The organism is Microcystis sp. M165S2 (genome assembly GCF_020245885.1).
Taxonomy (GTDB): Bacteria; Cyanobacteriota; Cyanobacteriia; order Cyanobacteriales; family Microcystaceae; genus Microcystis.
This window is the reverse complement of the sequence record NZ_JADBTZ010000011.1, coordinates 1-42,674: the sequence shown is the minus strand read 5'-3', so window position 1 is coordinate 42,674 and position 42,674 is coordinate 1. Positions and strand designations below refer to the sequence as shown.

The following is a 42,674-nucleotide window of genomic DNA, read 5'->3' as shown; positions in this document are numbered from 1 at the left end:
CTATGGGAAAGATGCTCTTTGGTCTCCTAGTTATTTTGTTTCTTCTGTAGGAGGTGCAACCCTGGAAGTTCTTAAGTGCTATATTAAAGATCAAGAAAAGCCGTCGTAAAACGACGGGGTTTTAACCCAAATTTTCGATAAAGGACTAGGCATTAAGTTGAGGACATTCTTAAATTTTGGCACTGATTCACAGCTTACTGTTGCCTGTCCCTGTTACAAAGGCGCAGGACTTGCACCCATAATGTAAACATGGTGAACATTTTTCAGCCAATGTCCAAGAGAGCCTTTTTTGTTTTTCAATTCAAGGAGAAAGATTATGGTAGCCACTCCAGTCAAAACCAAAACCACGGGACAATACTACGCCACCCGCATCGATTTAGCATTAGATATCCGCAAAGCTATTGTGGAAATCTTAAGCCAAACCCTTGCCGCTAGTTTAGACCTAAAAACTCAGGTTAAACAAGCCCACTGGAATGTAAAAGGTTTAAATTTCTACCAATTGCACAGCCTATTCGACGAGATGGCCACGGAATTAGAAGGCTATGGTGACATGGTAGCAGAACGGATTACCGCTTTAGGTGGAACCGCTTTGGGAACAGCGCGCATCGCTGCCGCTAACTCGATTCTGCCAGAATATCCGGCTGATATCGTCGATGGTAGTGAACATATCGTTGCTTTAGCCGAACGTTATGCTTTATACGCTTCCCATCTTCGTTCTGCTATTGATACCACCGGCAATCAAGGGGATGCGGACACAGCAGATCTCTATACGGAAATCTCCCGGGACATCGATAAACGTCTCTGGTTCCTAGAAGCGCATCTGATTAAATCGGAAGATGTTATCAGATAAATTTGGGGTGTATTAACTTAGCTTAATACACCTTAAATTCTCGTAATCGGTAAACGTAGCCAATCGCTTAACTGTTGTGCCAACCAATCTAATTCGGCTTCGCTAACATCTTCACTAGCAGTGATAATATATTCTCGATGGTTAGCAATGAGAACCAGACAAGGAGGAATAATATTAACATTTTCTCCCTGCATAGTGACGGTGACATTGCGACGAATAAGACTAGAGATTTCGGAACTAGCAGCATCGGCAGTTAGTTTAAATTTCAGCCCCCAGAGTTTTTGGTAGAGAGAAACTTTTTTGGGGGTAATTTTTAACTCTAGTTCTCCCTGCCAAAAAGATTTCCATAACTGCCAAGATAAACTAGAGGAGATTAAATTGAGCAGAAAAATTAGGATAATCGGGATTAAAAAAGCGACCAGTTTGAGATCATAAATAGCGACTATGGTTAAGAGAATGATGGTAAAAAATAGGGATGGTAAAAACTGTCTTAACTGGGTTTTGAGATTATTGAAAAACTTTTGTTTGGTTTTACTAGCGATTTTTATTTGCAGGAGATTATCTTTTTTATAAACAGTAACTTCGCTGCCGTAGGGTTTGGTCAGATTGCCAATAGATACTAGGATCAATTGACAACTATATAAGCTGGCTAAAGCTTCTGTCACCGAACGAAAATGAGAGTCTGGGGGGGAGTTTGATAATCTTTTTAACCAATAGATGAAAAAAGCACTTAGATTAGTTTTTTGTTCAAAGTTTTCGGGTATGTAACGATGCTTAACCCCCGTGGCTAAACTAATCAAAGTTTTGCCTATATCCTGTAAGTCCCTGGTGGGAGAATCGGAATCAAAGGCAAAATCAACTAGATAAAAACGATGGGACTGGGTATCAAAGAGGATATTACTAAGTTTTATATTGCCGTGGTTAAGGGGTACGTCCTGCTGATGGAGATAGGAGAGAATCTCCAAAAGATATTTGGCAATTTGTTTTAGATCTTGTTCGGCTAACAAATAACTGGAGCTAACATAGTTTTCTAAAGGTTGCGCTGATAAATAAGGCCGGACAATAGCGATGATTTGTTCTTGGGATGAATCTATCTCAAAGCTATCGAGATATTTCGGGAGAGATGGGTGGGAGAGTTGTCGCAATAGGGCAATTTTACCAGTTATTTCTCCGATAAACTGACTCCCTTGCCCCCTAGGAACAGAAATAAGTTTAATGATAACTAACTCGTTGGTGTGTCTGTCCCTAGCTAAGATAGTTTTTTTTCCCAGTAACTGTTGGACTTGATAACGACTATGGAGAACTCGATCGAGCATGGGGGAGGATGGAGTAAGTAGTATCTCTAGGATAGCTCACTCTGGAAACTATAGCCCCCATCTTTAGCATCCTTTTAATATTTTAACAATTGATTAAAAATTGCCGCTTTACCTAGAAAGAATTGCTAGTCCAGTCCTATTTGAGTTATTTTAATTATCTATTCGCCAAGGCTGCCGGCAAGGGGAGAGCAAAAGGGAACGGTGAGCATTTCTAAGACTGCCATGACTTTTTCTTGTTAGTTAATTGCCTAGGAATCCTAACGGATTGCTGAACATATTACTGTCTTACCCATGTTTTCAGTTTTAGCGAACACTCACGCCTAATTGTAGCATTTTTATCAATTTTTGTCAAGATATATTTGACATTTTTTATCTTATTTATTTGACAGAATTTATTAGAAAAAGGGTTTCTTTTAGAAACCCTTTTTCTGCCTTTCAACTAATCCTATTTGACCTAATAGGTAAGGAAACAAGGAGTGGAACAAGATAGTAGAAAACAGTTTCTTGTTTCCAACTAATCCTATTTGACCTAATAGGTAAGGTTCCCACAAGACATAATTATATAGACCCTCTCTATGAGTTTCCAACTAATCCTATTTAACCTAATAGGTAAGGAAGCACTCTGTGCCGATGCGGACGCTGCTGATCAGTTTCCAACTAATCCTATTTGACCTAATAGGTAAGGTTCCGGGATTTATACGCAGTACCTACTGGAGTAGTGTTTCCAACTAATCCTATTTGACCTAATAGGTAAGGTCGGGGTATCCCGATTATTCAAGAGTTTGCAAAGCAGTTTGGCGTGTTTCCAACTAATCCTATTTGACCTAATAGGTAAGGAAGTTTGAGATCATGAACGCAATGGGTGAGTATGGGTTTCCAACTAATCCTATTTGACCTAATAGGTAAGGGTCGCCTCTCCCCTAAGAGGTTTTGTTCAACCTACCATCAGTACGTTTCCAACTAATCCTATTTGACCTAATAGGTAAGGAGATAGAATCTCTCTCCTACGGTGCTAATCATCTCCTGTTTCCAACTAATCCTATTTGACCTAATAGGTAAGGAGTTACATTTTAAGTCAAGTGGGTGAGACGTTTGAGTTTCCAACTAATCCTATTTGACCTAATAGGTAAGGAGTACCCCTTGGAAAGTCTCATCGAGAGGGGAACACAGACCCCCAAATCGACGCATCTCCAAAAAAGTGGTCTTGGGGGGGGTAAAAGTCCCGATACCAAAGGGTAGAACCCTGACTGGGAGAGCAATCGACACATCTAACCAGAGAATCGGGGTTTTAGGTCGGGGAGGGGGTGCATCGATTTTCAGTCAAGAGTTAGGGGACAAGCTAGATGATGTAGAGATTTGGGGGTGGTTGAGGAGGAGAACCTCCCATCACCAATAATCTAGAGACTGCTTCTTCGGAAATCCCATAGAAGCGTACATCATCCTCTTGAGGATTGACCCTTTCTACTACTTTAGCGTACAGTTTCCGCATCTCGATGTGTAATTAATTTTGCTTAACTAATTATCTGTAATTAATTGTCTAGCTACTTATTAGGGAGGGTAGCGGGGGTTCGAGTTTTTTTAAGGATTTTTTAACCCCAAAAATCCCCCGATTCTGGCGAGCAATCAGTATCATGGATAACAACAACAAGCTTTAGGTCTAATCCGATAAAAATCATGACCTACCTATCTCCTAAATTATTCACTTTTGAAGACTTTTTAAACCAGTATGGAGATGACCCACGCTATCAATTAATTGACGCGGAGTTGCGAGACATGGAACCCACTGGACCTCAGGAATCCGTAGCGGGAAAAATCGCAGGAAGACTGTGGGGAGAAATTTTTCGATTACATCTACCCTGGACAATTCCTAAAAACTGTTTGCTCCGTCCAGAATCCGGTCAAGCTACTGCTTTACGTCCCGATGTCATCATTTTGGATGAAGTGGACTTTAGCACCGAACCTCTCTGGGAAAAACAAGCAATTTTAACTAGCTCCCCAGCAATTAAATTAGTGGTAGAAGTGGTTAGTAGTAATTGGCAAGATGATTATGCACGCAAAGTTGAAGAATACTCATCTTTAGGTATTGCTGAATATTGGATTGTCGATTTTCGTGGATTGGGTGGCATCTCTTTTATCGGTAAACCCAAACAGCCTACTTTGACTATTTATCAGCTAGAAGGTGATGAATATCAACAAAAATTATATCGTCTTTATGAGCGCATTAGTTCGGCAGTTTTTCCCGAATTGTCTCTGTGTCTTCTCGATATTATACCCTAAATCTCTAGTAAAATTATGCTGAAATCTCTTAAAAATGTCCTGGGTAATCTGCGTCAATATCCCTATAATATTATCTTTAATCCCCTCACCAATGCAGCATTAGCCATCGCCGCTATTTTAGCACTAATTGCCGATCAATTTGGCCAGGGATATTATCTAATTTTTCTGATTACTTTGGCTCTAGTTATCATCGGTATCTGGCTAGAATCTCAGAAATACGACCTCTATAAACATCAGGCGATTCCTCTACCGATAGTGATTAAAATTGCTAATCCTGCCGATAGTAATAAGGCTCTGCAATCGCTTTTTAATATCATCGAAACAGAAAATAAATACAAAGATCATAAAAATAATCTTGACCAGTATCTCAATATTAGCGAAACAGACTTAATTTTTAACTACTCCTGTGATATTTATGATCAAGAAATGCTGAAAGCTTTTCTGCAAATACTCCGCTATAATCTAGAGAAACTTAAGAAAAAAACTCCCCAAAATACTATTATTTATCTTGCCTATATCGGTCCGATTAGCGTCGCTATTATGGTCGGCACTATTCTCGCTACCGAAGGAGTAAAAATCTTTCAATATAATAAATCTTCTGATAGTTATTATCCTGTGGTGGAAATTAGCGATCGCAAACTAAAAGAAGGTATTAAGGAATACGAAAAATTTGAGGGTAGTGTCACCGAAAAAGGTCAAGATAGAGTAACTATAGCCATCGATGTTTCTTCCCATAAAATAAATCTTAATGATGAGAGTATTGAAAACTACGGCGATTTAATTTATCTGAAAAGTAAAGGCAGTGGTACAATCGAAAGAAATGAAGATTGGCTACAATATTCTAGAGAAATCTTTACCACTATCAACATCACTCAACAAAACAACTATCAAGAGATTAAGCTAGTTTATTCTATACCTATAACTTTGGGAATACTTGTCGGAATGTCCGTTCAACAATACTGGCCAATTCTCCTAACTCAATACGAAAATTCTACCTACAGAAATCTTATTAATCTTCAGGAATTTAAACTTTATCGAGGACAATAAAGATCAAATGACCTATACTGTAATTACCTTTGCTCCTGTGCAAGGATTCATCGAAAAATCCCGTAAACTAAGAGATTTATACGGTGGTTCTTTTTTATTATCCTATCTTGCCGATGCTATCTGTCAGGCAGCGGATCAATATCCTGAATGTAGCCTTATTTCTCCCGCTTTAATTGAGGTTAAAAGAGGAACTCCCAACCAAATCTTAATCGCGGGTAATTTTCCCAAAAAAGAGGCCGAACAAGTCTTCAATGACTCATGGCAAAAAGTAGTTAATAAGTGTCGGGTTTGGATTGAACAAAATCTGCCACAATACAATTATACTTGGCGACGAGAATGGAACCTATGGATTAATCATACTTGGGAATTCTTCTGGGTGCAAGAAGACTCGATCGATTGTGCGTTTAAAAGTCTGCAACAGAAAAAATATCAACGGGATTGGACGGGAATTAATTGGCAAGGAGAAAGTTCTAGCTTATCTGGTTCTGATGCCATTGTTTGGTATGGAATGACGGATCAAACCCATCCTTTATATTCTAGTATCTCCCAACAAAATCAGCAAATCACCGAATTTTATCAGCAATTAAGTCAAAAACTTTCTGAGGCTATTCTCGATGAAAACGAACGTCTTAGCATTCCCGAATTAGTCAAACGCATGATTACATTATATGATATTGGCAAGCCTTTAAACCTAGAACTTCCTAAAAAATTTGTGGAACTAAATCGCTACGAGGAAAAATTCTATACAGGATGGTTTCAAGGGGACGGTGACGGGATGGGAACCTATCTAAAAAATCTGTCCATCTCCTCAAGAAAAGAATTTAGTCAAAGAATGCGACAATGGGGAGAAGAACTAGAAAATCATCTTAACTTTGGTCGCATTATTTATGCGGGAGGAGATGACTTTTTAGGAGTTTTGTTTCGACAAAAATCAGAACCAAAATTAACCCTACAAGATTGTCTCTATTGGTTTGATAAATTTCATCGAGAAATCTGGACAAAACATGGTTATTCTCAGGATATAACTGTTAGCGTCGGTTTCGTTTGGGCAGCTTCAGGAGTTCCTCAGCGAGACATATTGCAACATTGCCGCGAAGCCGAAAAATCCGCTAAAAATCAAGGTAAAAATCGTCTAGCTGTGCGAATCCTTTTTAACAGTGGTAACTATTTAGAGTGGGTTTGTCCGTGGCAAAACTTAAAAGATATCCTCGATAGTTATTGCGATCGCAGTGGAGGTAAAAACTGGACACATTTCTATAATGATATAGCAACTTTAGAAAATCGCCGCGCTTTTACCGATGATAATCATCATATTACCAATGCAGTTTTTAACCTTTATTTTAATCAAAATATACCCATCGATATCACCTCTCACCAAGATAAAAATAACTGGGTAATTAACCTCTCCAAAGTTGCCAATCATCTCACCTAAAAATAGAAAAATGCTGCCATATCTGATCATAATTAAACCTTTGGGATTTCTCTACGGTAGCGCCGGTCCCTTTCTCTCTCCAGAAAATCTAGTCGGACGTTCAGGAAATCGTTTTCCCCCCACTGCTGCCACAGTTTCGGGACTATTTGCTCACAGTAATCCCACCAATATTCGCGATTTACAAATTGCCGGCCCTTTTTGGGCAAACAGTGAACAACCAGATAACTTTTTTGTCCCCACTCCCTTTATTTATCTAGCGAAAAAACCCCTAGCAAATTATTTTCAAGACCAAGAAAGTAACGACAATGGGAAAATTCAACACACCTTAACATGGCAAGAAAAATGGCAAGAGAAAGACGGTAAACAAATTGAGGGAAAATTCGATCGAGATAGTTGGATTCCTATCAACCAATGGTATAATCCTCAAAAAGCCTATTGTTCCCCGTGGCAATATCATCCCCATCTCCATCCGCGTTTGTTAGAGGAGCAAAGAAAGGTAGAAACCGGGGAATTATTCCTCGAAAATGCCGTCCAGTTACATCCAGATGCTTGTCTAGTTTATTTGGCTAATCAACCCCTAGAAAATGGCTGGTATCGCTTTGGTGGTGAATCCCATCTAGTGGAAATTAAATCACTTGAATTAAGCAGCCATCTACAGACTTTATTTAATCAAGATGTCGGTCAATATTTTGCCCTCATTACTGCCGCAATCTGGGGAACAAATCGCCTATCAACTCGCAATCCCAGCGATTGGGAATTAGAAACCCTCAACACCGAAAGACCAATAACCTATCGTTATCGATTCGGAGGAAAAGATAAATTTAAGCGCTTATCTAGGGGACGCTATGCAGTTCCCGCAGGAACAGTTTATCGCTTAAAAAACCCCTTACCATCTTGGCACAATTGGCAGGAATCTTGGTTCCCCACCGAAGGAGTTTCCCTCAAACGTTGGGGCTGCGGATTAGCTTTACCCTTAGAAAATATTGCCAAATAAAGCCTATAATTATTGAGTAGGGTAAATTAGACGAGAATAACTGATACTAAATCCGTTGAGTATAGGCTACATATCAGGACAGGCACTCATGCAAAAGGTTGAATAAATAATCAGTTTTTAATAACCAGATTTAGTATGATAGCTATGGCAAAAATAAAAACCAGATTTCCTCGAAAAGCTTTATTAGGTTATCGAAAAAGTGGTAATAATCAAAGCTCACAAATTAGCGAAAATAAAATGCTGCGTATGTTTTTAGATTTTTTGGTAGAAGATACCTTTAAAAACCCTTCTTCTCTTACTCCTTATACAGAGGAAATGGCTAAAGAAATGGATGAATTATTAAAGGGTGTTGAAATTGATTGGGACTAAAGCATCTCAGAAAAAACCCTGTAGAGTTTTGCGCTGCCCTAATATCCTAAATACCACGATCAAATATTAACAAAATCTTAGAAAATCCTGACATTAATGTTAACCTAGTTTAGAATAATCCCTAAGCATCTAAAATACTCACTTTTACCCAAAAATGTATCATAAAAGTTATGGCATACTTGAAACCCTAGCACCGCTTCATGTGGGAGCAACCGCAGGAGAAGAAACAGGTAATCTTAACCTCATTTTTCGCGATCAATTTACACAAACAGCAATTATCCCCGGTAGTTCTATTCGCGGCCGTTTTCGTGCCGATATGAACAATATAGATGAAAAACGTACATGGTACGGACACGAAGCAATCCCAGGACAAGAAGACGGAGGAACCACCGAAGCAAAAGTTAAATTTGAATATGCTTCCCTCGTTTGGTTGCCGGTATTTTGTCCAGGACAGCCGATAATTTGGGTCACTTCTCCCCTATTATTAAAACGCTACAAACAAATCACGGGAATCTCTGCAAAAGTACCCAATCCTTATACTGCTTCCCCTAGCTTACAAGCGCGAGTAGTGCAGGGAGTTAACCGCAATAGCAAAGTTTTATTTTTTAACTTAGGATTTCTCGAAATTGAACACTTAGAGGAGCTTTCTTCGTGGATTCCCTCGCAAGCGGATTTAAAAGCTTCTCAATTAGTCGTCGTTGATGATAACGATATATCCATGCTGCACGATATGGCACTCTACCGACAAAGCCGGGTTAAACTACTAGAAGATCAGAAAAAAGTCGATACAGAAAAGGGAGCTTTTTTCAATGTGGAAGCTTTACCCGTGGGTAGTGTTTTAGTTTTTCCCATTGCTGCCAAAGAAACAGGATGGCAACCTTTTGGAGAATCGGTAAACCAAAAAGAATTATATTTCGGAGGATTAGAATCCATCGGTTTTGGTCGTTGCCAAGTTACTATTTTAAACTACGCTAATCAATAATTACATTTTATCTAATATTATGGCTTGGAAAGAATACAATCTCGATCGCATTGCTCAGAAATTAGTTCTGGCTGCCAAACTACGAGACCGAGATTCTCTCAATCAATCTTTTAAAATGCGTGAATCCGTTTCCTATGGACTAGAAAGATTTTGGGGTGAACATCTGCGCTTACAATCTAAGGAACCCAATAAAGCACAATACTGGAAAGAAACTTGGGATAAATTAGTCGAAACCATGGCAGAAGCTGGGATTCCTATCCCTAACGATACCGTAGAGGTAAATGATACCAAATCCGTTCAAGCAATGGCAGAAAAACTCTGGGAATTAAAGCTAGAAGACCAGAGAATTACCCTCGCTGTTTTAACGCAACTATGCGATTGTTTAGTTTGGTGGACCCAAAGATATAAAGGAACAAAGGAGCGATAAATTATATGGTTAATATTCCCGATATTGGTAACAAAATTCCCCTGATGTTTCGCGCACAAACCAAAGGGCGATCGCAACTACAATATATTGATTCTGAAAAAGATGAAAATGATAGCCAAAGATGGGTAAAAGAATGGATAGAAAGGGTCGATGAAAATTCTCCCCAATTTGGTGAGGAAGTAAAGACCAAAGAATATCAAATCTCGTGGCGATTCGTCACTAATGGGGGACAAGATGAAGGAATAATTCGGCCTGTAATGGGTGCTTATGGCATACCATTTTATCCCGGTTCCAGCATGAAAGGAGCCTTTTGTCAAGCTTGCACCCCCGAACAAAAACAACGTTATCACCTCGAAAAAGATAGCGATAACCCTAGTCTTTTGCGCTTCCATGGCGGTTATCCCGTTAATGATTGGACGGAAAATCTTTTAGATATTGTTCACCCACAACAGGGATGGCAAGTAAAAACCCAAAACACTCGACAAAAACCCGGTGGAGAAAGTGGTTTTGCTTTAATTTCCCTCTATCAACCTACCCTAAAATTTGGCATTTCTAGCTTAATAGAACAACCGGATTGGGAGGAGATTTGGACTATCTGGGAAAGAGCTTTAGAATCTGGTCTAGGATGCCGTGTTAGTAGCGGTTACGGCTTGCCAAAACACATTAAACCTTCAAAAGAACCTTTATATAAATGTTTTCTGAAAGGGCAAGGAATGGCTCCTAAAAGCCTCGATGGTGAAAAGGAATTTCGACCCAATATTTTTCGAGGAGCAATTCGCAGTCATGCCTTGCGTATTTTTGGCGGTTTAACTGATGCTAAAAATGCCGAAAAATTAGTTAATCAGCTATTTGGAGGAATTGACAGAGAAGCAACCCAAGGTTTACTAGCGATCGATTTTCGTGTCAACTCTCTAGAGTTAGGAACCTTTACCAATGGTTACAACGAACCCACCTACACAGTAACAGGAGAATTGCGCTGGATTATCACCCAATCTCTCCCCGAAAACCAGCAAGAATGCTTAAAAAAATTAATTCGTTTCCTCACTCGTTTTGCCATGTTATTAGGAGGATTTGGTAAATCGTGGCGACGAGCAGATCATAGTATTTTCTATGAGGATTATTATCCTAATAAACCCTTAATTGGCTGTCATTGGCAATGGGGGGATAAAAGTTCTTTAATCAACGATAATAAAGTCAGAGATTTAACTCACGTTCATCCTTTTATCAAAGATGTTCGCACTATTGCTAAAGAATGGATGACCTTACAAAATATCCCCATCACTCCCGATAATAGTGCTAACTGGCGAGAAAGTTGGCATCCTAAAAAAGTCGAGGTTTGGGGAAGAATTGCTGAAGATAAAGATGATTCCCTAGCCATCAAATGGCTTCACAAAGCCTATCAAAAACTGGATAATTTAAGTATCTATAAAACCTCGGTGACAGGAAGTATCAATCAAATTGGTCGTCTTTGGCATCGAATGTATCCCCAAAATAATCATCAATACCTAGAATTGTTAACAATTTTTCCTGATGACTCTGATGATTGTGCTTATTTTCTAGGTTTTCTAGACGAGAATAATGGTAAAGAGAGCAAATTTCAAAAACTTTGGCCGAAATAATCCCGTTCAAAGTTAAGTACCGCGCGCAAAATTAATTACACATTTCGATAAAGCTTTTGCCTTTTACCTCGACCAGATGCGGAAACTATACGCTAAAGTAGTAGAAAGGGTCAATCCTCAAGAGGATGATGTACGCTTCTATGGGATTTCCGAAGAAGCAGTCTCTAGGGTGTTGATAATTGGAGGTTCTCCTCCTCAACCACCCCCAACTGTCTATATCATCTAGCTTGTCCAAGAACTCTTGGCTGAAAATCGATGCAGCCTCTCCCCGACTCCCAAAACCCCGATTCTCTGGTTGAGGTGCGTCGATTGCTCTCCCAGTCAGGGTTCTCCCCTTTGGTATCGGGACTTTTACCCCCCCCACTACCACCTTTTTACCCTATGCATTGCAGGTGCGTCGATTTGGGTGTCTGTCTTCCCCTCTCGATAAGGCTTTCCAAGGGGTACTCCTTACCTATTAGGTCAAATAGGATTAGTTGGAAACGTTCTTGTTACTGAGGAATAAGCCGTTTTTAACAAGACCTTACCTATTAGGTCAAATAGGATTAGTTGGAAACTTTGCGTCCCACGGTGAAGCGAATCACCTTTTTGTCCTTACCTATTAGGTCAAATAGGATTAGTTGGAAACACCCATAGAGTCCGTCGTCCCAGCAAACCATCACCATTTCCTTACCTATTAGGTCAAATAGGATTAGTTGGAAACTTTTATCAACGTCTACGACTAAAGCCGCTTTAGGGTTGGGATTTCCTTACCTATTAGGTCAAATAGGATTAGTTGGAAACGGCCCGAATCGGATGCACTTTACATCCGGGGTGTTAAACCCCCTTACCTATTAGGTCAAATAGGATTAGTTGGAAACTTTACCTCCGGATAGTACGAGGAGGCAATCAATGCAAAACCTTACCTATTAGGTCAAATAGGATTAGTTGGAAACTTCTTAAGCCAAGTGTGAATCACGCCATCCCCGCGCTTCCCTTACCTATTAGGTCAAATAGGATTAGTTGAAAAACAGAAAAAGGGTTTCTTTTAGAAACCCTTTTTCTAATAAATTGTGTCAAATATATCTTGACAAAAATCGATAAAAATGTTAGAACCTAACGGCAATCTTCGCTTTATTAGACCTCTTGCATAAATCCGAAAACAAACGATAGAAACAATAATGAGAGGGACTTTCAGTTAATTATTTATTAGTAGTTGATAATCTTCAAAAATGTTGCTGTACAAGGATCGACTTAAGACTTTTGCAAGAGGTCTATTGCATGAGTAGAAAACGGGTTTCTCGGAGAAACCCGTTTTCTGCGATCGCCAGTCAAGGAAAAACCCGATAATTTCCCCTATTCCCTGGGATCAAAATCTGGCAGCGTCCCCAGCTTGCGAATGGTCACTTTAACATCCATAGACAAAAAGTCATCAGCATCACCAAACCAAAAACCGGAAAGAGGAATGATTTGACCGGGATGACATCCTCACCGTCCGTTTTACGGCGGTGAGGATGTCAACCTGATTATCCTTGATAATAAGCTGGTTATAATTAAATTGAAGATGGATAGCCCCTTGATAAGGGGAGTATCTGACAATTTTTAACACCCACCCACTCAGTCACTGATAACTGATAACTGATAACTGAAATGACCTTTGACCCGTTCCTCGATCGAGCTTGGAATACCGAAGACCTAGAACAAGCGCTTCGAGGTGTCGGCACTATTCAAGAAGAACTCAACTATAATCAGGCGCGCAATTCTCTGAGCAAACTTGTTGAGCGTCTGGATCTTACCTCGATCGAGAAAATTGGTCTAGAAGCGGAGATCGAGCGCCTAGTGGGACTGCTGGAAAAACTCGATCGATCGCTGATTCAAATTGCCGCTTTTGGTCTGGTGGGCCGGGGAAAATCCTCGATTTTAAATGCTCTGGTCGGTCAAGAAATCTTTACAACCGGTCCTCTACACGGAGTTACCCGCACCATTAAAGGGGTAAATTGGCAGTTAAGCAGCGATGATACTTTCCCCAATCTAGCGCGTCTGACCCTGAACGGCCATGGTAATGCTCAGGTGCAATTGCTTGATACTCCCGGTATTGATGAGGTAGATGGGCAAACGAGGGAAATTCTCGCCTGTCAGGTGGCGCAACAGATGGATTTAATCCTTTTTATCATCTCCGGTGATATGACCAAAGTGGAATTTTCCGCCCTGGCCAAGTTGCGGGAAGCGGGAAAACCGATGATTTTGGTCTTTAATAAAATCGATCAGTATCCCGAAGTCGATCGCCTCGCTATCTATGAGAAAATCGCCTCAGAACGGGTGAAAGAATTACTCTCCCCCGATGAGATTGTTATGGTGGCGGCCTCTCCCCTCCTGGCGGAGATGGTTAAAGGGCAGGATGGACGGCTAAAAACGCAACGATTTCGAGGAAAACCCCAGATAGAAGCCCTGAAACTCAAAATTTTGGAAATTCTAGAGCGAGAGGGTAAATCGCTGGTAGCACTCAATTCTATGCTGTATGCAGACGAGGTAAACGAGCAAATTGTCGCCCGCAAAATGGCTATCCGTGATCGCGGTGCTAATCAATTGATTCAAAAAGCGGTGATGATCAAAGCATCGGCGATCGCTCTTAATCCGGTGACGGTGTTGGATCTGTTTACGGGAGCAGTTATCGATCTGGCTATGATTCTCGCTCTTTCTCGCTTATACGGCATCGATTTAACTCGTCAGGGGGCGATCGCTCTTTTACAAAAAATTGCCCTCAATATGGGAGGCATTAGTGCCAGCGAATTTTTAGCGGTTTTGGGCTTAAGTTCCCTCAAAGGACTGCTTGGCCTCTCGATTCCTGCCACTGGCGGCATTTCTCTCCTTCCCTATACTTCGATCGCCCTAACTCAAGCGGGAGTCGCCGGTGTATCCTGTTACGCGATCGGCCAAGTGACGAAAACCTATCTCGCTAATGGGGCCACTTGGGGACCCGATGGCCCGAAGGCAGTGGTAGCCAGTATTCTCGATTCCCTCGATGAAACCTCGATTCTCAACCGGATTAAGCGGGAATTAGGCTCAAAATTGGGGGGTGGGGGTTAGGAGAAGTGGAAATTATGAATTATGAATTATGAATTAGGGAGTGGGGAAGTGGGGAAGTGGGGAAATTTCAACTAAAACCCTAAAACCCCAACACCCCAACACCCTATCTCCTATCTCCTGACGACCGACTCCTAACGGTTGATCACTGATCACTGACTAGATCAATCCAAGAAATGCTTACTATGGACGATCGCCGCTATAATAACTACTGACCCTTGAATTTGATAGATCAGACGATAGGAGTAGGCAGACTTTTCTCGGATGGTATCATCGCTAAATTCGGCGCATTTTTTCGCTTCTAGGGGACAATTTTCTAAAGAATAGCTGATATCAAGAATTCGGCGCACGACGGCCGCCGCGTAGGAAGGGGAATCCCGACTAATATAAGATGCGATCGCATCCACGTCTTCAATTGCTTTGGGCGACCAGACAAGGCGATAATTCACTCGATCAGCCATTTGTTTAAAAGACCCTCAACTTCTTCTTGGGGGATTGTATTCTCCAGAGAGGCAGCGTTCAAACTTTGACGCACCTTCTCCAGAACGTATAAATGATACTGAATATCTTCAATTGAACAATCATCCGGTAATTGATTCAAGAGGGATTCCACTTTTTGTCTAATGCTATTCATACAAGTTTGACCGAAGTTTTTAAGGAAAAGTATAAATTTAAGTTATCTATCAACTATCATCTATCATTTATCATCGGATAGAAAATTATAGTTACGCATCCTATCCTAAGCCATAGTCCCCAGAAAAGCGAGAAAAAGTTAAGAATAGATAAAGCAATTATCTAGCTTTTGTAACATTGGGGCGGGGATGCTGCCAAGAATACTTAATAATTCTCCTATCTGCTCAATCTCCGCGACTTTTAGGGATTATTGACCAATAACCATCTAGCAGCCACAAGACCCCCCCCAATCGCAGAAATTTTTTGTTACATTAGTTTACAGTTCCCTCAACGCCCCAGTGGGTTATTAATTTTAATGTCTTCTTCGGTTCCTTCGTCGGATTTTATACCCTCAATCGGTCAAGAAACAGAAATCTTTAACTGGGCAAAATCCCATTATCGTAACCATACCTTTGCCAAAGATGAAAGAGTAGCCACGCGCCCCGGACTGTTATACTTTGTGGAATCTGGGGCGATTCGTATTGTTGGTAAGGCACAAGTTAACGTTATCGACCAAAAATCCCCCCGTAAACTATCTATTGCCGATAGCGAGGAAGTATTTCTCGGTTTTGTGGGTGCAGGTCAACCCTTTGAGATTTTTTCTCAATTTCCCTTTCAATTACAAGCCCAAGCTCATCTAGACCAAACCGAGTTAGTCTGGTTATACTGGGAAGATCTAGAACAATGGCCGCAATTGCGATCGGCTGTTATGGAAACTTTTCGCCATCAATACCAGCGTAAGTTATTTTGGTTGAGTATTCTTGGTCAAAAACGCTCCCTCGATCGATTAATGGGGTTCTTGGTTTTATTATTGGAAGAATACGGTCAACCCTGTGTAGAAGGCTATTATCTTCCCTATCCCCTAACTCACGCTCAAATTGCCAGCGCCATCGGCACTACCAGAGTAACAGTAACAAGATTAATCGGTAAATTGCGACAACAAAATTCGATCTTTTTTAAGCAAGATAATCTTATCGGATTGCCCAGTTTATTTTTAAGTCAGAATTAATTTTTCTGCTGCTGGCCTTGCTGACTCAAGGTATCAATAAGTAATAGGATGAAATTAACTTCTTGGTTAGGAAAGACAGAAGGCAAGAGCTAGAAAGCTAGTTGGGCTCCAGGTTTTAAAAACCCCACACAAGAAGATTCCTATCACAAATCAGCAACGCCAGAAATCTATTATGACCGCACAAACCCCGCCATCGCTCTCCGTTCTCGAAGATGTTGTCATGTCAGCTAAAATGGAAACGTAAAGTTAAACGAAATCAAACCGATGAAACTTCGACAACCCCGATACAGCAAAGAAGAATTTGCTAGACGTGGCAACGACCTCTATGAATCTCAGATTCGTTCTCAAGTCGAGGAAGGCAATCATGGTAAAATTGTCGCTATCGACATTGAAACTGGAGCCTTTGAAGTGGCTGATGACATCGTAACCGCATCAGAGCATCTCCTTGCCAAATATCCCGATGCTCAGACTTGGTTTATGCGAATTGGGCATCGGGCAGTCTATCATTTTGGTGCACGGAGTTTGAGAGAAACTCTATGATGTATGGCTCGGTAAATCAGAGTTGTGAGGCAATCCTTCCAGTTGTCGTGAAATGGGATGGGATTGTTGCGAGGCTATGATTTGCGAATTCAGGCGATTGAAGGCGGTTCCGTTACTATTGAACTATTGCCAATTCCCAACTAGAACCATAACCCAACCTTGTATAACGTTTCCAAATGAATTGTAAAAAGGAAGTTAACGGCGATAATCTCTATTTCGGTTAGTTCTCCAATCAACTCAAAGCCATTACCCAGATCGTCATTCTAACAAAGATTAATAAAAATTTGGCATGTCCAAAAAAGCGATCGCACTCTACAAACATAGCGAAATCGCCCCTAATTTAAGACTTCAATTGTTGCTCGATTTGCCAGTTTTCTATTAAACACTAACTAGCAAAGTCAAATACTGGCGTTTCAATTACCCGTTTTGGTCGCTTATTTTCCCAGATAATTTCCTGCAAGCGTTCGACAGTTTCTGGTGCAAAAAAACGCTCTCCCGTTTCTACACAGACTCTAGCGGGGACATTTTCTATAATAAAAAAATTGCCATTGATTTCAAGGGTATAGGTAACTTCTTGTTCAATTAAGATTTCTTGTCTAGAATTAGTTGACATCTGGTGTTCTCCTTGATTTAAAATCAATCCATAAATTTGGATCGGGTTCATATAGGGTAATAATTTTGAGCAAAGGGCGAGAGGGATAGCTACAATGAATGTGTAAGGCTCTATTAATTAGAGTAAATCCCAACAGTAAACAGCTTGCACCATACTTATCAGCCGGATAATCTTCAATAATTTCGCTTTGTTCCATCGCCTCCCGTAATTCTTGAACACTGATCTGACGCAGGATACTTTGATTGACAGCGTGTTGAGAAAATTCAAATTGGTTTTGTCTAACTTTTTGACGAATTTCCTCAATCATTGCTGTCATAGCCGCCTTTGGTTTGAGCGTAAATATCCGTCGCTGTCATTTCGCCAAATAACTGATCTTTAATTTCTAAATAATTTAGAGGTTGGGATGCTGTTTCTCTTAGAAAGAAAGCCGCTTTAGCAATTCCCAATCTTTTTACGAGAGCTTTAACTCCCTCTTTTCTAATTTCCTCAATCTCAGGAATCGTTAAATCTGTTGGAACTTTCATAGTAATTTTTCGGCTCTCCCGTATTTGTGGTGATAAGAAAAGGTTATCTAAGGGAGGGTGTATGCCATACGCCCCTACAGAAAAGGAATTTGCCAGGCTGTACTAGGATTATAACACAAAAAGCGATCGCCCTCTACAAATATAGCGTGATCGCATCTAATTCGAGACTATAGCTTTATTCGCCATTCGCTTCGCTTTCTTATAAATACTCAATCCCGCCCTGCATTTTGTCAGGACTCAGCCTTTAGGTTAGCCTGTACTGTAGAAGCAAGAGTTTTGTTATCTCGCATTACTCTGATCAACAATCTTAAGGCTTCGTTAACCGCATCAGCAGTGGGAAACATTTCTGCGACATCAGGCTCCAAGCGCACAGTGACTCCACCAAAGCTTTTTCTTCCAGAGCCTAACTTTCTAACTCGGAGGTGCTTCAAGTCATACTCTGTCCGTAAATCATCTTCCATTTCTGGCTCATCCCTCTTCATAAGCTTCTCGTTCGTTTTGCGTCACTTCCCTTGCACTGATGAGTCGAATTACATCTCCTCTTTCAGTATAGGATACAATTAACAATCGCCCTCGATCTGACTCGCCAACAATCAGATATCGTTCCTCGCTCTCAGAATGCTCTGGATCATAGAAGTCAACATAGAGAGGATCATCAAAAACAGTTTTTGCTTCCTCAAAGGAAACTCCGTGCTTGGATAAATTCTTTACTGCCTTGTTTTTATTCCACTCAAACTGCATGAAAATATTGTATCAGCAATTTTTTGTTATCATCACAAGTACGGGAGAGCCAATTTTGCTTCATTCATCCACACTTCTAAGATTATAACAAAAAAAGCGATCACACTATATGATCAAGTGTGATCGCACTAACATTATTCTTCAGTCTTATATCTGCGAATGGCACTGTTCATCAGGTTAATCTGCTCTGCGTGAAATGAAGGAGGCATGGCACCATGAGTCGTGTAGTCTAATCCATCGTGCATGACATCTGTTGGCAATGCAGAGTGATCTAAACCTAATGTATGACCAATCTCATGAGCAATCGTGTTGGCAATTAAGTTAGATAGACTACTAATACTAAGATTGCCTCTACAAGAAGCATAAAAAACTTGATCGATTCTGATAATTGCATGACCAGTAACTTTACCTAATAAGAAGCTCGCTACTCCTAAATAATCTACTGGCTGACTGTCAGCAAATACATAAACATGAGTAAATTTATCTTGCCATTCCTGACTGTTAGGTGGTTCTGTAGTAAGAAAAACCTGAACACCTCTGAATGCACCATACAGTCTGGAAAAAGCTTCCATAAAAATTGCACTCATGGTTTCTTGATATTCGGGTAAGACTTCCATATTTGAAATATCTATCCAAATACAATGGCGACTTTTTTCTGAAAAATTTCGCAAGGGAAAACCGCAGTTAGGACAAAATTCCCATTCTGCTTGAAGGCGCAATCTACAAGATTGACACCTGAGTTTAATTGGTCTAGTGAGATCTATACGCTGAGATAGAGATTGTTTTAGCTTGCGGTTGTATTTAGTTAAGTCCAGTCGTTCAAATAAAGATGACATAGCTTTCCTTTACTAAGCATAAGAACCGACAATTTCTCCTAATCCGTTGACACTAACTCCATTTCCAATTGCAGCTAACTTCCACTCGTCGTTATGTTGGTATAACTCTGCCATAATCATTCCCGTAGCACCTTTGTATTCATTTCCTGATAGATTGTAGCGAGCAAGCTCTTTGTTGTTAGACATATCTACTAATCGTACAAATGCGTTTTTTACTTGGAAAAAGTCTTGTTTTCTGGCTATACAGTCATAAATATTGACTGTAAAAACCAGTTTGGTAATTCGTGATGGCACTAAGGAAAGATCAACAATGATTTGCTCATCATCTCCCTCTCCTGCTCCCGTCAAGTTATCTCCTAAGTGAGTGATTCCTCCCGATCGATGCTTGAGATTGCCAAAATAAACTATATCGTCCTTGTCTCCAACTTTTCCGTTACTGCCCAAGCAGATTACTGAAGCATCTAGGTCGTAGTTCGGTCTGTTGCTAAATGCGCCGAACAATCCACCCCCAGTTTGTTCTACTACATCCCATCCTAGTCCACAAATAATTTTTTTCAGACCAGGCGCCTCTTTTGTCAGGGAAATGCGTTGCCCTTTCTGTAAATTGATAGCCATAATTTGAACTTTCTTTAGCTATAACGATCTAGCAATGCTTGCAGCCCTCCTTGATAGCCAGAACCCACCGCGTTGAGTGACCATTGCCCATCTTTGCGATATAGTTCTGCCATGATTAGGGCGGTTTCAATGGAATAGTCTTCTACTAAGTCGTAGCGTACAGCCTCTTGTTTGTTCTGAGCATTAACGATACGTACAAAAGCGTTTTGTACTTGTCCAAAGTTCTGGCGACGTTGCTGCGCCTCGTGAATCGTTACTGTAATAACAATCTTCTTAACTTCTTCTGGTACTTTCTTGAGGTCAATTTTAATAACTTCATCATCCCCTTCCCCAAGTCCTGTTAAGTTATCCCCAGTATGTTGGACTGATTTGTTTGGATCAGGGCTGAAAAGATTGTTGTAGAAGATGAAGTGTTTATCTGAGATTAGCTTTTCATTAGCTCCCAACAAAAACACCGACGAATCTAGATCGAAGTCCGATCCAGTGTCAGTGGCTTTGACATCCCATCCCAATCCTACAAATACTTCTGATAATCCAGGAGCAACTTTTTCTAGCGATACTCGTTGTCCTTTTGTTAATGAAACTGCCATAAAATACTCTCCCGGGCAATCGCATATTGAATGAACTGTACAGTTAAGTCAGAGGTTTTTTTCATAATTTGTCAAGACCTTAGGGGTCACAAAACCAATCATAATAAAGTTCACTTTACCCCCCCCCACCGATTTTGTCAAGTGTAAACCAACACAAATTTACAAAAATTTATAATTATTGTTACCCTTGAGAGTAGGGTAGTAAAAAAATCTTTTAACGGGTTGGTCTTGGATTTTAGAATCTCTATGTCTGTCGGGAATTGAGAAATTTAGTATGTAGCTATACACGATTAATTACACAATCTAACTACTAATCTTGTTAGCGCGTAACAACTCTCGACGCACCTCATAATCAGCAATTTCTGGAAGAATAACCCTAATACCTGCTTTAATTAGCGTTTGTAGCCAACAATTACAAGCTAGACTTTCAGGCGCTCGCTTAGGATTAGTAATTAGGGTCTGCTGAAAAAGTTTTTCGGTGGGGGTTGGGGGTTGGGGTGTGGGGTGTTAGGGGTTGGGGGTTGGGGGTTGGGTGTTAGGGGTTGGGGGTTGGGGGTTGGGGGTTGGGGTGTAGGGTTTTACCACCTGAATTTTCCCCCTGATCACTCCCAGTCCGGTACTTTTTGATTGACAAAAAGTCTAAAAGTCTTACCCAACAAGGTTTTTATATTTATTCAGCAAACCCTAATTAAACCGATAATTCCCGTATCTAATAAAACTACTCTATTCACCAAGTTACTCCCTTTAATTCAGCCGGAAATAAAGGACGCTCAGATAAGCGATCTTGGTCAAGTGCTTCGATTAAATATTCACCTGTTTCTTGTTGTTCTTGTTCATCTTCTTCATCAATCCAAGACTGAAGTAAATTAACCAGTTTAGTCTGTTTTTCTTGTTCTAAAATAGTATCTTTAAGTAGCTTGAGGACGTAAGCTTCTAGAGAAAGACCTTTCTCCGTCGCTTTTTGGCTGAGATATTGTTCGATTTCTGATGTTAAATTAAGAGTTAGTGCCATGGGCTTGATACCAAATCCTGTTTAAAAGGTATAGGAGAGTGGGAAGTGGGAAGAGGGGAGGGGAGTGAGGGACGCGAATAAAAAAAATGGTATGATGCAGTTAAATCGTTCTTGTACAATAATACCAAAGCTCTTGTGAGTCGCTCATGGCTACTTATCGTCGGTCAGCATTAACGGTAAAGTTTTTTGCCCGCCACCAAGGATAATGATCTTACTATTGGGAGATTGCCCTAACTTTTCCGTTGCTTCAATGGTTTTCAGTTGAATGATTTTATCCGTTAAACCTTCCGATAAAATCTTCTGAGCATTGGCGGTTCCCCTCGCTTCAATTATTTTCCGTTCCGCTTCTTTTTTGGCTTTTTGGATTTCTAAATCAATTGTTTGGCTTTCCTGTTCCGTGGCTACTTTCGCTTGAATAGCGGCTTGAATATTATCGGGCAAAATAATATTGCGGAGTAAAGCTTCTTCGACAATAAAACCGAGGGGCTGGAGTTGAGTGGCCATACTTTCACCAAGATTTTGGGCAATAATAGCCCTTTTTTCTCCATAAATATCGGTTAGGGGATAATTCGCTGTAATCTGACGAATCAACGAGCGAAAACGGGAAGTAATAATTTCTTTTTGTTGCTCAGGACTGCCAATTTTTTGGAAAACCTCTCCTGCTTTAGTGGGATCAAGACGGTATTGTAAACTCACGTCCATTTTAAAACCTAGCCCTTCCTTAGAGGTGGTATCAACGGTTTCTTTGATGTCCTGTAAACGGGTGGAATAGGTAATGATATCGGTAAAGGGATTGATAAAATAAATGCCAGGGGATAGGGTTTTTTGACCCACTTGACCCAGGCTTTCCATCACACCCACTTCCCCCGCCGGAATGACCACCGCAAAACGGCCTATTATCTGAAATAAAAAGACAGCACTACTTAACAGTCCAATCAGCAGACTCAAGGGCCGAATGAGGGGATTGGCGTTTTCCTTGAACTTAACAGTAAAAAACAGGCTCCAACTGACCAGAGCGGCGATCGCCGAAAGTATCCAAGACATAATCAGACCTAAGAAATAACTACTGATCTGATGATAACGGTGCGCCTTTAAGAAACGTTTAAGAAATTGCCAGCCCGCTATGTCCTCTCTCTTTGATTAGTTTGCCAACTTCTGGTCTGTGGAGACTGTGGCCACTACGGGTCAATAGCGAAGATCGCATTCGCCAACTCATTGATCCCAAGACCTGGCAAGCCTTATAAGTAAGTGGTTATAATTAAATTGAAGAGCCGATTTTGTCTAATCTCTCAATAACAGATATTCACGAATCTCAAAAAAGTTATCCCAAGGAATATAGGGTTGATTTTCCGCTTGCAGATAATCGATTAAACGATCCCTAGCAAAAACTAGATCGGCCCTTCTAGCCATGGTAATATCGGTAACGGAATCACCGATCGCAATAGTTTCTACTCCTGAATATTTGGCCATAATCAAGGCTTTAGCCACTAATTCTGTCTCATTTTCCCAATCGGAGTGAACTTGCAGATATTCCCCCTGAGTATGAAGATTTACCCCATAAATTGCCGTCACCTTATCTAATAGTCCCTCGCGTTTTAAGACCGTTTCAATCATGCCTTGGATACCACCGGAGATAATAATAAAAGGGATGGCTCGCTCCTGTAAAAAAGCGAGGAATTCGGCTAATCCGGGGCGAATTGGCTTGCTTTCGGCATAGGCGAGAATATCGGCGTACTTTTGGCTCGGTATCGACTCTAACAGTTGACGGACACCCCGGCGCAGACTGAGAGTACGGGCGTACATTTGGGGCATAATCTGAGCCGATAAATCGGGGGCGAATTCTTTGAGCATACCCGCAAAGGTTTCCACGGCGGTGATAGTGCCATCAAAGTCACAGAAAACAATTTTACTCATGGGGTGACAAAATATCTGAAATTGGATATAATCGAAGGTTATGATTAATTTTACAGAGATTATCTGATTCTAGAGCTTCAACCCCATGAAATCCTATCTCGCCGCCGCTATTCAAATGACCAGTCAGCCGGATTTAGAGAAAAATCTCGCTGCCGCTGAAGAATTGATCGAACTTGCCGTGGGTAAAGGGGCGGAATTAATCGGTTTACCGGAAAATTTCGCCTTTATGGGGGCAGAAACCGATAAAATCGCCCAGTCCGAGACTATTGCCCTCAAAGCCGATAAATTCCTCCGCACCATGGCCCAACGGTTTCAAGTGACCATTTTAGGGGGTGGTTTTCCCGTGCCAGTGACGGGTATTGCCGATAAAGCTTATAATACGGCTATTTTAGTCGATGGCAACGGTGCGGAATTAGCCCGTTATCAAAAAGTCCATCTCTTTGATGTCAATGTCCCGGATGGTAACACCTATCAGGAATCGAGTACAGTCATGGCAGGGATCGATTTACCGCCAATTTATGGCTCCGATAGCTTGGGAAAAATTGGCCTCTCGATTTGCTATGATGTGCGTTTTCCCGAACTCTATCGCTATTTATCGCAGCAAGGAGCCGATGTTTTATTTGTACCCGCAGCCTTTACGGCTTTTACCGGCAAAGATCATTGGAAAGTTTTGTTACAAGCGCGAGCGATCGAGAATACTTGTTATATAATAGCCCCCGCTCAAACGGGCAATAATTACGAGCGCCGTTACACCCACGGTCACGCTATGATTATCGATCCTTGGGGTGTGGTTTTAGCTGACGCGGGGGAAGAAGCGGGAGTGGCAATTGCCGAAATTAATCCCCAACGTCTGCAACAAGTGCGACGACAAATGCCTTCCCTGCAGCATCGTGTTTTTGTTTAAAATTCGATCGAAAAATTAGTTCCCAGCGACGGGTATCAATAGGGAACAGAGCCTCACTTCTCTGTTCTCCAACCACCTATAATAACTTTTTAGCAAAATCGATCGCCTCCTGAAAAACTGTAACTTTGCCTTCAATTTGGGCAATTTGTACCTCGGTTAATAACTTACCAATAATCGGACTAGGTTTCAGGTGTAAATGGTTGATTAAATCATCGCCCCTTAATAAAGGTCGGGGATGGGCGATAATATTATCAGGATTAAGATAGGAAGTAAACAGAGAAGCGACGATATTTTTGTTAATCCCCATCGATAAAGCAAAAAGAGCAAAGACAGGAAATACTTTTCCCGTATTTAGATAAATAAAATACTGTTCCCGCAGACTTAAATTGTCTGCCTCCTTGAGGGGGGGTAAAGACTTAATTACCGTGATTACCGTGCGAATTTCCCCACGGGAATACTTGAGATTGATTAGTTCTTTTTCCGCTTCTGCTAAAATATCCGATACCAATAGGGCCAATTTTGTCAACTGCAACTGAGAAGGGGAAAAGATAAATTTTTCTGGTAACAAAGATTCTAAAAATCCCGCTGCCGCTTCCACCCCCATAACTCGTCCCATTTTTGCGGGGGTAATCCGACGCAACCAGAGAGATAATAAGCCATCTTCCCAGGCACTTTTTAGCCATTTATTGCCACGGGAATTGAGCAAAAGGTAGTTTAGCTCGGATTGTACCCTTTCGGCGGCTACAAGGCGCAATAAAGGGGCAAGAGAACGAATAGTTACACGGGTATGGGGTTCGATCTCAAAGTCTAATTGAGCCGCTTGTCGATAGGCCCTTAATAATCTTAGGGGATCATCTTGGAGATTTTCCCGGGAAATCATCCGCAGAGATTGGCAGCCTAAATCTTTTAATCCCCCTAAAGGATCGAAAATTTCTTGGGTTTGGAGATTATAAGCGAGAGCATTAACGGTGAAATCCCGTCTTTTTAGGTCTATTTCTAGAGATTCTCCCTCCTGTTGTGCGAAATCAAGCGTACCCTGCGGAAAAACGACGCGAGCAATTTGACGAACGGCATCTAAAACCACAAAACCGGCTTTATACTGATGGGCAATAGTTTGAGCAATTTCGATCGCTTTTTCGGGAACCACAAAATCTAGGTCAATATAGTCTTTCTGACGGTTTAATAAAGCGTCTCGCACAGCACCACCGACTAAATAAGCATTTTCTGGCAATTCTTCCTGATTAATCGCAAAAACTTCTTTAACTAAACTATTTAGGTTTTTTTGACAAGACATCGACAAGAGCAGTTTACAAAAATATAATTTTGACCGGCCCCATTTGGGGAGAGACTGAGCTAGATTAACGGAAAAGACTTATAGAGTTAAACTTATGTGTATTTGTATTAACTGCTATTTTGTTGATCGCTGTCTCACCTATCATGCTGTAGAAACACAACATCAGGAACGTCATCTCACCGAGACACCGGACTTTGAAGCGAAGAACCCTTCTATTAACGTTAACATTCGCACCAAGGAAGATTATATCGAAATGGAGTGGGATGTGGTGGGTTGTGACAGCTTTTTACGGGAAACTGGTAAATGGTCTAGTTTGCGTCCGGGTGAACCAATTCCCACCTAAAATACCGGAACCTCCCCCATACATATCTACTACAAGAGCCAAAAACCCTTATCCAGCAATAGATAGACCCGTTAACTTTTCTTGCTGTACCCGTGGAATGGTGGTCATGTATATAGAAAAAGTTCCTAACCGTTGTGTCTGGAGTGGTTTTTATCAATGAGCATTGCTTAAAAGCAAACAATTCATAACTTAAGTAGGTAGGCGTTAAAAGTTATCAGATCCCCCCGCCTATCGGCACCCCCCTTATCAAGGGGGGCAGGGGGGATCGAACCTAAAATCTATTTTTAATTTAATTATAACCAGCTACTTAAGAGCGAGGTATTTATGGGTAAAGAAGAAGAACTACTTGAACAATGGCGAGAACTGACACCGGAAAAGCAACAAAAAGTTTTACAATTTGTTCAAATACTTAAGTCTAAGTCAGAAACAACAGCACCACAATCTAATTTTATTCCCCAAACACCATTAAGCAAAAAGTTATGGGAAATCCGACATCGGGCAATCGCAGCTGGATTGCAACTGCTCAATGAAGACGAGATAGAACAAGAAATTGCTGCACGTCGAGGGGGATGCAGTGAGTCATGAAATTGCTGGCACTTACGGTTTAGCGGCGATGGATGCACTTCATGTTGCTGCTGCGCTACAAATTCAAGCTGATGAACTAATCACCACCGAAAAGCAAACCAAACCAATGCACCTAGTCAGGGAAATTCAGATTGTTTCAATCTAGTGTGACCGCTGAAGGGGTGACAACGAGTTGCTTGTCATACTAAATCCAGTTATTAAAAACTGATTATGTATTCCCCCTTTTGCATGAGTGCATGAGTAGAAAACGGGTTTCTCGGAGAAACCCGTTTTCTGTGCGTTACTCAGTCTCAACTTAGTTGGGGTTTAACAACCTTTCTAGATTTTGTTCACAGTTCTCTTTATGTGAGAGAATATTTAATTGTTTAGAAAGATGTAAGGCTTTTTGCCAGTGATTAATAGCTGATTTAAGATCATGGGTTTTTTCTTCAAATTCAGCCAAAACAATTAAAGTCTCTAGCTCTATATATCGTTCTCCAATATCGAGGGCAATATCTAAAGCTTGCTTAAGATATTGATAGGCTAGATCATCCTTTCGAGTGATACTATAAATTTCTCCTAGTCCAGCGCAAGCATGGGCAACACCTGCTACATCTGAAATAGCTAAAGCTCTTTTCTTTTGTTGTTTAAAGTATTTTTCAGACTCCTCAAAATTTGCTTGTTGCCCATAAATTGAGGCTAAATTTCCCAAGGACAAAATAATTCCTGCTTCATCGGTTATTTGATCAGATAAATTAAGACTTCTTTGAGTATAATATATAGCTTGATTCAAATCATTGATTCGCCGGTATGCTTCTCCTAAATTTCGTAAAGCCATTGCTTGATAAATAAGGTTTTTTATTTTTTCTGCCCATTTTAAGTATTTGTCTAAGCAAGCAATAGTCTGGTCAATTTTTCCCTGATAACCATAACAATTACCCAGATTTAAATAAGCAACATTAATAATCTCAAATTTTTCGTCACAATCGGGAAGAATATCGGCTAGATTTAAAACTTCATTCAGTCCTATTTCAGCGTTTAAATATTCACCTTTTATTCCATCAATTGTGGCTATATTTACTTTTCCTCTTGCCTTCCAAAGAGTATTGTTTAATCGCTCGGCTAAAGATAACATTTTATCCGCATAATTTTTTGCTTGGTCTAATTGTCCTAATTCTCGATACATATAACCGAGTTCACTTAAACAGAGAAAATCAGTTTCAGCGTCAAAATTTCCTAATAATCCCTTACACAGTTTTATGGCATTTTCGTAGTGCCCCCAGATGCGTAATTGCTTGTGCAAGGGGAAAGAAGTTGGATCATGAATTTCTAAAGGTAAAGAAAACAAAGATTTAGCCTCTTTGTACCAACCTAATTGACATAGACAGAGAAATGCTTCCACATAACGACTTGCCCGTTCTTGAATAGAGAGCTTCTGTCCCATTTTATCATTAATATGGCGTTCATAACCAATTAAATGCCAGATAAATGCGCCAAAATGTGCTTTTTCAAAATGACTTCCTGTCGCCGCTAAAATTTCCCCTTTTTGTTTAACTTGAGCGAGTTCTCCAAAAACAGTAAAATCAATACTTTTGAAATGTTCTTTAACTCTTAATTGAGGAGATTTAAAATCATTCATGATTTGGGTTTCCTTCTTTTCTTTGGGTAGATACTAGCTTCTTGAAAGCAACATTGCGAATTAAACTATGCTGTTTGATATGTGGTTCATATCCCGGTTGTTTTTGAGTTTCTACTAAATAACGGTTAAACAAGGTAAAAAGAGCTAGGTCTAAATCTTGTTCCTCGTATTCTGAAAAGAATTGAAGATTTTGAAACCACGCATTTTTAAGTTCAAAAGATGAATAGGTGGAGCCATATATAAGCAATAAATAAGCAGTTTCAAAAGTGTTTTCAAGTCGCTCTATTGTTCTTTTGATTTCCTCCTCTAACAGTTGTTTTCGTAAGTTTTTGGTCATTAAGTTAACTTTGTAATAATCATCAGCATCGGCTTTTTGAGCTTCATCAATCATTTCTCTTAATCGTCGAAATCGGGATTTATTTTCCTCATAATAAGTGCCGATATCTCCATTCAGTCTTTCAATAATATCACCGGAAATTAAGCGGAGAGCAAGAGGGTGTCCTTCATAAAGTTTTCCGATCTCTTTGAGGTAAGCAAGGTTACGTCCATGAAGAATTAATTCGACTTCTGCTTGTTGAAATAAACGGTCAAATAACTGTAAACTTTCCTGATCTTCTAATCCCATTAATGGCTGAATATGCCAATATTGATCTTGACTAAAAGTTTCAAAATCTTCAGGCTTATCCTGCGAAGTTATCACAATTCGAGTCTGACAATCTTCGGCTTCTAATATCTTTTGAAAAAACCCTCGCCAGAGGGGGTCCTTAAAGCGATTACTGCCATCTTGTTTTTCTCCTTGTAAAAGATTTTCCATTGAATCAAACCAAATCAATCGACGATTATTGCTCAGATGATTAACCAGTTGAGTTAATAATTGTTCTGGGTTTTTTGCTTGTCTTGCCGTAACAGGTTCATCGCCACGATTGAGTAAATCAATAGCTGTGCTGATAAAGTTTTGTGCTTCTGATTGCGACTGTTGATGCTCCGGTTGATTAAACCCATCAAAATCAATAGGCAGTTCAGGAGGAAAACCTTCTTGACACAAAGCTAAGGCCAATTTGTAGGTGAGGGCAGTTTTCCCAATACCTGTTATTCCTGTAATCACCACAATGCGACAATCGCCTCTTAGTTTTTCAAGTAAATCACTTTGAAGAGACTCTCGCCCCACCCAAATAGGCTCGATGTTTTGAGTCAGTTTTTGCAAAAGATTATCTAGGTCGGCGACTTTTGAAGGGTCAATATTCAAAGCTCGACAAAAGGCGAAAAAACCTTCCGATTGAATGTTTTTACCCCTCAAAAAATGATCGAAAGTCTCTGGTGAGCAGGAATTGGCATAGGAAAATCGGTAATCCAGATCTTCTACCCAGTCTATACGAGGTTGACAAAATTGACTAGCTTCCTTACATAAATGCTCTCTAGTCCAGCCTTCTTTTTGTTTTTGCGCCCATCGGGTTTTGACTTGCTCAAGTCCCGCTACGGAGAGTTTTAACTTCATTGCTCTCTATTCAATCTACATAAGTTTATTTCTCTATTATTGATCACTTATCCCCCGGAATTCTCATTTTTTGAAAAACTTTCTCTCAATCTGACTAAGTACATATCAGCTATTTGCTCAATTATAGGTATAGGAAGCCATTCAAGCTTTCTAATTCTTTCTAATTCCAGCTTCTTTAACTTTTTGCGCCCAAAAATCATCGTTTTGCTTGCTTCTCCCTAGAAAATCTAAGGATTTCTATGGCTTTACTCCCAATGAAGAGAACCTCATTGCTCGTTGTCCTCTTCCTAAGGGTAGCAAAATGGCTATTTCTCAAATAATCAACGAAACCAATGGTAAACAGTTTACCTCATTATCATCTACATCGGTGCGGCTACTGTCGTCGGATGGAGTCGATGTCAATCACTTATTTATTGGTCAAATACGCGAGCGTCACTATGAGCAACTTTCTTGTTGGCTTGATTTAAAACCAAACGAGGAAAAGGATTCAACGGCACAAACCTTTGAAACGCTAAAGACCACAAATTACACACAAAAAGATCCTCTATTCACTTTAAGGACTGTCCGAAGAATGTTACAGGATAACGGCTTTCTCTTTGTCTATGATATATCCCAAACCCCTAATATTGAGCAATCTGTGAAGAGCCTGTTTTTTTGTGCTGGATTTATTGTGTTAAGTAACATTGGCAACTGCTGGATTCTTCGCAAAAGAGCCTTACTTTGTTTTGATGTGCCAAAGGTCAAAGGTTATCTGGTCAAGGAAGCGGAAACACCGGCAGAAATAGAATCTTATTTCTTATTTCTCAAGAATCGCTATCCTGATTCGCAAAATTATTGCAGAGAAATCGACGATTTATTTACTCACCAATCGGTTATTTTTCTAGCCTATCCTGAACAAAATCCCTCTCAGGTAATCGGTGTTGCACGTTATACCTATGCTCTGGCTGAATATGGCTACTATTTGCCTTGTCAACTGGCCACATTTTGTGAAGGAAAACACACAGGAAAGCATTTGATGTTACCCAAAAATGTAACAAGCGTCGGCGAAAGTCTCTCTCTATATGATAAACAGGGAACTGGCAAAATAGGAACAAGTTATCTTGTTTATCAGCAATTGATTCGAGCTATCTTGACTTACAAACATGATATTGCTCACACTGAAATCTCATACACGACTTATCTAAAAGGGGACGAAACGATTGAAGCACTGTATAAAGAACGTTTTGGATTTAAGCACACTCTACACGATAATGAAAAAGTTTGCTTAAAATATGGAACATTTGCTGGTCAATGGTATCTCATTGAACTGGAGCAGTCGATGATTAAGCATCAGTACCACAACGCGGACCAAATTTTTCATAAACACAAGGAAGCGTTTGCAGTGTGAAGTCTAGCTTAATAGGTTTCCGATAAATACTAGATTTTGGGAACTTAAGGTAAATTATCCTGAAAATTGGCTATATCCTTAAGTGTCCCGAAGTCGAGCTAGAGTCTTAGCGATGCAATGCCTTATCGCACAAAGACTTACAGCTTTTCAAAAAAAATTTGCATCGGGGAAAGTCCCAAGTTTATAACATAGGAAGTATACACAAGGCTGATCACACGAAATTCAAGAGAGTCCCAGAAATTAAAGCGTAAAGGGCAAAAGCTAAAATCAAAACCGATATGCAAACACACGATGCCAACAAATTCAGTATTCTAGTAGGAAACCTTTTCAGAGCAAGGTTTCCCTATTTGTATATCCCAACTTGGGAAGAAGAAAGGGTGATTAATATCCTTCGCTCGGTTGCTACTGAGGCCAGCAAAATTCGCACAACTCGGAATTGTTTTGTGTGGAAGTTGACAACAGGGATGACACCGGATAATAAACAATCCAGTCAAGCTGAAACCAATACACAGAGCAAACTATTAGAACCAATTAAAGCCCTTGAGTTCATAGATAACTATGCCGAGCCTGCTATCTTTATTCTAGTAGATTTCCATGTGTACTTTGGTGAACGAGGTAAAACACCCGATTACCAGATTATCCGCAAACTACGCGATCTTTCTGCTAGATTAAGACGCAGTAGTAAGCCCAAAAATGTTGTTTTTATTGCTCCTACAGTTGTTTTGCCCAATGAATTACAGAAAGAGGTCACAATTGTTGACTTTGAGTTGCCATCTTTTGAGGAAATTAAGGCTGTTTTAGAGGAGATGATTACAGCAAATCGGCAAAGTGGCAAAATTATTATTGAGCTTAACGACGAGGAAACTGAACGTTTAGCAAAAGCAGCATTGGGTTTGACTTTACAGGAAGCGGAAAATGCTTTTGCTCGTGCAATGGTCGAAGGTGGAAGACTCGACATTTCAGACATTGAGATTATACTTGAAGAAAAACAGCAAATTATCAGAAAAACAGGCATTTTAGAATTTATTAAAAGTACCATCAATCTAGAGGATGTAGGAGGACTCGAAAATTTAAAACGCTGGCTTAGTAAGCGTAACAAATCTTGGCAGGAATCAGCACAGCTTTATCATATTCCTCCACCAAAAGGCGTATTGATTACAGGTGTTCCGGGCTGTGGAAAAAGTTTAATTGTTAAAGCGATTAGTGCTATGTGGCAATTGCCATTACTGCGCCTAGATATGGGTAAAGTTTTCAGTGGTTTAGTTGGCAGCAGTGAAGAGAATATGCGTCAAGCTATCAAAACTGCTGAGGCAATCGCTCCTTGTATTCTCTGGATTGATGAGATAGAAAAGGGATTCAGTAGTGTTTCTGGTTCTGGCGGAGATGGTGGCACTTCTACTCGTGTTTTTGGTACTTTTCTGACTTGGATGCAAGAGAAAACAAAACCAGTTTTTGTAGCAGCAACCGCCAATAATATACACAGTTTGCCACCTGAACTACTTAGAAAAGGTCGTTTTGACGAAATTTTCTTTGTCGATTTGCCCACTTTACATGAAAGAAAGGAGATTTTTCGTGTTCATCTAAACAAACGTTTACAAGAGCCTGAAGTGTGTGGCAATCTACAGCTAAACGATGATTTTCTAGTGAGTTTAGCTCAGATAACTGAAGGCTTTGTCGGTGCGGAAGTTGAACAAGCGGTAATCTCAGCCCTATTTGAAGCATTTGCTGAGAATCGTAGTATCAAATCTGATGATTTTTCCCTAGCCATAAAAAACACTGTACCACTTTCAGTCACACAAGCTGAACAAATTCATGCTATCCGAGAATGGGCAAACGTGAGGGCTGTAGCCGCAACCAGCAACCAAGACAGATCAGGTTACGACCAAAAAGTCGAAAAAGCTGATGTTGACGTTCGGGTGTCACGGGGCGGCAGAACTATTGATTTCTAAAGGAGAAATAATTTTATGTCTATCAGTCTTTTATTACTTCCAGTTGCTTTAGCTTTAACTGCAATAGTAGGCATAGACAAATTAGAAGAATGGGCAGCTTCTTCACAAAATAAAGTTCCTACTAATTTCATAAATAGTAACGAACTAGAATTTTGTGTTAGAGGGGCTGGTTACGATGCAGAAAAGTGGGGAAATAGTTATAAAACCCATTTACAAGGAGAACAAGATTTCTTTTTCTGGAATTTGATAGACGGTCAATGGGTTGCTGTCTTTAGAAAATCTACTCCAGATGATGTACTCAATCGCTTTATTAAGGCTGTAGAACGGCGTGCTGGTCGTAAAGTTTTTGGCACTACTAACGATCTAACCAGTCCATTAGTTAAATTGGCTAAACCAGTTGAATCAATCAAAACTGAGGTATTTCCTACCAGTTTTCGAGATGAAAATCTGTTGCGTAAAACCTTGATAAAATTTGGTATGGTTCCCAAAAAAACGGAAAAAGGCGAGTTAATTTGTAATATTGGTCCAGCGTCTTTAAGATTTTTCCCTTCCGATGATGGTTCGTTTTTTGTTGAAGTTAACGCCAGAGAACTGAAGTTAATCTACAACAGCCTATCTACTATTGATGAAGATTACAAGCATCAAATCCAAAAGGAAACGCTTGAATCCCTAAAACAAAGAGCTAAAGAGCGGAATCTTGTTATTGAAAGTGAAGAAATGCAAGAAGACAACTCTATTCTTTTGACATTAACTATCAATAATTAAGGGGTGGTAAAAAATGAAAAATCAAGAATTAATTTATTTCAACGCATCTGGACTTAGAGTGACAGAGCAAAAGATTTACGCAGAAAATAGTACCTACAAGAATTATGTAGAAAACCGTGAATATAGTATTGATGAAGTTCTAAACGCAAAAATGGAAAGCCCTAAAAGCAATTCTGGTCATCCCCTTGTATGGGGACTTCATATTGTTATTGTTGGCATAATGACATTTGACCTGTATAAAATTTATCATCAAACTAATATATTTATATTTATTTTGACACTTATTTGTATTTTTATTGTTTGGTTTTTTAATTGCTGTGTTGCCTCGGCAGTCAAACCTAAAAATACCCTGATAACAAGTATCGTTTTTGGGATTTGTGTCTTTTTAGGTTTCGGGATAGTGCCACGCATATTCTTTTATTTAGCTGTACTTATAAGCAGTTTTGTTCTAATAGGAATAACAACTGACCCTACAAAACCCAACCAAATAGTGATTATCGGTACAACTTCTGGCAATTACACGGTGGGAGGATTCAAAAATATTAACGAAGCAAAACTAGCTGTTCAATCAATCGAAAAGGCAATTGGGCAAGCCCAAAATTACAAAAATCTTCAAGAAAATAGTTATAGTTTGAGAGTATCTGGTGAAACTTATGGTCCGTATGATTTAGATACAGTTCGACATCTGATCGGCACTCGTCAAATAAATCCTAATGGATGTCTATGTTGGAAGCCTGGAATGATAGAATGGGTTTCAATAACAGAAATTCCACAGCTAAGAGAATTAATTCCACCTCCAGATACAGATATTCCATCTCCTAGACAAATTAATAAACAAGAACCCATAGAGACGATCTCTAAAAAACAAAACTTGTCCCAACAGGAAGACCCCGTTGATTTAACACCTATTGACTTGAACAATGCACCCCTAGCAGATTTACTTCTATTACCGTATATAACAATAGCTCAAGCTGAGAAGTTAGTCAGGGAACGTGAAATTCGTTTAGGGTTTGGCAGTTTTGATGAAGTTGCAGAATTTTTACAGCTACAACCTCATATAGTAACAAAGTTAAAAGCAAAAGCTGTTATTCTTGCTTACCAATCTGAAAATATTTCAGACGCTCAAGATCAACGTCTAATTGATTTTTAATTAATAATTCAAGGAGGATCAATATGTCTAAAAAAATACAACTTCGGATTTTTCCTGATGGTCGAGTACAGGCAGAGGTTCAAGGCATCAAGGGGAAAGCCTGTACTGACTACATTGAAATTTTAGAAGAGGTTCTCAATGCCGAGGTATATGAGTCATCCTATACTCCTGAGTATTATGAGAATCAAGAAGTTTGGTTGAGTCAACAAATAGACGAAACCGTAAATGATAGAAGTTAAAAGCTTCTAGTTTGTTCATAAATTGCTAACTCTATTAACATAATCTTGGCTTTTTCTATGGAATTACGAATCAATAAGTTTTTGCCTCATACGCGGGCTGAAGGACCCGGAGAACGTGCTTGTATTTGGGTTCAAGGTTGCCCCATTCGCTGTTCTGGCTGTGCTGTTCCTTGGACGTGGGAAGATAACAGTGGCGAAATCGTTGACACAGAAAGTCTTTTTGAGCGTATTATAAGCGGTCCAACTATAGAAGGAGTAACCTTTGTCGGTGGCGAACCTTTTGCCCAAGCTGCGGCTCTAGCTCATCTTGGCCAATTGTTACAAAAAGCAGGCTTATCAGTTGTTACTTTTACGGGGTATATTTATGAGAATCTTAGCACCAGTTCTCGGCAAGATTGGCATGATTTACTGTCAGTAACCGATTTATTGATTGATGGGCCATATCGTCAAGATTTAAGTGATATAAATCGTCCTTGGGTTGGTTCTTCCAATCAAAGATATCACTTTCTTTCACCGCGATACCTAAACCTAAAAAATACTCTAACTAACATTGCCAACCGTTTAGAAATTCGGATTTATCAAGATGGTCAGATATTTCTTAATGGCATGGCTAGTAGTGAGCAGATAGAGAGTTTAATTAACGACTCTAGATTTTACATATCGTCAGCTACAATACCTAATGACCGATAAATTTTATCGTTCTCTTTCCACTAAAAACTTTACCAAGAGGTGAATTTATGCCTAACGAATTTAGTCCAAGCGATGTTTTGTTACAGGAAAAAATTGCTCAACTTGAAAAAAGAGCGGCTGAACATGAGCAAAAAAATGAACCTGAAAAAGCTAAAGAATTTAGGGATAAAGCTAATGAACTGAGAAGTCTTCTTAAGCAAATACAAGACAAACAAAGACAAAAAGCTGATGAAGAAAGACAAAAAGCCGCCAATAAAATTTCAATAGAAAAACAACATAATGTGGCAAAAGACATCTATAAAGCATCGAAAGCATCGATTGATGGTACTAAGGAGAGACTTCAAATAGAAAAAGATCATAATCATAAAATAGAAACAAAAAAATTTGCTGATGTGTCAAAAGAAGCAATAAAAAGTGTTTTAGAAGCAAGACAAGAAGCTGCTCGTCAAAAAACAACAACTCTTGAAGAACAACAGATGATACAACTAACCAGCACTCAAAGAACTCAAGGATAGAGGAAAAATCATGTCTCAAGATCAATTTAACTTAGTGTTTAAAATGTTTGAAATATCTATAGCGGTAGCAGGTAAAATACTGCTAATGTTTTTCAACATTGTTCGTCGCTATCCCTTTCATTTCTTAACAGGTTTGCTATTTGTTCTCGCTGCTAAATATCTTGTCCCTCAATTAACCGTTGATTATCTTGCTCTGATTTTTGGGGTTGGGTTTATAGCAGCAATGATCTTTCAAGTAAAAAGCTTTGCTCTTCCTTCTAAAAGTTCAGATAGAAAAAAAATTGGTGGTGGACAAGCTACAGCACGCTGGTCAAATGAAAAAGATCTGGAAGCCTTAAATCTATTTGATTCTCAAGGTCTTGTGCTAGGAAAAATTACGAAAAAGAAAGGAATGATCTCACGAAAAACACAATCAGATTCACTACTACTTAGATTTAATCAAGATTGGAGTGGCTTTGAAGGCAATTTAATAACTGTTGCTCCCCCTGGTGCGGGTAAAGGTGTTGGAGTCGTTATTCCTAATCTTTTAACCTATCCCGGCTCAGTTATTGTTACAGATCCTAAAGGAGAAAACTATGCAGTGACAGCATTTGCACGCCAACGTATGGGACAAAATGTACTTTGTTTAGATCCTTTTGGAATTTGTGACAAAAAAGATCAGGCTCAATTGAATCCTTTAGATCTTTTAGATCCTGACGAAGATGACTTAATAGATGATGCGAGAACTTTAGCAGATTCTTTGATTTTAAGACCCAAAAGTGAGCAGGGTAATGACAAATATTTTAATGATGAAGCAGTTACTCTTTTAACGGGATTTATTCTCTATGTCGTTTGTGAATCCCCTGAAGAATCAAGACATTTAGGAGAGGTAAGAAAACTACTCACTTCTCCTCCTGATGAATTAGCTTTTCATCTTAACATGATGGAAAGCTCTTCTTATGCTCATGGAATAATTGCCAGAACCGCATCTGGTTTCAAACAATTAGCAGAAAACACCGCTTCTAGTGTCCTTTCCACTGTTAAAAGCAACACCGGATTTCTTGATTCTCCGAGAGTTATCAAGTCTTTATCTCGGAGTAGTTTTGATATTCGAGATCTAAAAAGAACAGGTAATGTTTCTATTTATTTAGTTTTACCTACTGATAAATTATCATCCTATTCTCGCTTACTCCGATTATGGATAAGTACGGCTATTCGAGCCATTTTAAGTGTTCAAGGTAAACCGAGACATCGAGTTTTATTCTTACTAGATGAAATGGCACAATTAGGTCGTATGGATTCTCTCAGAGATGCTGTTTCAATTGTCAGAGGTTATGGCGCAACTATTTGGACAATTTTACAAGATTTATCTCAAATAAAAGCACTTTATCCCAATGATGAATGGCAACCATTTATTTCTAGTAGTAAGGTGCAGCAGTATTTTGGGGTCGCCGACTTAGAGACGGCTAAATATGTCTCAGAAAAGCTCGGCAAAACAACAATTGAAGTGATATCGACTAACGAGGGTCAAAATCAAAATCATGGTCAACCTGGTGGCAATAGCACAAGTTCTGGAACTACAAGAAACCAACAAGTTAGAGACCTTCTACATCCTGATGAAATCATGAGAATGAATCGCAATGAACAAATAATTTTTATTCAAGGTCACGATCCAATTATGGCAAAAAAGATAGAATATTTCAGAGAACCTTACTTTCAAGAAATGTCCTGTGACAATCCTCAACACGAATCAGTTTAGTAAAAATGTTAAACTACTTAAAACTCCAAACTATTTTTTCAGAGAGAGCCTTTTTAGCAATTGTCGCCGAAACCTATGAAAGCTCTAAAACAGAAACAGGTGGAATTTTCTTAGGAATAAAAACAGTTAATATATGGTACATTCTCGAAACATTAGATTCAGGCATACATCCTATTTTTCAACCCGGTTATTTTGAATATGATACTGAGTATATTAATCATTTATCTAAGAAAATAGGAAGATATTATCAGGAGCCTATAGAACTTCTTGGACTTTGGCATAGACATCCTAGTAGTTTTGATTGTTTTTCAAAAACTGATGATATAACGAATAAAAAATATGCTTCTCAAAATTCTGATGGAGCTATTTCTGCCTTAGTTAATCTTGATCCTGATTTCCGATTAACGATGTACCATGTTTTAATTGAATCCGATTCTTTATCACGCCCTCAATATACTAAAATTCCTATAGAAGTAGGCGACCATCTCATCCCAGAAAAATTTTTAACCCTCAAATCCTTTCCAGATTCCTTAGAAACTATTAATCAACATTGAAAATAGAGCTATAATGAGAAAAATTATCTTCATAGATTATGCCAAGACTAAATACAAGTGATACAGTTAAAGAACAACTTTCTCTTTTGTTAAGAAGATTATTAACGTATGTGAACGGTGAATTAGTAGATCAAGCTTATTGGTCAGATAAAATAATCTATAACTGGTTGAAATATGATAAACCTCACCCAAAACTAATTGTCAAAACAGAATTAAAAGTTTTGGTAGATTTTTGCAACGCTGGTACTAAAAAAACATCAGTTATTTCCCTCACTACAATTCAGATGAGAAATGTTCTTGATGTTTTAAAAGATTGGGGAATACTTACAGATAATCGCACAAATGCTCAAGGATCACGACAAAGGCACTTCACCCTCAACCTTTGGAGTCCATTTACAGAAGAAAATTTGTGGAAGTTTGAGGAAGAATGGGATAAGCGTAAATCTCCTGGTCTTCAAAACTCATCAATTAAAACAGAAATAAATTATGATAATTTCGGATTGATTCCTGATATTTCTCAGATTTATGGCAGAGAGAAAGAACTGGTATTATTAAAACAAAAGTTTTTTCAAAATAGTCCCCCGTGTAAAATTATCGGAATTTTAGGAATAGCAGGAATCGGAAAAACATCTCTTGTCTGTAAACTGATTGAGCAAATTCAAGAGGAATTTCACCATGTTATCTATTGGTCTTTTTTGAATCCTCCTTTATCCCTAGAATTTCTTGAAAATACAGGCAATATTATTTCCCAAAATATCAGTTTCAAGACAGAAGATAAATTTAAAATAAAACTGGTAAAATTGATCAAGATACTAGCCAAATATCGTTGTTTATTATTTTTAGATAATATTGATGCCATTATTGAGCATGAAAACTATGGAGAATATAGGGAAATTTTACAAGCAATTGGTCAGTCAAAGCACAACAGCTGTTTAATTATAACCAGTCGAAAAATTCCTCAAGAACTTGAATCGTTAGCAGGAAATAACACTTCAACCTATTTCCTGGAGTTACAGGGACTTGACTATCAAACTGGAAAGCAAATTTTTGGAGATATTGACACCTTTCATGGTACAGAGGATGAATGGCAATTTTTAATTCAACAAGTCTGTCATGGCAATCCTTTATTTATCAAATCTATCGCTCTTCATATTCAACAGGTTAATCATAATAACCTCTCGGATTTTTTAGAAAAAGGTAATCTTCTTATAGAAGATTTTGAGTTTATTTTTAATTCTTACTTTCAGCAACTATCTGATTTAGAAAAAGCGATTCTTTTTGAGTTAGCGATTAATCGAAATCCAGTTTCTTTGTCAGAACTAAAACACAATATTATCATTGAACCTGACGGTAAAAATATTCAAGAAGGAATTAGAACATTATCTACCAAAATTCTCTTAGATAAAGAAGATGACTACTTTACACTACATCCTTTATTGATTGAATATTTCACTCAAAAAATTATTCCCATAGCAACAGAAGAAATCAAAACTCAAAATTTCCAATTATTAAGAAGTAACTCCTTGACTAAAACTACTGTTCCAGATTATGTAAGAAAGATTCAAATTAATGTTATTTTACACCCAATAATTAAGAACTTAATCCATAATTTTCAAGAAAATAATGTGGAAAGCCAACTAATTGAGTGTTTAAAGACATTAAAACATGAACCTTCTGGACAAATTGGTTGCATTGCTGGCAATATTATTAACTTACTTAATATACTGAAAAAAGGTAATTTAAGAGACTACGATTTTTCCCATATCCCTATTCGACAAGTCGATTTCTCAAACATTAGACTAAACCAAGTAGATTTTTCATATTCACAGTTCTCTGATTGTATTTTTCCTCAAACCTGTGGCAGTATTTTATCAATTTCTTGTAGTCAGTTTGATCGCTATCTTCAAAGAGAATATCTTTTAGCAACTGGTGACAGTCATGGGATGATTTACCTCTGGAAAGTCAAACAAGACGGAAAATTAGAATTAAACAAAAGTTTTCCTGCTCACGGAAGCTGGGTGTGGTCAGTAGCATTAAATTCCGAGGGACAGTTACTAGCAAGTGGGGGACAAGACGGAATTGTAAAAATTTGGTCTATTATAACAGATATATCTATAAATTGTCACTCTTGCCCCGATCCTTCTCAAAAACATCATGCTCCTATTAGATCAGTTACTTTTAGTGCTGATAGTAAGTTTTTAGCGACAGGAAGTGAGGACAAAACCATCAAAATATGGTCAGTTGAAACCGGAGAATGTCTCCACACCCTTGAAGGACATCAAGAACGAGTAGGTGGTGTTACTTTTAGTCCAAATGGTCAACTTTTAGCCAGTGGGAGTGCTGATAAAACCATCAAAATATGGTCAGTTGACACAGGAGAATGTCTCCATACTCTTACAGGACACCAAGATTGGGTTTGGCAAGTTGCCTTTAGTTCCGATGGTCAACTTCTAGCCAGTGGTAGTGGGGATAAAACCATTAAAATATGGTCTATTATAGAAGGAAAATATCAAAATATTGATACTTTAGAAGGACATGAAAGCTGGATTTGGTCAATTGCTTTTAATCCAAATGGTCAATATATAGCCAGTGGGAGTGAAGATTTTACCCTGCGATTATGGTCAGTTAAAACCAGAAAATGTCTTCAGTGTTTTAGGGGATATGGCAATCGGTTATCATCAATTACTTTCAGTCCCGATAGTCAATATATCTTGAGTGGTTCTATAGATCGTTCGATCCGATTATGGTCTATCAAAAACCATAAATGTCTTCAACAGATTAATGGTCATACTGACTGGATCTGTTCAGTAGCTTTTAGTCCCGATGGAAAAACATTGATAAGTGGAAGTGGAGATCAAACGATTAGATTATGGTCAGGGGAAAGTGGCGAGGTGATTAAAATTTTACAAGAAAAAGATTATTGGGTTTTATTATATCAAATTGCGGTTAGTCCGAATGGTCAATTGATTGCTAGTACCAGTCACGATAACACCATTAAACTTTGGGATATCAAAACAGATGAAAAGTACACTTTTTCCCCAGAACATCAAAAGCGAGTGTGGGCGATCGCTTTTAGTCCCAATAGTCAAATATTGGTGAGTGGTAGTGGAGATAATTCTGTTAAGCTTTGGTCAGTTCCGAGAGGATTTTGTCTGAAAACTTTTGAGGAACATCAGGCCTGGGTATTATCAGTCGCTTTTAGTCCTGACGGAAGATTAATAGCAACTGGTAGTGAAGATCGAACTATTAAACTCTGGTCTATTGAAGATGATATGACTCAATCTTTGCGGACTTTTACAGGTCATCAAGGAAGAATCTGGTCTGTTGTCTTTAGCTCTGACAGTCAACTATTAGCCAGCTCAAGTGATGATCAAACGGTCAAACTTTGGCAAGTCAAAGATGGTAGATTAATTAATAGTTTTGAAGGTCATAAGTCTTGGGTATGGTCAGTGGCCTTTAGTCCCGACGGGAAGTTACTAGCAAGTGGGGGGGATGACGCAACAATCCGAATTTGGGATGTTGAAACAGGTCAACTTCATCAACTCCTGTGTGGACATACTAAAAGTGTCAGGTCAGTCTGTTTTAGTCCCAACGGTAACACATTGGCCAGCGCAAGTGAAGACGAGACGATTAAACTTTGGAACCTGAAAACAGGAGAATGTCAGAATACTTTACGCTCTCCCAGACTTTATGAACAAACAAATATTACAGGAGTAGAAGGGTTGAATTATGAAACGAGCAACACAATGAAAATTTTAGGAGCTTTTCTGTCACGTTGAAAAGAAGATAAGTAGGGTTTGCTGAAAGAAGCTACAACCTTTATTGGAAAAGGCTTTTAGCTAGATTGAGAGTCGCTTAGGTGCCCCTGAATCTGCTAAAATTACTCAAAACCCTTGCATCTTCTCTCCTTAGTACCAATGTATCGCAAGAGTGAGCAACTGCCAACCTCACCAGAAAACTTCGAGTTTCCCTCGGAGGGGAAATTATCCCCAGACAATCGTTGGGT

The 42,674-nt window shown here is 39.3% G+C and carries 45 protein-coding genes, 2 pseudogenes and 2 CRISPR repeat arrays; of the genes and pseudogenes, 28 read left to right on the top strand and 19 right to left on the bottom strand.

Annotated features, from left to right (window positions below):
- Together IM479_RS00730 and dps are read left to right on the top strand one after the other, a co-directional pair.
- Positions 1-109 (top strand): transposase (locus IM479_RS00730; protein ID WP_287683537.1); only part of this gene is annotated, 109 nt, incomplete at its 5' end.
- A gap of 207 nt (positions 110-316) precedes the next feature.
- Positions 317-850 (top strand): DNA starvation/stationary phase protection protein Dps, encoded by a 534-nt coding sequence (dps, locus tag IM479_RS00725; RefSeq protein WP_287685401.1) that lies wholly within the window; start codon positions 317-319, stop codon positions 848-850.
- Positions 851-882: 32 nt separating this feature from the next.
- Here dps and IM479_RS00720 read toward each other — a convergent pair whose 3' ends face one another.
- Together IM479_RS00720 and IM479_RS00715 are read right to left on the bottom strand one after the other, a co-directional pair.
- A complete protein-coding gene (locus tag IM479_RS00720) occupies positions 883-2,166 on the bottom strand; it encodes a protein kinase domain-containing protein (protein WP_287674942.1) in 1,284 nt (427 codons plus the stop codon).
- A 431-nt stretch (positions 2,167-2,597) separates the two neighbouring features.
- Positions 2,598-3,298: a CRISPR direct-repeat array (repeat unit 36 nt; unit sequence GTTTCCAACTAATCCTATTTGACCTAATAGGTAAGG).
- Between the two features lie 207 nt (positions 3,299-3,505).
- Positions 3,506-3,655, bottom strand: a complete 150-nt coding sequence (locus IM479_RS00715; protein ID WP_287674980.1) for a hypothetical protein — start codon at positions 3,653-3,655, stop codon at positions 3,506-3,508.
- A 185-nt stretch (positions 3,656-3,840) separates the two neighbouring features.
- Here IM479_RS00715 and IM479_RS00710 point away from each other — a divergent pair, with 185 nt between their 5' ends.
- From IM479_RS00710 to IM479_RS00675, 8 genes are all read left to right on the top strand, one after another.
- The gene (locus IM479_RS00710) at positions 3,841-4,443 is read left to right on the top strand and encodes a Uma2 family endonuclease (RefSeq protein ID WP_287685399.1); all 603 of its coding nucleotides are present in this window, start codon (positions 3,841-3,843) and stop codon (positions 4,441-4,443) included.
- Positions 4,444-4,458: 15 nt separating this feature from the next.
- Positions 4,459-5,490, top strand: coding sequence for an SAVED domain-containing protein (locus IM479_RS00705; protein ID WP_287685397.1), 1,032 nt, complete (start codon positions 4,459-4,461; stop codon positions 5,488-5,490).
- A gap of 7 nt (positions 5,491-5,497) precedes the next feature.
- Positions 5,498-6,922: a Cas10/Cmr2 second palm domain-containing protein gene (locus IM479_RS00700; protein ID WP_287685395.1), complete on the top strand. Its 1,425-nt coding sequence runs from the start codon at positions 5,498-5,500 to the stop codon at positions 6,920-6,922.
- Between the two features lie 10 nt (positions 6,923-6,932).
- Positions 6,933-7,916: a type III-B CRISPR module-associated Cmr3 family protein gene (locus tag IM479_RS00695; RefSeq protein ID WP_286825756.1), complete on the top strand. Its 984-nt coding sequence runs from the start codon at positions 6,933-6,935 to the stop codon at positions 7,914-7,916.
- 135 nt (positions 7,917-8,051) lie between these two features.
- On the top strand, positions 8,052-8,285 hold the full coding sequence (locus IM479_RS00690) for an AbrB/MazE/SpoVT family DNA-binding domain-containing protein (RefSeq protein WP_287699018.1): 234 nt from the start codon (positions 8,052-8,054) through the stop codon (positions 8,283-8,285).
- 154 nt (positions 8,286-8,439) lie between these two features.
- Positions 8,440-9,267 carry an RAMP superfamily CRISPR-associated protein gene (locus IM479_RS00685; protein ID WP_287077320.1) on the top strand — a complete coding sequence of 276 codons (828 nt, stop codon included), beginning with the start codon at positions 8,440-8,442 and terminating at the stop codon, positions 9,265-9,267.
- Between the two features lie 19 nt (positions 9,268-9,286).
- Positions 9,287-9,694: a hypothetical protein gene (locus IM479_RS00680; protein WP_024969500.1), complete on the top strand. Its 408-nt coding sequence runs from the start codon at positions 9,287-9,289 to the stop codon at positions 9,692-9,694.
- A 5-nt stretch (positions 9,695-9,699) separates the two neighbouring features.
- On the top strand, positions 9,700-11,313 hold the full coding sequence (locus IM479_RS00675) for an RAMP superfamily protein (RefSeq protein WP_287685392.1): 1,614 nt from the start codon (positions 9,700-9,702) through the stop codon (positions 11,311-11,313).
- Positions 11,314-11,761: 448 nt separating this feature from the next.
- Positions 11,762-12,323: direct repeats of the CRISPR family, unit length 36 nt; unit sequence CCTTACCTATTAGGTCAAATAGGATTAGTTGGAAAC.
- A 325-nt stretch (positions 12,324-12,648) separates the two neighbouring features.
- Here the strand turns inward: IM479_RS00675 and IM479_RS00670 are convergent.
- Positions 12,649-12,774: pseudogene (locus tag IM479_RS00670) on the bottom strand (transglutaminase family protein); the annotation flags it as partial.
- A 168-nt stretch (positions 12,775-12,942) separates the two neighbouring features.
- Here IM479_RS00670 and IM479_RS00665 point away from each other — a divergent pair.
- Positions 12,943-14,379, top strand: coding sequence for a GTP-binding protein (locus IM479_RS00665; RefSeq protein WP_287685390.1), 1,437 nt, complete (start codon positions 12,943-12,945; stop codon positions 14,377-14,379).
- 161 nt (positions 14,380-14,540) lie between these two features.
- On the opposite strand, the gene IM479_RS00660 is transcribed toward IM479_RS00665, so the two are convergent.
- Entirely contained in the window at positions 14,541-14,837 is a 297-nt protein-coding gene (locus IM479_RS00660; protein WP_286824434.1) for a type II toxin-antitoxin system RelE/ParE family toxin, read from the bottom strand.
- Positions 14,822-15,010, bottom strand: coding sequence for a hypothetical protein (locus IM479_RS00655; protein ID WP_002737442.1), 189 nt, complete (start codon positions 15,008-15,010; stop codon positions 14,822-14,824). Before IM479_RS00655 ends, IM479_RS00660 begins: the two co-directional genes overlap by 16 nt.
- A 354-nt stretch (positions 15,011-15,364) precedes the next feature.
- Between IM479_RS00655 and IM479_RS00650 the strand changes: the two genes are divergently transcribed.
- From IM479_RS00650 to IM479_RS22940, 3 genes and pseudogenes are all read left to right on the top strand, one after another.
- Positions 15,365-16,057, top strand: coding sequence for a Crp/Fnr family transcriptional regulator (locus IM479_RS00650; protein WP_287685388.1), 693 nt, complete (start codon positions 15,365-15,367; stop codon positions 16,055-16,057).
- 264 nt (positions 16,058-16,321) lie between these two features.
- On the top strand, positions 16,322-16,597 hold the full coding sequence (locus IM479_RS00645; RefSeq protein ID WP_287685386.1) for a hypothetical protein: 276 nt from the start codon (positions 16,322-16,324) through the stop codon (positions 16,595-16,597).
- Between the two features lie 54 nt (positions 16,598-16,651).
- A pseudogene (locus IM479_RS22940) lies at positions 16,652-16,741 on the top strand (clan AA aspartic protease); the annotation flags it as partial.
- Positions 16,742-16,982: 241 nt separating this feature from the next.
- Here the strand turns inward: IM479_RS22940 and IM479_RS00640 are convergent.
- The 11 genes from IM479_RS00640 to IM479_RS00590 form a co-directional block, all read right to left on the bottom strand.
- Positions 16,983-17,261: a YgiT-type zinc finger protein gene (locus IM479_RS00640; protein ID WP_002767595.1), complete on the bottom strand. Its 279-nt coding sequence runs from the start codon at positions 17,259-17,261 to the stop codon at positions 16,983-16,985.
- Positions 17,200-17,517, bottom strand: a complete 318-nt coding sequence (locus IM479_RS00635; protein ID WP_002779213.1) for a DUF4258 domain-containing protein — start codon at positions 17,515-17,517, stop codon at positions 17,200-17,202. Before IM479_RS00635 ends, IM479_RS00640 begins: the two co-directional genes overlap by 62 nt.
- Positions 17,510-17,734 carry a hypothetical protein gene (locus IM479_RS00630; RefSeq protein WP_287685385.1) on the bottom strand — a complete coding sequence of 75 codons (225 nt, stop codon included), beginning with the start codon at positions 17,732-17,734 and terminating at the stop codon, positions 17,510-17,512. Before IM479_RS00630 ends, IM479_RS00635 begins: the two co-directional genes overlap by 8 nt.
- Before the next feature lie 230 nt (positions 17,735-17,964).
- Entirely contained in the window at positions 17,965-18,216 is a 252-nt protein-coding gene (locus tag IM479_RS00625) for a hypothetical protein (RefSeq protein ID WP_002793757.1), read from the bottom strand.
- Positions 18,203-18,475 carry a BrnT family toxin gene (locus IM479_RS00620; RefSeq protein ID WP_287685384.1) on the bottom strand — a complete coding sequence of 91 codons (273 nt, stop codon included), beginning with the start codon at positions 18,473-18,475 and terminating at the stop codon, positions 18,203-18,205. Before IM479_RS00620 ends, IM479_RS00625 begins: the two co-directional genes overlap by 14 nt.
- 134 nt (positions 18,476-18,609) lie before the next feature.
- Positions 18,610-19,311 carry a matrixin family metalloprotease gene (locus IM479_RS00615; RefSeq protein WP_002793759.1) on the bottom strand — a complete coding sequence of 234 codons (702 nt, stop codon included), beginning with the start codon at positions 19,309-19,311 and terminating at the stop codon, positions 18,610-18,612.
- Between the two features lie 12 nt (positions 19,312-19,323).
- Positions 19,324-19,926, bottom strand: a complete 603-nt coding sequence (locus tag IM479_RS00610; protein ID WP_002760097.1) for a TerD family protein — start codon at positions 19,924-19,926, stop codon at positions 19,324-19,326.
- A gap of 14 nt (positions 19,927-19,940) precedes the next feature.
- On the bottom strand, positions 19,941-20,516 hold the full coding sequence (locus IM479_RS00605) for a TerD family protein (protein ID WP_002760098.1): 576 nt from the start codon (positions 20,514-20,516) through the stop codon (positions 19,941-19,943).
- A gap of 727 nt (positions 20,517-21,243) precedes the next feature.
- Complete coding sequence (locus IM479_RS00600) at positions 21,244-21,528, bottom strand: hypothetical protein (RefSeq protein ID WP_287685382.1); 285 nt, start codon at positions 21,526-21,528, stop codon at positions 21,244-21,246.
- A 150-nt stretch (positions 21,529-21,678) separates the two neighbouring features.
- Complete coding sequence (locus tag IM479_RS00595) at positions 21,679-22,572, bottom strand: prohibitin family protein (RefSeq protein WP_287685381.1); 894 nt, start codon at positions 22,570-22,572, stop codon at positions 21,679-21,681.
- A gap of 237 nt (positions 22,573-22,809) precedes the next feature.
- Positions 22,810-23,442: an HAD-IB family phosphatase gene (locus IM479_RS00590; RefSeq protein ID WP_103113433.1), complete on the bottom strand. Its 633-nt coding sequence runs from the start codon at positions 23,440-23,442 to the stop codon at positions 22,810-22,812.
- Between the two features lie 85 nt (positions 23,443-23,527).
- Between IM479_RS00590 and IM479_RS00585 the strand changes: the two genes are divergently transcribed.
- On the top strand, positions 23,528-24,346 hold the full coding sequence (locus tag IM479_RS00585) for a carbon-nitrogen hydrolase family protein (RefSeq protein ID WP_287685380.1): 819 nt from the start codon (positions 23,528-23,530) through the stop codon (positions 24,344-24,346).
- Positions 24,347-24,422: 76 nt separating this feature from the next.
- Here the strand turns inward: IM479_RS00585 and IM479_RS00580 are convergent, their stop codons facing one another.
- Positions 24,423-25,640, bottom strand: a complete 1,218-nt coding sequence (locus IM479_RS00580) for a tRNA nucleotidyltransferase/poly(A) polymerase-related protein (protein ID WP_287685379.1) — start codon at positions 25,638-25,640, stop codon at positions 24,423-24,425.
- A 94-nt stretch (positions 25,641-25,734) separates the two neighbouring features.
- Between IM479_RS00580 and IM479_RS00575 the strand changes: the two genes are divergently transcribed.
- The 3 genes from IM479_RS00575 to IM479_RS00565 all read left to right on the top strand — a co-directional run bounded on the left by IM479_RS00575 (position 25,735) and on the right by IM479_RS00565 (position 26,713).
- Positions 25,735-25,983: a Ycf34 family protein gene (locus tag IM479_RS00575; RefSeq protein WP_002745598.1), complete on the top strand. Its 249-nt coding sequence runs from the start codon at positions 25,735-25,737 to the stop codon at positions 25,981-25,983.
- Between the two features lie 324 nt (positions 25,984-26,307).
- Complete coding sequence (locus IM479_RS00570; protein WP_287078080.1) at positions 26,308-26,568, top strand: hypothetical protein; 261 nt, start codon at positions 26,308-26,310, stop codon at positions 26,566-26,568.
- The gene (locus tag IM479_RS00565; RefSeq protein WP_353737564.1) at positions 26,534-26,713 is read left to right on the top strand and encodes a hypothetical protein; all 180 of its coding nucleotides are present in this window, start codon (positions 26,534-26,536) and stop codon (positions 26,711-26,713) included. Before IM479_RS00570 ends, IM479_RS00565 begins: the two co-directional genes overlap by 35 nt.
- A 150-nt stretch (positions 26,714-26,863) precedes the next feature.
- Here IM479_RS00565 and IM479_RS00560 read toward each other — a convergent pair whose 3' ends face one another.
- Together IM479_RS00560 and IM479_RS00555 are read right to left on the bottom strand one after the other, a co-directional pair.
- On the bottom strand, positions 26,864-28,186 hold the full coding sequence (locus IM479_RS00560) for a tetratricopeptide repeat protein (protein ID WP_287685377.1): 1,323 nt from the start codon (positions 28,184-28,186) through the stop codon (positions 26,864-26,866).
- Complete coding sequence (locus IM479_RS00555; RefSeq protein ID WP_287685376.1) at positions 28,179-29,681, bottom strand: ATP-binding protein; 1,503 nt, start codon at positions 29,679-29,681, stop codon at positions 28,179-28,181. The genes IM479_RS00560 and IM479_RS00555 overlap by 8 nt, the downstream gene beginning before the upstream one ends.
- 301 nt (positions 29,682-29,982) lie before the next feature.
- Between IM479_RS00555 and IM479_RS00550 the strand changes: the two genes are divergently transcribed.
- The 10 genes from IM479_RS00550 to IM479_RS00505 all read left to right on the top strand — a co-directional run bounded on the left by IM479_RS00550 (position 29,983) and on the right by IM479_RS00505 (position 42,447).
- A complete protein-coding gene (locus IM479_RS00550; protein WP_287685375.1) occupies positions 29,983-31,068 on the top strand; it encodes a hypothetical protein in 1,086 nt (361 codons plus the stop codon).
- Between the two features lie 278 nt (positions 31,069-31,346).
- On the top strand, positions 31,347-33,017 hold the full coding sequence (locus tag IM479_RS00545; protein ID WP_502856221.1) for a Ycf46 family AAA ATPase: 1,671 nt from the start codon (positions 31,347-31,349) through the stop codon (positions 33,015-33,017).
- 15 nt (positions 33,018-33,032) lie between these two features.
- Positions 33,033-33,782, top strand: coding sequence for a hypothetical protein (locus IM479_RS00540; RefSeq protein ID WP_287685373.1), 750 nt, complete (start codon positions 33,033-33,035; stop codon positions 33,780-33,782).
- 13 nt (positions 33,783-33,795) lie between these two features.
- Positions 33,796-34,932, top strand: a complete 1,137-nt coding sequence (locus IM479_RS00535) for a DUF4339 domain-containing protein (RefSeq protein WP_287685372.1) — start codon at positions 33,796-33,798, stop codon at positions 34,930-34,932.
- 23 nt (positions 34,933-34,955) lie between these two features.
- Positions 34,956-35,171, top strand: a complete 216-nt coding sequence (locus IM479_RS00530; protein WP_287685371.1) for a DUF2997 domain-containing protein — start codon at positions 34,956-34,958, stop codon at positions 35,169-35,171.
- A 57-nt stretch (positions 35,172-35,228) separates the two neighbouring features.
- Positions 35,229-35,861 (top strand): 4Fe-4S single cluster domain-containing protein, encoded by a 633-nt coding sequence (locus IM479_RS00525; protein ID WP_287685370.1) that lies wholly within the window; start codon positions 35,229-35,231, stop codon positions 35,859-35,861.
- 47 nt (positions 35,862-35,908) lie between these two features.
- Entirely contained in the window at positions 35,909-36,376 is a 468-nt protein-coding gene (locus IM479_RS00520) for a hypothetical protein (protein WP_287685369.1), read from the top strand.
- 10 nt (positions 36,377-36,386) lie between these two features.
- Positions 36,387-38,114, top strand: coding sequence for a type IV secretory system conjugative DNA transfer family protein (locus IM479_RS00515; RefSeq protein ID WP_287685368.1), 1,728 nt, complete (start codon positions 36,387-36,389; stop codon positions 38,112-38,114).
- A gap of 5 nt (positions 38,115-38,119) precedes the next feature.
- On the top strand, positions 38,120-38,668 hold the full coding sequence (locus IM479_RS00510; protein ID WP_287685367.1) for a Mov34/MPN/PAD-1 family protein: 549 nt from the start codon (positions 38,120-38,122) through the stop codon (positions 38,666-38,668).
- A 38-nt stretch (positions 38,669-38,706) separates the two neighbouring features.
- On the top strand, positions 38,707-42,447 hold the full coding sequence (locus IM479_RS00505; protein ID WP_287685366.1) for a WD40 domain-containing protein: 3,741 nt from the start codon (positions 38,707-38,709) through the stop codon (positions 42,445-42,447).
- Positions 42,448-42,674: the final 227 nt, after the last annotated feature.

Excerpts from the sequence above, each read along its gene's own strand:
- dps (WP_287685401.1), top strand. The coding sequence starts at position 317 with ATGGTAGCCACTCCAGTCAAAACCAAAACCACGGGACAATACTACGCC.
- IM479_RS00720 (WP_287674942.1), bottom strand. The coding sequence starts at position 2,166 with ATGCTCGATCGAGTTCTCCATAGTCGTTATCAAGTCCAACAGTTACTG.
- IM479_RS00715 (WP_287674980.1), bottom strand. The coding sequence starts at position 3,655 with ATGCGGAAACTGTACGCTAAAGTAGTAGAAAGGGTCAATCCTCAAGAG.
- IM479_RS00710 (WP_287685399.1), top strand. The coding sequence starts at position 3,841 with ATGACCTACCTATCTCCTAAATTATTCACTTTTGAAGACTTTTTAAAC.
- IM479_RS00705 (WP_287685397.1), top strand. The coding sequence starts at position 4,459 with ATGCTGAAATCTCTTAAAAATGTCCTGGGTAATCTGCGTCAATATCCC.
- IM479_RS00700 (WP_287685395.1), top strand. The coding sequence starts at position 5,498 with ATGACCTATACTGTAATTACCTTTGCTCCTGTGCAAGGATTCATCGAA.
- IM479_RS00695 (WP_286825756.1), top strand. The coding sequence starts at position 6,933 with ATGCTGCCATATCTGATCATAATTAAACCTTTGGGATTTCTCTACGGT.
- IM479_RS00690 (WP_287699018.1), top strand. The coding sequence starts at position 8,052 with ATGATAGCTATGGCAAAAATAAAAACCAGATTTCCTCGAAAAGCTTTA.
- IM479_RS00685 (WP_287077320.1), top strand. The coding sequence starts at position 8,440 with ATGTATCATAAAAGTTATGGCATACTTGAAACCCTAGCACCGCTTCAT.
- IM479_RS00680 (WP_024969500.1), top strand. The coding sequence starts at position 9,287 with ATGGCTTGGAAAGAATACAATCTCGATCGCATTGCTCAGAAATTAGTT.
- IM479_RS00675 (WP_287685392.1), top strand. The coding sequence starts at position 9,700 with ATGGTTAATATTCCCGATATTGGTAACAAAATTCCCCTGATGTTTCGC.
- IM479_RS00665 (WP_287685390.1), top strand. The coding sequence starts at position 12,943 with ATGACCTTTGACCCGTTCCTCGATCGAGCTTGGAATACCGAAGACCTA.
- IM479_RS00660 (WP_286824434.1), bottom strand. The coding sequence starts at position 14,837 with ATGGCTGATCGAGTGAATTATCGCCTTGTCTGGTCGCCCAAAGCAATT.
- IM479_RS00655 (WP_002737442.1), bottom strand. The coding sequence starts at position 15,010 with ATGAATAGCATTAGACAAAAAGTGGAATCCCTCTTGAATCAATTACCG.
- IM479_RS00650 (WP_287685388.1), top strand. The coding sequence starts at position 15,365 with ATGTCTTCTTCGGTTCCTTCGTCGGATTTTATACCCTCAATCGGTCAA.
- IM479_RS00645 (WP_287685386.1), top strand. The coding sequence starts at position 16,322 with ATGAAACTTCGACAACCCCGATACAGCAAAGAAGAATTTGCTAGACGT.
- IM479_RS00640 (WP_002767595.1), bottom strand. The coding sequence starts at position 17,261 with ATGAACCCGATCCAAATTTATGGATTGATTTTAAATCAAGGAGAACAC.
- IM479_RS00635 (WP_002779213.1), bottom strand. The coding sequence starts at position 17,517 with ATGATTGAGGAAATTCGTCAAAAAGTTAGACAAAACCAATTTGAATTT.
- IM479_RS00630 (WP_287685385.1), bottom strand. The coding sequence starts at position 17,734 with ATGAAAGTTCCAACAGATTTAACGATTCCTGAGATTGAGGAAATTAGA.
- IM479_RS00625 (WP_002793757.1), bottom strand. The coding sequence starts at position 18,216 with ATGAAGAGGGATGAGCCAGAAATGGAAGATGATTTACGGACAGAGTAT.
- IM479_RS00620 (WP_287685384.1), bottom strand. The coding sequence starts at position 18,475 with ATGCAGTTTGAGTGGAATAAAAACAAGGCAGTAAAGAATTTATCCAAG.
- IM479_RS00615 (WP_002793759.1), bottom strand. The coding sequence starts at position 19,311 with ATGTCATCTTTATTTGAACGACTGGACTTAACTAAATACAACCGCAAG.
- IM479_RS00610 (WP_002760097.1), bottom strand. The coding sequence starts at position 19,926 with ATGGCTATCAATTTACAGAAAGGGCAACGCATTTCCCTGACAAAAGAG.
- IM479_RS00605 (WP_002760098.1), bottom strand. The coding sequence starts at position 20,516 with ATGGCAGTTTCATTAACAAAAGGACAACGAGTATCGCTAGAAAAAGTT.
- IM479_RS00600 (WP_287685382.1), bottom strand. The coding sequence starts at position 21,528 with ATGGCACTAACTCTTAATTTAACATCAGAAATCGAACAATATCTCAGC.
- IM479_RS00595 (WP_287685381.1), bottom strand. The coding sequence starts at position 22,572 with ATGTCTTGGATACTTTCGGCGATCGCCGCTCTGGTCAGTTGGAGCCTG.
- IM479_RS00590 (WP_103113433.1), bottom strand. The coding sequence starts at position 23,442 with ATGAGTAAAATTGTTTTCTGTGACTTTGATGGCACTATCACCGCCGTG.
- IM479_RS00585 (WP_287685380.1), top strand. The coding sequence starts at position 23,528 with ATGAAATCCTATCTCGCCGCCGCTATTCAAATGACCAGTCAGCCGGAT.
- IM479_RS00580 (WP_287685379.1), bottom strand. The coding sequence starts at position 25,640 with ATGTCTTGTCAAAAAAACCTAAATAGTTTAGTTAAAGAAGTTTTTGCG.
- IM479_RS00575 (WP_002745598.1), top strand. The coding sequence starts at position 25,735 with ATGTGTATTTGTATTAACTGCTATTTTGTTGATCGCTGTCTCACCTAT.
- IM479_RS00570 (WP_287078080.1), top strand. The coding sequence starts at position 26,308 with ATGGGTAAAGAAGAAGAACTACTTGAACAATGGCGAGAACTGACACCG.
- IM479_RS00560 (WP_287685377.1), bottom strand. The coding sequence starts at position 28,186 with ATGAATGATTTTAAATCTCCTCAATTAAGAGTTAAAGAACATTTCAAA.
- IM479_RS00555 (WP_287685376.1), bottom strand. The coding sequence starts at position 29,681 with ATGAAGTTAAAACTCTCCGTAGCGGGACTTGAGCAAGTCAAAACCCGA.
- IM479_RS00550 (WP_287685375.1), top strand. The coding sequence starts at position 29,983 with ATGGCTATTTCTCAAATAATCAACGAAACCAATGGTAAACAGTTTACC.
- IM479_RS00545 (WP_502856221.1), top strand. The coding sequence starts at position 31,347 with ATGCAAACACACGATGCCAACAAATTCAGTATTCTAGTAGGAAACCTT.
- IM479_RS00540 (WP_287685373.1), top strand. The coding sequence starts at position 33,033 with ATGTCTATCAGTCTTTTATTACTTCCAGTTGCTTTAGCTTTAACTGCA.
- IM479_RS00535 (WP_287685372.1), top strand. The coding sequence starts at position 33,796 with ATGAAAAATCAAGAATTAATTTATTTCAACGCATCTGGACTTAGAGTG.
- IM479_RS00530 (WP_287685371.1), top strand. The coding sequence starts at position 34,956 with ATGTCTAAAAAAATACAACTTCGGATTTTTCCTGATGGTCGAGTACAG.
- IM479_RS00525 (WP_287685370.1), top strand. The coding sequence starts at position 35,229 with ATGGAATTACGAATCAATAAGTTTTTGCCTCATACGCGGGCTGAAGGA.
- IM479_RS00520 (WP_287685369.1), top strand. The coding sequence starts at position 35,909 with ATGCCTAACGAATTTAGTCCAAGCGATGTTTTGTTACAGGAAAAAATT.
- IM479_RS00515 (WP_287685368.1), top strand. The coding sequence starts at position 36,387 with ATGTCTCAAGATCAATTTAACTTAGTGTTTAAAATGTTTGAAATATCT.
- IM479_RS00510 (WP_287685367.1), top strand. The coding sequence starts at position 38,120 with ATGTTAAACTACTTAAAACTCCAAACTATTTTTTCAGAGAGAGCCTTT.
- IM479_RS00505 (WP_287685366.1), top strand. The coding sequence starts at position 38,707 with ATGCCAAGACTAAATACAAGTGATACAGTTAAAGAACAACTTTCTCTT.